Here is a 57,671-nt window from a genome sequence, read left to right as displayed (position 1 = left end):
GATACGGCCGCTACGAGCCGGACGTGGATGTGGAATCCAAATATTCCGCCGGCGAGGACGCCCGCCAGTTCGCCGAGGCGGCCGCCGCATGGATGGTCCTCGAAGGCCGCGAGTCCTCCCCGCTGTACATCCTGGGCGAAAGCTACGGCACCGTTCGCGCCCCGCTCATGGCCAAGGCCATGCTTGACCTCGCCGAAACGCAGATCTCCCCGGCCGGCGTGATCCTCATGGGCAACACCACCAACATCCAGGAGATGCACGATCGCCCGCGCTCGGTTGCCGCCGCCGCGTGCTCCCTGCCGCTCATGGCCGCCGCGGCCTGGTATCACGGCAAAAGCGGTCTCGATGCGAAGGACTGGCGGGATGCGGTCGATCAGGCCCGCGCGTACGCCTATGGCCCGTACCTGAACGCCCTGTTCGCCGGCTCGCGTCTGCCCGGGCCCCAGCGCGCCACTGTGGCCCACGAGCTGGAACGGTACACCGGCGTCAAGGCCTCCCACTGGCTGCGTAACCATCTGGCCATCTCCAAAACCCGCTTCCGTTCGCTCCTGCTGGAGGACGAGGGCAAAGTGCTGGGCGTGTACGACGCCCGCTACGCCGCGCCCGAATCGCCCGCCTTCCCGGTGGATCCGTCGAGCACCCGCGTCACGCCCGTGCTCGCCGCCTGCTCCCACCTGTTCTACAACGATCTGCTGGGCGTGGATCGCGCCATCCCGCGCATCGAGGCGCCCGGCGACGTGTGGTCCGCGTGGGATTGGAGCGTGGGCGGCCCCGCGGACGGCGTGGTCGGCGGCGCGAAGAAGTCGCCGTTCGACGAGTTCGACTATGCCGCCCCGCTGGAGTTCTGCCTCAATCAGATCGCCGGATTCCGTCTGATGGTGGCCAACGGCTGCTACGACACGATCACCACGGTGGGCGCCTCCGATGCGCTGATCGCCTCCATGAACGCTCCCGATGGCAGCATCGTCCAGCACATCTACCCGGCCGGCCACATGACCTATTCCGATCGGGAATCCGCCATCGCCCTCAACCATGATCTGGCAGCGTTCGTCGCGCGGCCGTTCGTCGCGCAGGCCTGATCCGCCGCACCCGTCATCATCATTCCCAGGAAAGGATTCATCCCATGACCTCAGACATCACCGCATTCCGCCATCGCGCCGATCTGGCCGGCATCCCGGTCTACCGCCAAGGCAAGCCTGCCCCCACCGACCGCCGCGCCTTCAAACTGTCCAGCAACGAGAACCCCTACGGTCCGCTGCCTTCCGTGGTCGAGGCGATCGAGCGCGGCGCCCTGGGCACCATCAACCGATACCCGGACATGCACGGCTGGAAGGTCGTTGACCGCATCGCCGCGCAGTACGGTGTGGACGCCTCCAACGTGATCTTGGGCGCCGGCAGCTCGGAGATCATCACCGAGCTCGTCAACGCGCTCGCCGGCCCTGGCACCGAGGTGATCTACCCGTGGCGCAGCTTCGAGGCGTACCCGATCATCGTGCGCGGCTCCGGCGCCACCCCCGTCCAGGTGCCCCTCACCGCCGACCTGCGGCACGACATCCCGGCCATGATCGCCGCCGTGACCGATCGCACCCGCCTGATCATCGTCAACAACCCCAACAACCCCACCGGCACCACGGTGTCGCGCGAGGAGGCCGAGCGGCTGCTTGAGGCCGTGCCGAAGGACGTGGTGGTGCTGTTCGACGAGGCCTACTTCCAGTTCAACACCGATCCCGACACCGAGGTGGCCATGGATCTGTTCCGCCGGTACCCGAACGTGGTGGTGGCGCACACGTTCTCCAAGGCCTACGGTCTTGCTGGCCTGCGCATCGGCTATGGCATCGGCCCGGCCGCCGTGGTGGATGAGATGAGCAAGGTCGCCCTGCCGTTCGCCGTGTCCGACGTGGCGCAGACCGCCGCCGTCGCCTCCCTGGATGCGCAGTCCGAGCTGGATGATCGTGTGCGCGATCTGATCGCCGAGCGCGCTCGCGTGCTGGGCGCGCTGCGCGGACAGGGCTGGCATGTGCCCGATTCCGGCGCGAACTTCTTCTGGCTGCAGCTGGGCGATCTGACCGATCGGGTGGCCGAGCGGCTCACGGAAGCCGGCGTGATCGCGCGCGTGTTCAGCGGGGACGGCATCCGCATCTCGATCGGCTCGCATGAGGCGAACGATCTGGTGATCGAGACGTGCGCGGCGGCGATCGAGGCGCTGCCCGAGGCGGCCAAGCAGTGGGCTCCCGCGGACGGTGATGCGCGATGAGCGAGATGATGGCGGCGGAGTCGTCCCAGAACGCCCAGGTGGCTCAGGTTGCTCAGTCTGCCCAGTCTGCCCAGTCCGATCGGCAGCCCCAGCCCGGCTTCGCGCCGCATCCCGCACCTGTGAACAGGTTGCTGACGTGGCGGAACGGCGACGATCGCATCGATTACGAGGCCACGGCCGGCCATTTGGACGTGCGCGAGGACGATGGTCGCCCGATCGCCTCGCTGTTCGTCGTTAGCTACGTAGCTACGCGCGTATCCGAAGGGAATAACGGGGAAAACGGGGGTGATGGTGCCGTGGCTGCCGGGTCTGCGGACGCCGGTGCCGAGGGTGGCGCCCGCGTCGCCCCCGCCGGTCCGGAACGCCCCGTGACCTTCCTGTTCAACGGCGGTCCCGGATCGTCCAGCGTCTGGCTCAACACCGGCGGCTTCGGTCCGCGCAAGGCCCCCTCCACGGCCCCCATGCCCGCCGGCGCGGCCCCGTATCCCATCGAGGACAACCCGGCTACGTTGCTACGGTATTCCGATCTTGTCTTCATCGACGCGCCCGGTACCGGATGGTCCGTCACGGCCCCCGGCGTGCCCGCCTCCCGCGTATGGGATATGGACGGCGACGCCGACGTGTTCTGCCGTGCGGTGGTCGATTGGATCGCCGCGAATGGCCGGTGGAACGCGCCCAAGTACCTGTTCGGCGAATCGTACGCCACCACGCGCGTGGCCGTGATGGCCAACATGATCCAGAACCGCTGCATCGACCTCAACGGCGTGATCATGCTGTCCAACCTGCTCGACTGGGCGTCCGAGCAGCCCGGCGCGGACATTGGCTACATCAACCTGATCCCGTCCTATGCCGCGGCCGCCGCATACCATCGCGCGCTCGCCGCCGGAGCAGATCCCACTGCCGCCAACCGCGCGGTGGATGGCGATCTGCTCCGCCGGGCCGAGGACTTTGCACTGGGGGAGTACGCTGCGGCGCTGATCCAGGGCGATCGTCTGGGGGCTGACCGGGAGCGTAAGGTGGCAGGCCGATTGGGCGAGCTGGTCGGCGTGCCAGCGGACGAGCTGATCCGCCGGCATCTGCGGCTCGACATGGAAGACTTCCGCGCCCTGCTTCGCCGGGATGAGGGCCTGATCGTCGGTCGATTCGACGCGCGCTACGTAGCCAGCAATGACTACGTTGTGGGTTCGGGTGGTGCCGATCCGGCCACGAATGACGCGGCCACCGCCGGCGTCAACTCCGCCGAGGTGTGCGCCTTCCGTGCGGCGATCAGCGAGATCGGTTTCACGTGGAACATCCCGTATCTGGTGCTCAACAACATGCAGGTGGAGCCGAATTGGGGCTGGAGCCATCAGGCGCCCGCGCTCGACGGCCCGATGATGTGCCCCAATACCGCGCTCGACCTGTCCGCGGCCATGCGGCGCAACCCGCTACTCAAGGTGGCCGTGATGGGTGGCAAGTACGATCTCGCCTGCCCCTACCTGTCCGTGCGCAACGACATCGCCCACCTGTTTCTGGCACCCCGACTGCGCGCGAACCTCTCCTTCGGCCTCTACGCCACCGGCCACATGGCCTATGTGGACGCCGCCGCGCTGAACGCCATGGACGCCGATCTGGCCCGCTTCTACCGCGACGGCCGGTTCTGAGTGCGTCTCTTCATCCTGAGCACTGAGCCGTTAAGCGGACAGCCCAGTGGGCTGTCCGTAGGCGAGGGGAGCCGCCGCCAAGGCGGCGACGGTCCGGCGTAGCCGGACACGGCGTAGTCGAAGGATCCTTAATCTCTCGCATACAGTGCGGGCTAATTGGTGCGCAGCGTTAAGGATCCTTCGACTCCGCGCTTCGTGCTTCGCTCAGGATGACGAGAAAAGATCTGGGTCTGTCCTTTCCGTCATCCTGAGCGGAGCCCGTTAGGGCGTAGTCGAAGGATCCTTCGCCCCGTTCAGGATGACGGCGGGGGACTGTGCTTCGCTCGGGACGACGTTGATGCTGGGCGTGGGGCGTGGGTGTGTTTGCGGGGCTGGTGACAATGGGCGCACATCGTGGGCACATTGTGCCCCCATTGTCACCACTGGTTTTTGCCGGTGTGCCGCCGGGCCCGGGCGCGTGTTGTCCTCCTGAGAGTGCCTCTTTTTTGTCATCCTGAGCACTGAGCCGTTAAGCGGACAGCCCAGTGGGCTGTCCGTAGGCGAGGGGAGCCGCCGCCAAGGCGGCGACGGTCCGGCGTAGCCGGACACAGCGTAGTCGAAGGATCCTTAATCTCTCGCATACAGTGCGGGCTAATTGGTGCGCAGCGTTAAGGATCCTTCGACTCCGCGCTTCGCGCTTCGCTCAGGATGACGAGAGGGACCGGGATGACGCGAGCGGCTCCGCTATGCCCTCGCTACGCTCAGCCCTTCACCATCCTGTGCGCGGCCAGCACCTCCTCGATGCGCGCCTCGTCGCGCCGCACGATCACGTCGATCAGATCCAGATGTATCCGCAGCCGATCGTCGCTGTCCGGGGTGAAGCCGCTGATGCCGAAGGTGGGGTCGTCGCCGTCGGCCAGGATGTAGTCGACCAGATTCTGGTAGAAACTACGTAGCATTAGATTCGGCGTGATGTTCGCGATCCGCCGGTGCAGCTTCCAGTTGACCGCCTCGCTGCCGGGCGTGTGCCACTGCGCCTCAAGCTCGCCGCGCAGGGCCTCAAGATCGGCCACGTCGGCGTCGGTGCGATGGCGGACGGCATCGAGCATCACCTGATTGTCCAAACCGTCGAGCACCTCCACGGCGTTGTTCGCGTCGATCAGCCCCTTGGATCGCAGGTCCACAATCTCCAGCGCCAATCGGGACAGCGGGGGCTGCTCGGCCACGAAGATGCCGCCCTTGGGGCCGGGCTTGACCACCACAATCCGCCGCTCGCGCAGGATCCGCAGTGCCTCGTTCAGTGTCGCCGGGGCCACGGAGAAGCGTTCCAGCAGCTCGGTTTTCGTGCCGATACGCTCGCCCGCGGGCATGTGCCGCGTGCGGATGCTTTCCTCGATTGCGTCGGCCACCGCGCCGGATGCCGATTGCGTGACGGTCATGGATCCTCCTTCGCGGGCCGGTCGTATGCGGACGCCGCCTCAACCCTCGATCATAGGCGAAAGATCACAGACGAACACGTGCGAAACATTGACGCCCCTTGTTTGAAGTCTATTCGTAATAATCATTATGCTAGTTTGATCGTACCAACGGCGGAGGTCGCCCCTCCGCCCGCATGCAGGAGGACATATGACCAGATTTGCCATCGGCGGCGATGCGCTCGCCGAATCCCTGATCGCGCAGGGCGTGGACACGATTTTCGGCATCCCGGGCGTGCAGCTGGACCCGGCCTGCGACGCGCTGTACTTTCGCAAGGACCGCATCCGTTTCATTTGCGCGCGCAACGAGCAGGCCGTTACCTACATGGCCGACGGCTACGCGCGCAGCTCGCACCGCGAGGGCGTGGGCATGGTCGTGCCCGGTCCCGGCCTGCTCAATGCGCTCGCGGGACTGGCCACCGCCTACGCCACCAACTCGCGCGTCCTGCTCATCAGCGGGCAGATCGACTCCTGGCAGATCGGCAAGGGGGACGGCGTGCTGCATGAGCTGCCCGACCAGACCGGCATCATCGACAAACTGTGCAAATGGCATGCGATGGCCACGAAGGCCGAGGACATCCCGGAACTGGTGGCCGAGGCGTTCCGTCAGCTGCGCACCGGCCGCCCGCGCCCGGTGGTTCTGGAATTCCCGCCCGATGTGCTGGCCGCCCCCGTCACCCCCGATCTGCCCATTCCCGGCTACGTACCTACGTCGCCCGTCACGCCCAGTCCTGACGCGCTCGCCAAGGCGGCCGATCGCATCGCCGCGGCCGATCGTCCGATCATCTATGCTGGCGGCGGCGTGCGGGCCTCCGGCGAGGGTGCCCGGCAGGCGCTGACCGATCTGGCCCATCTGCTCGGCGCTCCCGTGGTCGTCACCGAGAATGGCCGCGGTGCCATCGACGCCGACGATCCGCTCGCCTTCGATCAGGTCGCCTTCCGCACCCTGCGCGAAACCGCCGATCTGATCATCGCGGTCGGCACACGCTTCGTGGGCAGCTTCGGCGGCGCGCTCAACACCAACGGCGTGCCCGTGGTGGACATCAACGTGGATGAGGCCGATCTGGGCGGTCCGCGAACCGAACAGATCGCTGTCGCCGTGCATGCCGACGCCCGGCTCGCACTTGAGGGGCTGGTCCGGCTGCTGAGCGGGGACAGCCCGCAGGGCGAAGCCAACGCCCCGGCCGCCTCGGCCGCCGCCCGTCCCGCCCGTCCCGATCGCGCCGCCGAAATCGCCGCAGCCCGCGCCTGGACCAACAAGGCCCTGTCCCAACTCGATCCGCAGCGCGCCTGGCTCGATGCGATCGGTCGTGCGCTCGGCAAGGATGGCGTGTTCGTGAGCGAATACACGCAGATCGGTTACGCGGCGGCGATCTGCATGCCCCGCCACAGCCCCGAAACGTACATCGGCCCCGGCTACGAGGGCACGCTGGGCTTCGGCTTCGCCACCGCGCTCGGCGTGCAGGCGGCCGCGCCCGATCGCCGCGTGGTGTCCGTGAGCGGCGACGGCGGCTTCTCCTGGACCATGCAGGAGCTGTCCACCATGCGCCGCTACGGTCTGCCGCTCGTGGAGATCGTGTTCAACGACGGCTACTACGGCAACGTCCGGCGCATCCAGAACGGCAACTATGGCGGCCGCGTGTTCTCATCCGACCTCACCGATCCCGACTACATGCAGCTCGCCGCCGCGTTCGGCATCGCCCACGCCCGCGCCTTCGATCCGGAGGAGCTGGGCCGTGTGCTGGAACGCGCGCTCGCCTCCCGCACGCCCACGCTGATCGAGGTGCCCGTGGCAGATTTCCCCTCGCCGTGGAATCTGGTGCACGAAGGCCTGCCCACCCCGCCCGCGCTGCCGCCGCATGCCGATCGCGTGCCCCGGCCCGGCGCCACGGCATGACGTGGCCCGTTTCGTACCGCGGCCCGGAACCCAAGACTAAGAGCTTCACATCGCAATCCAACCCGGCATCGCAATCCGAAAGGAGCGCATCATGCGATCGAACCCAATGCGAATCACCACGGCGGCCGTCAGGCTTGCCGCGATCGTGGCATCCATGGCCACCATCGTCGCCCTCGCCGCCTGCGGGGGCAATGGCAGCACCAACGCCGCCAACGGAACCGGGGCCGCGGTCTCCGAAGAGCCATCCGCGGGCGTGCCGTCGAACTACTCCGGCAGCTTCCCCAAGCCGGTGCAGGGCAAGGCCTACAACAACACGCTTGCCCGCGACAAGGTCAAGGACGGCGGCACGCTGAACCTCGCGATCGGCGAGATCGGCCCCGACTGGAACCGCTTCACGATCGCCGGCAACACCACCAGCATGGCCGACCTGTGGGCGTTCTACATGCCGCAGCTGTACACGTACTCGCCCGACGGCGGCGACGTGGAGCCGAACGCCGACTACCTGACCAAGGTGGAGCAGACGAGCGACAGCCCGGAGACGATCGTGTACACCCTGAACGGCAAGGCCGCCTGGAACGACGGCACGCCGATCGACTACACCGCCTTCGTCTCCACATGGAAGGCCATGAGCGGCGCCGATCCGGCCTACAGCCCCTCCACCACCGACGGCTACAGCAACATCGCATCCGTGGAGCGCGGCGCCACGGACAAGGAGGTCAAGGTCACCTTCAAGACCCCCTTCTACCCGTACCAGACCCTGTTCTCCAGCCTGCTGCCCCCGCAGTCCGCGTCGGCCGACGTCTTCACCAACGGCTGGCAGAAGAACCCGCATTCAGAGTGGGGCGCCGGCCCGTACAAGATCGGATCGCTCGACGATTCGCAGGTGACGTTCGTGCCCAATGAGAAGTGGTGGGGCAACAAGGCGAAGCTGGACAAGATCACGTTCCGCCAGATGGAGGACGCGGCCCAGGCCAACGCCTTCCAGAACGGGGAGATCGACGTGGCGGCGGCCGGCGCGAACCTGCTCAAGACCGTCAAGGACATGAGCGGCGTGCAGTTGCGCCGATCGTACGGCACCTCGGTGAGCACGTACACGATCAACGCGAAGAACGTGCCGGACGTGGCCGTGCGCAAGGCGATCGTGCAGGCGATCGACCGTCAGAGCCTGGCCAACATCAGCTACGCCGGCATCGACTGGACGCCCGACGCGCTGCCCGGATCGGCCCTGATCCCCACCTTCCGCGCGGGCTACGAGGACAACATGCCCACCGACGCCGCCTTCTCCGCGGACAACGCGAAAAAGACGCTTGAGGCGGCCGGCTACACGATGGGCTCCGATGGCTACTACGCCAAGGACGGCCAGACCGTGTCCGTGAAGTACACCACGTTCTCCGATGCGGCGACCACCAAGGCCATCGCCAACGCGATCATCAAGATGGGCAAGGACGCGGGCATCAGGATCGAGGGCGACATCAGGGCCTCGAACGACTTCTCGACCACCCTGTCCACCGGCGACTTCCAGATCGTCGGCCTCGGCTACGCCTCCGGCGACCCGTTCAACTACGTGTCCGCCTGCCAGGTGTACTGCTCCACGTCGCAGGCCAACCTGTCCTTCACCGGCAGCGCGGAGAACGATGAAAGGCTCAAGGCCCTCACCGCCACCAAGGACCAGGCTGAGGCGATCAGGAACTTCAACGAGGCCGAAAAGAAGGCGCAGGAGCAGTACGCGCAGATCCCGTACGCCGCGCCGCCCATCACCCTCGCGGTCAAGGAGGGCCTCGCGAACTTCGGCCCCGCCGGCTTCTCCTCCAGCTCCGACGGCATCCCGCTGTTCCACACGGAGGACATCGGCTGGCAGGCGTGAGCTTGCGGGCGTTGCCGGCCATGTTGCCGACCACGGAACACGGATATTTTCGCAGGAATGGCTTGATGCCAACACCTGCGCGGAAAATGCGCGCGTTCCGTGGTCGGCTTCCTATTGGTCCCGCTATGCGTAGCTCGGGATGACCATCATTTCGGGCTGGATGTAGCAGCTGATGAGTGTCCCGGTGATCTGATCCATGTCCTCCTCTTTGAGGCGGCCGATTCTGACGGGATTGCGTTCTTCGAGGTCAAGGGCGCGGATCTGCTCGATTTGCGCGTACCCGTCAATCCATCCGTCCCCATCCTCTCTCCGAACGGCGGTGATGGGCAGGTGAAGTTCGAAGTCGCCGCGTCCGTGCGAGATTGCGATGACGACGGTGAGACTGCAATTTTGGTTGAAATCGTCGTTGCTCACCACGACCACGGGGCGGCGCTTCCTCTGCTCATGGCCCTTTGATGGGTCGAGGTCGGCCAGGAGAACGTCTCCGTATTTCCAAGCGGTCATAGGGCTTCCTTGCCTACGGCCGGTCCTGCGAGTTCCTCCGTGGCCTTGTATTCCTCGGTGCGGTTGCGGAATACGTCGGCAAGGCGCGGAACCCGAATGATCCTGACGTCCGTGCGAATCGGGCGAAGCACGATGGCTCCGTCCTCGATGGTCGCCTCAACACGGGATCCGTCGGGCATGCCCACCTGTTCGCGCATGTCCTTGGGCAGACGCACGCCCTGGGCGTTGCCCCACTTGCTGAGTGTGAGTGTGGTCATCGCTCATCACCTCCTACAACGATGATATGTATATCCCAGTATATACATCACGGATGGTGCAAGTGGATGGCTTCCTATTGGTCCCGCATACGGAAAAGCCCCGGAGCGCTGTATTTCCAACGCCTCCGGGGCTTCCGATCCGCGTGCGAGTGGGGGGAGTTGAACCCCCACGAGCATACACTCACTGCCACCTGAAGACAGCGCGTCTACCATTCCGCCACACTCGCGAACAATGTGATAACTTACCACCACTCTCGCGGAATGCCTAATCTCGGCGTGTCGCGCCTATTTTCGCCTTTCGCGCGTACCGTCCCAGTCCTTGCGTGCGCCCTGCCGCACCTTGCACGCGCCTTGCGCGCCCTTGCAGTCCGCCGTAATGCCCGCATTCCGGCACCCCATCGCGCCCATGCCGCGCATCTGCGGCATCGTGAACCATGCGTAACCCGGAGCGTGCGATCGTGTCGCGCGGCCGGATCGCATCGTCGGAACGCGCGCAGCCAGTCGGAGGGCCAACAGTCGGCCAATAGTCGGCCAAGGAGGAATGCATGGGACTCATTGCCGCGATGCAGGGATTCTGCGTCATCGGGATCATCATCGCGATCGGCTACATCGCCGCGCGGTGCCGGGTCGGCGGGCCGACCGCCCAAATGGTGCTCAATCGGTTCAGCTACTTCGTCTCCACGCCCTGCCTGATGTTCGCGCTGCTGTCCAAGGAGCATCTGAGCGATGTGTTCAAGCCGAGCATCGTCGTGGCCATCCTGTGTGCGGTGATCACCGGCGCGATCTTTCTGGCGCTCAACGCGGCGTTCTTCCGGCTCAAACTGGCGGATGCGACGATCGGCGTGCTGATCTCCATGTTCATGAACGCGAACAACATCGGCCTGCCCATCGCCACGTACATCCTGGGCGATCCGGCCGCGGTCACGCCGATCGTGCTGATCCAGGGCATTCTGTTCACGCCGGTCGCCCTGACCATGCTCGATCTGTCGACCAAGGACACGATCAGCGTGAAGGCGATCGTGAGCCAGCCGCTCCACCAGCCGATCCTGATCGGCGTGCTGATCGGCATCGCCACGTCCGCGATCAGCGATGCGGCCGGCTGGTTCGTGGTGCCGAGCTACATCTACGATCCGATCAACATTGTGGGCGGATCGTCCGTGCCGCTGATCCTGATGGCGTTCGGCATGTCGCTGCGCAACTCGAAACCGTTCGGTGAGGGCGCCGATTACGTAGCCACGATCACGGCGGCCCTGCTCAAGAACGCGGTCATGCCAATCGTCGCGTTCCTGCTCGCCTACTTCCTCATGGGCTTCCGCGGCGCCGATCTCTACGCGTGCGTGGTGCTCGCCGCCCTGCCGACCGCGCAGAACGTGTACAACTACGCCTCGCGCTACGAAGTGGGCATGCGACTGGCGCGCGACGGCATTCTGGTGAGCACGCTGTCGTCGCCGCTGTTCATCTTCGTGATCGCGTGGCTGCTGGGGTGATGTGCTCAGGATGACGATGTGCAGCCCCCTCGTCATCCTGAGCGAAGCCCGATAGGGCGAAGTCGAAGGATCCTTAACGTTCCCGCACCAATGGCCAGTGCGTAATGACGAAGGATCCTTCGGCTGCGCGCTCTGCGCTCCGCTCAGGATGACGGTATGGGTCTTTCCCCGTCTAACCAGTATCAACGTCATCCTGAGCGAAGCTGAAGGATCCTTCGTCATCGCGCACTGAGTCGCGGCTCCGCTCAGGATGACGTTGAGACTCGCCTTCGGCCCTGCAATTAGGGACTCGTCCTTCGGATGAGACTCAATTCGACCCTCGCCGCCGTGGTGGCGGCTCGGGCTTCGCCTACCGGCAGTCCACCGGACTGCCGGCTTTACGGCTCAGCCACGCGACCCATTCGCATAGAACCGGGCCAGCGTCTCGCGCTTGTAGTCGTCGAAGTAGCCGCCGTCGATCGACGCGCGGATCTCGTCGAGCAGGCGCACAAAGAACCGCTCGTTGTGGATCGTGGCCAGCGTGAAGCCGTTGTATTCGCGGGCGCGCAGCAGGTGATCCACGTAGGATCGCGAGTAGTGGCGGCACGTGTAGCAGTCGCAATCGGCCTCGATGGGGGAGAAGTCGTTCTTGAACTGCGCGCGCTTGATGTTCCATCGGCCGTCGCGCGTGAATACCGCGCCGTTGCGGGCGCACCGGGCGGGGGCCACGCAATCGAACGTGTCGCCGCCGTTCTCCACCGCGGCGAAGATGTCGTCCACGGCCGCGATGCCCAGTACGTGACGCGGGCGGTCCTCCGGCATCTCGTCGCAGATCCACGCACAGGTCTGTCCCAGGATGCGCTTTTCGATCGCGCCGCCGATGCCCACGCCGTCGAAGTCGAGCGAGGCGATCTGCGAGGCCGCGCGCCGGCGCAGATCCTCGTAGTTCGCGCCCTGCACCACGCCGAACAGCGCCTGATACGGCTTGCCAAGGCGCGCTTCGGTGAGCCGCTGGTGCTCCGCCACGCAGCGACGCGCCCATCGGAACGTGCGCTCCACGGACTCCTCCTGGTACGACCGCGTGTTCATGAGCGTGGTCAGTTCGTCGAAGGCGAACATGATGTCCGCGCCGAGCTTGTGCTGGATGCCCATCGAGATCTCCGCGGAGAAGCGGTGCTCGTCGCCGTTGAGGGGCGACTTGAAGGTCACGCCGTCCTCGTCCACGAATGCGAGGCGCTGCTTGCCTTCGGCGATCACATCGTCGGACTTGAGCCCGGTCACGTCCATGGCGAGCGTCTTCTTGAAGCCGGCGCCGAGCGAGAGCACCTGAAAGCCGCCGGAATCGGTGTAGGTGGGGCCGTCCCAGTTCATGTAGCGCGCGAGTCCGCCGGCCAGATCGAGCGTGTCCTCGCCCGGGCGCTCGAACAGGTGGAAGGCGTTGGCGAGCAGGCATTGCGCGCCCAACTCCTTCATCTGCTCGGGCAGCACGCCCTTCATGGCGGCCTGCGTGCCCACGGGGACGAACGCGGGGGTTCTGATGTCTCCATGCGGGGTGTGGATGATGCCGGTGCGGCCGTAGCGCGCGCCGTCGCGGCCCAGTCCGTCGGCGGTGTTGGGCAGTCGCGTGATGGTCTCGAAGGAGAAGGCGCTGCGATCGCCGGGCTTGCCCGGTTCGGCGCCGCGGGGGTGTTCCAGTAATGACGTCATGGCTCCACTGTAGCGGGCCGGGCGGGTTGGCGGGCCGATCGTTCCGGGCTGTCATTCTCCGCCATCCCATCCACGGAACTCGAATTTCTGAATCCGACTGGCTGAATTCCAACGGTCTGGATTGGAAATTCGAGTTCCGTGGATGGGCGGGGCCCAGAACTGGGCAGATCCGGGCATGGCATGTGCAGACTGGGCAAAGTAGGACGCCATTTTGGCAAACTGGGCAGATCTGGTCGGGAACCGGCCGATTTGGGGGTCCAGATGACTGGATCTGCCCAGTTTGCGAATCGGAGCGAATCGGAGAGCCCGATCTGCCCAGTTGTGCCGTCGACTGGGCGGATCCGGGCGGATCCGGGCGTGTGGTCGTCCGCCTGCCGGCTCCGAGGACGTCCCATCTTCCGATTCCTCCATCCGCCGCCGATATTCGCGAAACTGACGGAAGATTCCACAGCCCCTTTCAAAGAACATTCAGGAAACTTCCAGAGCAAGTGCCTTTACTCTTAGGTAGCGGTTCGCGGAGGCGATGCCGGGAATGGCAACCAAAGCGATCAGGAATTTAAGGAGCACAATATGGCTGACGATCAGCAGAAGCCCTGGTTGACGCCGCAGGGCGATTCGACTTCGGACTCGAACGATGCGAACACCAAGAACGAAACCCATGAGAACGAGCAGCCCACCCAGACGCTGCCCGCGCCGGCATCCGCGGTGAACGAGGATCAGCCGACCACGCAGTTGCCGCCCACTCCGGCCGTGCCGCAGTTTGGCGCCCCGGCTCCGGCAGCGCCCGCCGAGCCCGCTGCGTCGTCCGCGTCGTCCGCCGCCCCGGCGACCCCCGCCACGCCGCAACAGCCCGTCGCCCCGACGGCGCCGGCCGCCCAGCCCGGTCAGCCCGCGTATGGCCAGAGGATGCCCCAGGGCCCGTTCAACCCATATCCCTTCGGTGCGCCGGAACCGGAAAAGCCCAAGCAGGACAACGCCTCGCACCAGGGCTTTGCGGGATTCAACCCGTTCGGCGCGCAGAACACGAATGCGCAGAATTCGAACACCCCGAACGGCCCGCAGAATCCGAACGCCCAGAATGTCCCGCAGAACGGCCCGGTGCCCCCGCAGGCCCCGAACGGCCCGTACCTGCCCGGCATGGCCGGCCAGCCTTTGCCTCAGGGCCCGCAGAACGGCCGCGGCGGCAAGGGCTCCACCACCACGATCCTGACGGCGGTCATCGCGGCTTTGGTCGCCGCGGCCCTGATGCTCGGCCTCGGCTGGGCGGGCATCACCAGTGGCTTCATCAGCGTGCCGACGTCGTCCAACCTCAACAGCGTTGGCTCCAAGACCGGCTCCGGCTCCGCCACGGCGACCACCGGAGAGGCGCCCGACTGGAAGACCATCGCGTCCAACGTGTCCTCCTCGGTGGTGTCCATCACCACCACGATCTCCAACGGCACCGGCAAGGGCTCCGGCGCGATCATCGACACCGACGGCCACATCGTGACCAACAACCACGTGGTCGAGGGCGCGCAGAAGATCACGGTCACGCTGTCCAACGGCAACCTGTACAGCGCGCAGATCGTGGGCACGGACACCACCACCGACCTCGCGGTCATCAAGCTGGACAATCCGCCGAGCGACCTCAAGGCCGTGACCTTCGCCGACTCCGATGAGCTGGCCGTGGGCGAGGACGTGATGGCGATCGGCAACCCGCTCGGCTACGAGAACACCGCGACCACCGGCATCGTCTCCGCGCTCAACCGCCCGGTGACCGTGACCGACAGCGAGACCAATTCGGACATCGTGACGAACGCCGTGCAGATCGACGCGGCCATCAACCCCGGCAACTCCGGTGGCCCGACGTTCAACGCGGCCGGCCAGGTGATCGGCATCAACTCGTCGATCGCCTCCACCGCCACCTCCAGCTCGTCCGCCGGCTCGATCGGCATCGGCTTCGCGATCCCCGCGAACCTGGTCAAGCGCGTGGCCGATGAGATCGTCAAGAACGGCAAGGTCCAGCACGTGGCCCTGGGCGTGCAGGTGAAGACCGGCACCGCCACCGCCGATGGCGTGACCCGCGCCGGCGCCACCATCGATTCCGTCTCCAACGCCTCCGGTCCGGCCGCCAAGGCGGGCATCAAGGCCGGCGACGTGATCGTGGGCTACAACGACAACACCGTGTCCGACGTCTACTCGCTGCTCGGCTACGTCCGCGCCTCCGCGCTGGGCGACACCGCCAAGATCACGCTGGTGCGCGATGGCAAGACGCTCGACGTGACCGTGACGCTCGATCAGGAGGAGACCACGGTGAACGGCTCCAGCAGCTCGAACTCGAACAATGGCTCGAACGGCTCCGGCAATGGCAACAGCCAGAACAACGGCAACAACGGCAATGGCTATGGCAACTCCGGCAACGGCAACTCGGGTAACGGCTACGGCGATAACGGTGGCCTGAGCGATCCGTTCGGTCAGCTGTTCGGCTTCGGCAACTCCGGAAATTCCGGCAACTGATTCGAACGGTGCAAGCCGCATGGTTCGGCGCGGGGCAGTGCATGACTGATTCCGCGCCGAGCCGGTGAATCCGAAGGCGGTCGGTCCCTTTGCAGGGCCGGCCGCCTTTTGCGTTGGAGTGGGCTCGATGGTGCGGTGCGCTTCTCCCGCCGTCATCCTGAGCGAAGCGAAGGATCTTTAACTTCCCGCACCAATCGGAAGCCTTGATTTGGTGAAAAATGCCAAGGATCCTTCGACTTCGCGCTGTGCGCTGCGCTCAGGATGACGGATTGCCGGATGGTCGTATCCGTGACGGGGCGTGTGACCCGGGGTGTGTTGTGACATGGGGTGTGACGCGGTGTGTGGTGTGACGTGGGGTGGGGTCCGAAAACCCTTGGAATTCCGCCATTTTGAGTCCCGTGTGACACGGGGTGGGCACGCCAGGTCACACGCCATGTCACAAACACACCATGTCACGCCCCAAGTCACGCTCCTCGTCACGCCCCTCGTCGCAGCAGCCCGAGTTGCGAAATCGTATGGCCGATCACCGTGCTCCGTCGCACCTCGTCGTGCCCCATCCACTCAAAGGGAGCCTCAAAGTCCCATCCCACCCAAGGCAACATCATGCAATTGCATGGTGTTGCCCCGCAGGAAGCCCGTTGTGACCGTGATCACATTTTGATCGTTTCAGGTATTGCAAATCATCGAAAACCGCAGAAAATCAGCGCGATCATGCTCGGTACGCAATCAAGCCCGTCGGCCTCGCGTGCCGGCAGCGTCCTCTATCACCAATAAGTAAAAGGATTTACGCGCCCGGATCGTCATTCTGACTCGTTTCAGAGTCCTAAGCTATGGAGCGGGCCGCTGAGGGGCGGCCGGCGAACTGAAACGGTTCGCAAGCGATCTGGAACGCACTGAAAAGAGGAAGCAATGCGGCAATCCGGCAATGGCGACGGCGCGAACGTCGACCTGACCAAGCGGTGGGTGTACACCCCGCGCCCGATCAACGTCAAGCGCGGTCTGATGTACGGCATGATGGACCTGATGGGCGGCGGCTGGAACAACATCGTCTCCGGCGTCATCTTCGCCTATCTCACACTCGCGCAGGGCTTTAACCCCGCGCTCGCGGGCACGATCGCCGCGGCCGGGCGCATCGTCGACTGCGTGTGGAATCTGGTGCTGGGCCAGATCACCGACGAGTTCTACCGCACCCGCCTGGGCAAGCTGTTCGGCCGCCGCCACTTCTTCATCCTCATCGGCGGCGTGATGTTCCTGGCGGTCTTCCCGCTGTTCTGGATTAACGTGCAGGGCGCGGACGGCCAGCCGAACTTCTGGTACTACCTTGTGGTGTACGTGGCGATGGAGATGATCATCGCCATGATGCTCGTGCCGTGGGAGTGCCTGCCCACCGAGATGACCCGAGACTACCGCGAGCGCACGGTCCTGTCCGGCTCGCGCATGATCATCTCCGCCACCGGCACGGCCATGGTCTTCCTGATCCTCGCCGCGCTCAAGCAGGCCAACAACCCCAACGCCTACCTGATCGCCGGCGTCGCGTGGACCATCCTGTTCGTGGTCGCGATCTTCGTCACCTACCGCGGCACCTGGGAGCGCCCGCTCACCCCGGAGTTCCTGACCGAGCTCGATGCCCGCCCGAGCCTGTCCACGCTCGAATTCCTGAAACTGTCGATCCGCGGCTACCGCGACACCTTCCGCAACAAGGCGTTCCGCGTGCATCTGGGCGTCTACCTGCTGTCCTTCACTGGCAAGGACTTCTACTCCACGCTGCTGCCCACGTTCATCGTGTGCTGCGTGTACGGCAGCCAGGAGAGCTGGGCGTGGACGTTCCAGGCGCTGTCGATCGTCGGCATCCTCGTGACGATCGGCGCCGTGCCGCTCATGGTGTCGCACGGCCCGCGCTACCTGTTCCGCCTGTCGTACTGGCTGGTCATCGTCTCCATGGTCGGCTACGGCGTGACCTGGCTGCTCAGGCTCGATTCCCCGTTCGCGATCCTGCTGGTCGTCTCGCTGGTCTACCAGTGCGGCCGCGCGCTGCTCGAGTTCACCCCGTGGAACCTGTTCCCGTTCATGGCCGATGTGGACTACATCATGACCCGCGCCGATCGCACCGGCCTGTACGCCTCCGTAATGACCTTCTTCCGCAAGTCCACGGGCGCGATCGCCACTTGGGCCGCCGGCCTGCTGCTCGCGTTCACCGGCTACGACGCCAAGGCCATGAAGAACTACGGCACCACGCCGGACGACGTGCGCATGGGCATCGGCCTGGTGTTCCTGATCGGCACGCTGGTGTTCATCGTGGCGGCGCTGGTCCTGTCCCGCATGGTGTTCCTGAACCGCGAGACCCATCAGGTGCTCAAGGACGAGATCGAGCGTCTGGAGGCCGGCGGATCCAAGGCCGATGTGACGCCGGAGGCCCGCAAGGTGTGCGAGGAGCTCACCGGTCATCCGTACGAGAGCCTCTGGCCGGCCAAGCCCGAGATGTAGGCGTGTGACGGGTCCCTTCATCGCGTTGACCCGTGATCCTGCCCAAGCCCCCGTGGCGCGCCGATTGGCGTTGTTCGCGGGGGCTTGTTATATTGGGGGCGAATCTTTACGCCGTGTATCGAGGCGGGGATGCCGAGCTGTTCGCCGGCCAGTGGCTGGGCGGGTGGTTCAAGGTCTTCCGCAGCGATGGGTTTAACAAGGCGTGACAGGCAATTAGCCGGTCGCGCGTTGTAAGCGACCGTGGGACTTGTGGTGGCTTGTGCCGCCTGTGGTCGCGCGGTTGCGGCCCGTGCGGACGGCCCGGATACCAGCGTAAGGAGTTTCCCATGCGCGCCTCGATTGGCACAATCGTCGGCAAGACCGTCGAAATCTGCAAACTTGTACCCCTACTGCCCGTGGTGGTGGCCGCGGCGGTGCCGCTTGCCATGCTGTGGGATTGGCGGCCGTGGGGAGCCGCGGCACCGTGGGGCCAGTTGGGCCTGTGGGGGATGTCCCCCAACCCGAGCATGGGGCAGTGGGTGGTGATCGTGCTGGTGGTGTACACGGTGGTGGACACCCTGTTGGGCATGATCGACGATCTGCGCCATGGCCAGGTGGGCATCGATCTGCTGGCGATCATGGCGATCCTGTCCACGCTGTGTGTGGGAGAGTACTGGGCGGCCTGGGCGGTCACGCTGATGATCGCGTCGGGCGAGGCGATCGAGGGGTATGCGCAGTCCGCCGCGGAAGGCAGCCTGACCGCGCTGATGCAGGCCGCGCCGCGGGTGGCTCATGTGGTCGCACTGCCGGGCGTGGGGGCGGGCGCAGGCGTGAGCGCGGCAGCGGGCGGCAGCGCGGCGGAGAATCGGGCGGATCGCGGTGAAGGGGATGAGCAGGGCTTCCGTCATGTGATGGCTGGGGCGGCCGGGTCGTTGGCTCGGCCGGCTGGGTTTGCGTTTGACCCGGATGGATCAGGGGGCGCGGCCGCATCCGGCGCGAATCATTTCCGCACCGTGCCCGTGGAGGACGTGGCTGTCGGCGATGCGCTCGTGGTGCTGCCCGGCGAAACGGTGCCCGTCGACGGCACGCTGCTGAGCGGATCGGCCACGCTCGACCTGTCGAACATCAACGGCGAGCCCCTGCCCCGCGAGGTCTTCGCCGGTGCGCGCGTGATGTCCGGCGCGATCAACGGATCGACCACACTGACCATGCGCGCGGCCAAGCCCGCCGCCGAATCGCAGTACCAGCACATCCTCGAACTCGTTGCCGGGGCCAGGGAATCGAGGCCGGCCGTGGTGAAAACCGCCGACCGGCTGGCCGTGCCCTTCACCGTGCTGTCCTTGATCATCGCCGGTCTGGCGTGGTGGTTCGCCGGCACGCCGACCCGGTTCGCGCAGGTGCTCGTGCTCGCCACGCCGTGCCCGCTGCTGATCGCCGCGCCCGTGGCGTATGTGGCCGGCACCGGGCGGCTCGCTAAGACCGGCGTGCTCATCAAGACGCAGGACGTGCTCGAGAGGCTGGGGCGCGTGACGCACGTGTTCTTCGACAAGACCGGCACGCTTACCGTCAAGCAGCCGCAGGTCGTGCGCGTGGAGATGCTGCCGGGCGCCCCTACCCAGCTCGATGGGGACCATGTGCTCATGCTGGCCGGCGTGGTGGAGGGCTACTCCGTGCACATTCTGTCCAAGGGCATCGCGAAGGCCGGCGCCCAGGCCATGGGCCGTCTGCGCGAGCGGTTCGACGACGGGCGGCGCGCGTGCCCGGAATTCGTGGCGGGCGACGGGCGGTTCGGAACCGGTGACGCCTCCGGGATCGACGGGCTGTCCCTGCGCGACTACCCGGTGGTCCGGAACATCCATGAGGAGTCTGGGCATGGCGTGGCCGGCGAGGTGAATGGGCATGACGTGCGCGTGGGCAGGCTCTCGTTCGCCAATGCGGCGGCCGACGGGTTCCAGCCGGTCGCGGGTGCGGCTGCGGCTGCGGCCGGTGCGACGGACCCCAGCCGCTCCAACGCGGCCATCCGCACCCGCTTCGGCATGCTGCAGCCGGACGAGATGGCGTCCTACGTGTCCGTGGATGGCGTGCTTGTCGCCCGCATTGTGCTGCGCGATGTGCCGCGCGCCGACGCCAAGGCCGCGGTCGGGCGCCTGCGCGCGCTCGGCGTGCGCGCGGTCACCATGCTCACCGGCGACAAGAAGGCCTCCGCCAAAGTCATCGCCGGGGAAGTGGGGATCGACGACGTGCGCGCCGAGCTGTTCCCGGAGGATAAGGTCGAGGCGGTCCGCGCGGCTGGCGGCGAGCCGGGACCTCGCGGTGCCCGCAATTCCCGCGCGGTGACCATGATGGTCGGCGACGGCGTGAATGACGCCCCTGTCCTGGCCGCGGCCGACCTCGGCGTGGCCATGACCGACGGCACATCCACGGCCGCCTCCGAGTCCGCGCAGATCGTGATCATGAACGACAGCATCTCCGCCGTGCCGCAGTCCATCGCCATCGCACGCCGAACCCGCCGCGTGATGCTGCAGGCGGTGCTGCTCGGTCTGGCGCTCGCGGTCGTGGGCATGGTCGCGGCGGCCTTCGACATCATTCCGGTGGTCGTGGGCGCGTTCCTGCAGGAGGGCATCGACGTGGTGAGCATCCTGTGGGCGCTGACCGCCGTCCTCGACCGGGACTGAGCGCCGGTGCTCGGCACTGAGAGCCGGGCTGGTAGCCCGAGCCGACTCGGGGCGGGCTATATAGCAAAGTGGGGGCGGATTTCGCCGGTTGCACAGCGCTATACATCAAAGTGGGGGCGCCTGCACGCGCCAAAACGCGCCGAAACCATGTGGAAGCATGGCGATTTCCGCGAAATTCCGTGGACCTCGACGCCTGGGACCCACTGCGGGACGCCCCCACTTTGATGTATAGCATTCTGCACATGCCGAAATCCGCCCCCACTTCGGCGAATAGCCAGCGTGGGGCCAGCGCGTGGCCGGCGAGTGACTGGCGCGTGGCTGGCTGTGGACAATAAGTCGCCAATAAGCCGCCGGTAAGTCGCCAGCCCCAACCGTCAAATCCGCCCCAGATGCGCGGATATCCTCCCCGCGGCGGACAGGTCAGGCCCCGAGAACCCTGTGGCCAACCCCTTCCCCGATCCGCCGGGTTGCGATAGGCTGTGATCTGTGACTGAATCTTCGAATACTGCTGAAAACATCGCGAATGAGCTCCGCATCGCCGTCATTGGCGCCGGTCCCGCCGGTGTGTACTCCTCCGACATCTTCCTGCGCCAGCTGAGGAAGCTGGGCGAGGGCCTGGGCCTTGGCACGCAGGCCCGCATCGACCTGTTCGAAAAGCTGCCGGTGCCCTTCGGCCTGGTCCGCTACGGCGTGGCCCCCGACCACCCCTCCATCAAGTTCATCGCCGACGCCCTCGAGAAGACGCTCGACAACCCGGACATCCACCTCTACTGCGACGTGGAGTTCGGCAAGGACGTGACCCTCGAGGACCTCCTCGCCCGCTACGACGCCGTGCTGTTCGCCACCGGCGCCGTCAAGGATAAGCCACTGCGCATCCCCGGCGCGGACCTCGAAGGCGTGTACGGCGCCGCCAAGTTCGTCGAATGGTACGACGGCTACCCCACGGGCGCCCGCGAGTGGCCGCTCACCGCCGAGAAGGTGGCCGTGATCGGCGGCGGCAACGTGGCCATGGATGTGGCCCGCGAGCTCATGCGCAACGCGGACGACCTGAAGGCCAAGACCGACATCCCAGACAACGTGTACGCCGGCATCCAGGCCAACAAGGCCAAGGAGCTCCACCTGTTCATCCGCCGCGGCGTGGCCCAGGCCAAGTTCAGCGTGCAGGAGCTGCGCGAGATGGAGAAGCTGCCGGGCGTGCAGCTCATCATCAACGAGGACGACTTCGAACTGGACGACGACACCATCGAGGTGGCCCAGAAGGACAAGCTCACCCGCCAGATGGTGGAGGAGCTGTACACCATCCGCGAAATGGCCGAGGACATGGAGGACGACGGCGACGTCGACTTCGAGGGCAACCCCGCGGACCGCAAGTACTACGTGCACTTCAACTCCGCGCCCACCGAGATCCTGGGCGAGGACGGCAAGGTGACCGCGATCCGCGTGGAGCGCACCGAAACCGGCGCCGACGGCAAGATGCACCGCGCCGGCGAGTTCACCGACTACCCGGTCGAGGCCGTGTACCACGCGATCGGCTACCAGCCCGCCGAGGCCCCCGGCATCGCCTACGACGCCAAGGGCGCGCATCTGGCAAACGCGAACGGCGACGGCCGCATCACCACCGAGCCGGATGGCGGCGAGATCCGCGAGCGTCTGTACGCCACCGGTTGGGCCAAGCGCGGCCCGGTGGGCCTGATCGGCTCCACCAAGTCCGACGCGCTCGCGATCGTGACGAACATGCTCGAGGATCTGGCCAAGGCCGCTGAGGGTGGCCGCGTGGCGCCCGATCGCGATCCGGAGTCCATTGACCGCCTGCTGGAAGGCCGTGGCATCCGGCCGATCGACTTCGCCGGCTGGAAGAAGGTCGACGCCTTCGAGCGCGCCGAGGGCGCCAAGGAGGGCCGCGAGCACAAGAAGGTGATCGAGCCCGCCCAGATGCGCGAGCTCGCCCACGCCTGATCGTGCCGTCATCCTAGGGGTGGCGGATGGCCCTCCCGTCATCCTGAGGGAGGCGGATGGCTCTCCCGTCATCCTGAGCGAAGCCCGAAGGGCCGAGTCGAAGGATCCTTAGCCTTGTGCATTGTGACTTTGTGTGAGGTGATAAAGGATCCTTCGACTGCGCGCTGCGCGCTCCGCTCAGGATGACAGCTTTCGTCATCCTGAGCGAAGAGGGACCTCGCCCCAAGGCATCCCTAGGCAACGCCCAGAAAAATCACAGCGTCGTTCCGTAGTCTGGGGAATATGAATGGGCAGACAGGGCAGTTGCGCGTGCACGGCCACTTCAACGGGCTGAAGACCACGCTGTTATTCGGGCTGATGTGGGCCATCATCATGCTGATCTGGTGGGCCACGGGCGGCAGCCGCGGCACGCTCGGCGTGTACATCCTCATCGGCCTCGGCACCACGTTCATGTCCTACTGGTTCTCCGACCGCATCGCCATCGCCTCCATGGGCGCCCGCGAGGTCTCCGAGGCCCAGGCCCCCGAACTCTACCGGATCGTGCGCGAACTGTCCGCGCGGGCCGGCCGCCCCATGCCGCGCATCTACGTCGCGCCCACCATGAGCCCCAACGCCTTCGCCACCGGCCGCAACGAGCATCACGCGGCCGTCTGCTGCACGCAGGGCATCCTCCAGCTGCTCAACGAGCGCGAACTGCGCGGCGTGCTGGGCCACGAGCTCATGCACGTTTACAACCGGGACATCCTCACCTCCGCGGTGGCCTCCGCCATGGCCACTGTGATCACCTATCTGGGCTACTCGCTCATGTACTTCGGCGGCGGCTCGCGCGACGATCGCGAGGGCAACGGCGGCGGATTGGGGCTGATCGGCGTGCTGGCCAGCGCGATCCTGGCCCCGATCGGCGCCTCGCTCATCCAGATGGCGATCAGCCGCACCCGCGAATTCGACGCCGACGAGGACGGCAGCCGCCTCACGGGCGACCCGATGGCCCTCGCATCCGCGCTCAACAAGATCGAAACCGGCATCGGCATGGCCCCGATGCGACAGACCGCCGGCACCCAGTCGGCCGCGGCCATGATGATCGCCAACCCGTTCCGTGACGGCGGATTCAGCCGACTGTTTTCCACACACCCGCCCACCTCCGAGCGCATCGCGCGCCTCATGCAGATGAGCCAGGAGATGTCCTCCGCCACGCAGATTCCCTATCAGTGAGGCTCGCCGACTGACAAGTGAGCTCCGAAGACTGGCGGCGGGGCGGCTTGGTGCCGGTTCCCCGCCGGCTGGCGGGGCGGCCCGGGGCGCCGATTCTCGGTCGCGGCCCGGCCAGTGGGCGACGTCACTTGCGGTAGTACTGCGCCTGCGCTTGCCAGAGCTGCCGGTACTTGCCCGCGGTCTCGCGAACCAGCTCATCGTGCGTGCCGGTCTGCACGATCCGCCCGCGGTCGAACACGGCGATCTCGTCGCAGAACCGGCATGAGGACAGGCGGTGGCTGATGTACACGGCGGTCCGATCGGTGGCGATCCGGTCGAACCGGGCGTAGATGGCCGCCTCCGCGACCGGGTCCAAGGCGGCGGTCGGCTCGTCGAGCACGATGAACGGGGCGTCGCGGTACAGGGCGCGGGCGATGGCGATCTTCTGCGCCTCCCCGCCGGACACGTCCACCCCGTGTTCGTCGAGCTCGCGGTACAGGGGCGTGTTGAGTCCCTCGGGCAAGTCGGTAATCCGGTCGGCCAGATCGGCACGCTCCAGGCAGTCGCGCACGAGTGCGGGATCGTAGTGCGCGCTCGCTGCCACGTTCTGGTCCAGCGGCAGGGCGAGGAGGCGGAAATCCTGGAAGACCACTGAGAACAGGCGCATGTATTCGTCGTACCGATATTTGCGGATGTCGATGCCGTTGAGCAGAATCCGGCCCTCGGTCGGGTCGTAGAGACGGGCGAGGAGCTTGATGAACGTGGTCTTGCCGGACCCGTTCTCGCCCACCACCGCGAGCCGGCCGCCGATGCGGAACCTGAGGTTGACGTGGCGCAGGGCCCATGTGCCGGTCGGGGCGCCGGGGTATCGGAAGGACACGTCGCGGAATTCCACGTCATACTGGCGGTCCGTGCGCTTCTCCGTGGTCAGGCTGCCCTGGTACATCGTGTTCGGCGTGTCCAGAAAATCGAACAGCCGCCGCAGGAACGGCCCGTTCGCCTTGACCTGCACGCCCATCTCGAACAGTTTCGAGACGCCGGCGAACATGGTGGTGATCGCGCCCACGTATTGGGTGACGGCTCCCACGCCGAACGCCCCGCCCAGGGCCTTGAGGCACACGTAGGTGTAGGCCACGCCGGTGATGAGCGATGCGCATGCCGCGCCCGCGCCGAGCAGCGGGGCCATGCGCCGGTACAGGACGCGGCCGAACGGCCCGTTCAGATCCCACGGCTCGTTGGCCTTCTGGAACGGCAGCGCCACCTCCTCGTACTGACGGTAGATGCGCAGGTCCAGCGCGCGTTTGGCGTCCTGGTACAGGTAGCTGAAGAACCGGAACACGCGGTTGCCGAATCGGCCCTCCTTGTCCAGCACATCCCAGTATCGTTCGCCGCGTTCGGCCAGAAGCGTCGAAGCCAGCACGATCGCCACGATCAATCCGATGGCCACCGCGCCCAGCCACGGGCTGTTGAGCGCCGTGAGCCAGCCCGCGCCCGCGGAATCCGGCACCGGCGTGGTGAACAGAGTGACCGAAAGCCCGATGCCGCCGAACACCCGGAACACCGCGGGCATGGAGGTCTGATAGATCCACAGCGCGGTGCGCTGCCCGCGGCCGGTGAAATGATCGGTCTGCTGGATGCGCGCGGTGGCGTCGCTCGTATGCGCGTCGTCCACGAGCGGATAGTCCATGGTGAGCAGTTTGTCCGGGATCGTCTGGTATCCGGCGGGTTCGATCACGCCGTTTTCCGCATTCGCCCAGTGCTTGGCGGCGGCGGATGCCAGTCCCAGCGCCAGTCCGACCGCGAGGGTCAGCAGCACCCACATGCGCAGACGGTCCAGGTCGCGCGCTCCGGCGAGCTCGTCGATCAGCCGCGCGGACAGCCAGATCGTCGCATAGGGGAACGCAGCGTCGAACAGGGCGCTGATGGTGATGGCGGCGAACCAGCCGGGCCGGTACCGCCAATACAGGCCCAGGGCGCGTAGATTGAGCCGCCATGCCTCGCGGAGCGTTGTGGGCTTGCTGGCTTCGTCCGTGTATTCCTTGGTCGCGGTTTGCGTGTCTGCGTTCATCGCCGTGCTCCTTCCTGCGGATGCTGCGTCGCACCGCCCGTGTCCGTGTGTGGTTTTGCCGTGGGTTTGTCCCGGTAGTACTTGCTTTGCGTGCCGAACAGCCGGGCGTACTCGCCGCCCGCGGACAGAAGCTGCTCGTGCGTGCCCTGTTCTGCGATCCGCCCGTCCGCGAGCAGCACGATCCGGTCGCAGAACCGGGTGGAGGCCAGCCGGTGCGAGATGAACACCGATGTGCGTCCCTTGGTCATGCGCGCGTAATGCCGGTAGATGTCGTCCTCCGCGATCGGGTCCAGCGCGGCGGTCGGCTCGTCGAGCACGAGGATCGGCGCGTCGCGGTACAGGGCGCGGGCGAGCATGAGCCGCTGTATCTGCCCGCCGGACAGTTCCACCCCATCCTCGTACACCTCGCGTCCCAGATGCGCGTCCATCCCTCCCGGCAGACCCGCCACCAGTTCCGCGAGTCCCGATCGTTCCAGACAGTCGACCACGCGGGTCCGGTCCGCGTCCGCGACCGTTTGCGCCACGTTCTGCGCGATCGTGGAGTCCAGGACGCTGAAATCCTGGAACACAGCGGCGAACAGCCGGTAGTAGTCGCGCCGATCGTACTGGCGGATGTCGATCCCGTCGAGCGTGACACGGCCCGCATCCGGGTCGAGGAACCCGCAGACAAGCTTGACGAGCGTGGTCTTGCCCGCCCCGTTGAGACCCACTAGGGCGAGCCGCTCGCCAGCGTGGATGGTGAGGGTCACATCGTGCAGGGTGTCCCGATCGGCACCGGGATAGCGGTAGGAGACGTGTTCCAGACCGATCCGGTACACGTGCCCCGGGATGCGATCGAGCCGCCGGCCGGTCCCGAGATTGAAGGGTTCGGGCCAGTCGAGGAATTCGCGGATCTGCGCGATGTCCTGGCTTTCCTTGCCGAGTTCCGTGAACTGGTCGAGGATGCCGGTGATCCACGCGCCGAATCCGGTCACGGCGGTGAAATACAGCAGGAACCGGGAGGCGGGCAGGCCTTGGTCCAGGGTCAGCCAGATCAGGTAGGCGTACGCCACGCCGTTGCGCAGAAGCATGAGGGCCGCGTCGATCACGTTCGCCCACATGGCGTTGGCCTCGCGCCTGGCGTAGAACCCCGCCAGCGCCCGCAGCGCTTCGGCCCGCAATTCCATGATCCACGGGCGCAGATTGAACATGCGGATATCCTTCGCATACTCCCGCTTGTTGCCCAGATCGTTGAGGTATTCGAACCGCTTGATGGTCGCCTGCTCCTGGGCGCGATGCCGGAATCCCCACCCGTTGATGCGCTTGCCGGGCAGGTACCCGGCCACGGCGGTCAGGATCACCACCCCCATCAGCCACGGGCTCAGCCCGCCCAGCACCGCCGCATAGGCCGCGAATCCGATCACATTGGTGAGGATCTCGGTCCACGTGCTCCAAATCCTTTCGGTGGGCGCCCAGTTGCTGTTGCACGCATCGCTGCATTTGCGCTCCGCCGCGCGGAACGCGGGGTCCAGCGTGTTGACGTACGACGTGCCCGCCACCTTGCGCCCGATGCTCCACAGCAGTTCGTCGCGCACGGACGTGCGATCGAACACCTTGCACGTGTCGAGATACTCGTGCACCCCGTGCAGCGCCGCAAGCACGGCCGTGAATCCCGCGATCGCGAGCAGCGTGCCGCCCGCCGTCGCATGCGTTTCGATGCGATGCAGGATCATCGGCGCGATGAACAGTTCCGTGATCGTCATGCCCGCTGCGGCCACCGCCATGGCCGTGACCGCGAAGGGAACGCCGCGCGCCACCCGCCATGCGATGGACAGCATGAACCGGGTATTGCTCCACATGCCGTACCGCAGTTTGCCGCCGCGTTTGGTCGTGCTGCGCGCGCTTGCATCGGGTCCATTCACGCCTTGTCCGCCCGCTTGCCCGCCCGTGCCGGCGCTTTGGTCATCGTGGTCTTCCGTGCTGCCGTGGGTTGCCATGGCCGCCTCCTTTCCGCGTTGAGTCCGTTCTAACGCGGAAAGGAGGGACGCGCCGGCCGATGGGGACGAAACGCGCGAATTCGGGGACGAATCGCATGGATTGCGCGGTGGGGCGGTCCAATCGGCGTGTCGGGCTGCCGCCGTCGCGTCACGCCTGTGGCAGCAGAATCTCCGTGGTGAACGCGCCGGATTCCGAGTTCCGGCTCAGATACCCGCCCGCATCCTCCACGATCCGATCGATGTGCACCAGCCCGAAGCCGTGGCCTTCCCCCTTCTTGGTGGTGGGGAACAGCCCGCCCTTCTTGCGCCGCTTGCCTGCTGGCGCCGCATTGGTGAACGAGATGTACAGTTGCGGGCCCTTCATGTCCATGTACACGCGGATCATCCGCTCGGATTCGGGCAGCGCCTCGTTCGCCTCGATCGCATTGTCGAACAGGTTGCCCAGCACGCAGCACAGGTCCAGCTCGGAGATCCTCAGCTTGATGGGGATGCGGGCGTCCACGCGCGCGTCGATGCCATGCGCCTTCGCCAGCGACACCTTGCTGTTGAGGATCGCGTCGGCCATGGCGTTGCCGGATTTGATGGGTGTGTCCAGCTCCTTCAGCTCGGCGTCGAGCCCGTCCAGATAGCTGCGGATCGCGGCGATGTCGCCGTTCGCCGCCAGTACCTTGAGCGTCTGGATGTGATTGCGGTAGTCGTGCCGCCAGATGCGCATCTGCCGGTACATGTTCTCCACTTCGCGGTAGTGCGTGTCCACCAGTTCGCGCTGGTATGCGGCCAGCGCCTTGCTGGCCCGGCTGCGGCCGAAGAATCGTGGAAGCTTCATGGCGGTGCCCTCACGTCCTTTCGATGATCGCCCGGTTGAGCGGCTCGTATGCGCCTCGAGGCAGGCGCAGCGCCTCCCCGTCCGTCAATTCCACGGCGGTTCGCGTGACCCGGCGGATCCGTCGCAGGCTCACGATCAACCCCCGCCCGGCGCGGAAGAACTCCGGCCCCAGCTCGTCCTCGAACTCGCTGAGCGAGCGTTTGACCGTGTACGCGCGCTCAGCATGGATGGTCACATAGTTCTGTCTCACATCCAGATACCGTATCGTCCCCAGCGGAATGCGCACCACGCCCTCCGCATACTGCAGATTCAGGCATCGCTCGCCCTGCCGCAGCCGTTGCGCGGCCCGGTCCAGCACCGCGAACAGCTTGCGCGCGTCCACCGGCTTCATGAGGTAGTGCAGGGCCTCCACGTCGTAGCCTTCGGCGATGTAGTCCGAGTATCCGGTGATGAACACGATCTGCGTGCGACCGCCGTTCTCCTCGCGGCGCACGGCCTTCGCGAGCTCGATGCCGTCCATCGCGCCCGGCCCGCCTGCACCGCCCGTCTTGCCCATCTCGATGTCGAGCAGCAGAATGTCGTAATCCCGCCGTTCCTCGTAGCGGGAAAGCAGCCGCTCGGCGGAGGGGAACGTCTCGGTTTCCACGTCCGCCGAGCGCGACTCGGCCCAGCGACCGACCAGCGACCGCACATATGCGGCGTCCACGTCACTGTCGTCACAAATGGCGATGCGGTACGGCATGCTGGGCCCCTTTCCGGTCCCATCCTATCCACGTCCCGCCGTGCCGTGCCACGCCGCGCGCGTGCCACGTGCGGGCCGCGGGCGGACCACGCCACATTCCGTATGTTGCGGATGCGCGCAGGTCCGCTCATGTGGTACAGTTGCTATTTGTGCATTCGCGCGTGGCGCGGGGCCGACTGCGGATGTAGTTCATCGGTAGAACGAAAGCTTCCCAAGCTTTAAAGGCGGGTTCGACTCCCGTCATCCGCTCCACTGTGTTTTTCCCGTCATTTCGGTGGAATTTCAACGTTCTTGGGTTTCTCCAACTGTTCCCAGAGCCGGTGTCTTGCTCTATCTTGCATAGTGGGGGCGGATTTGGGCTTCTGCAGAGCGATAAACATCAAAGTGGGGGCGTCTGCGCGGCTCTTCGACGGTGATGTCCACAGACGGGTCATTGGAAAATCGCGGAAAACGGCCTCTTCGCCGTGACGGATGCGGGCTCGGTGCGGGGTTGACGCGCCCCCACTTTGATGATTAGCACTCTGCAGAAGCCCAAATCCGCCCCCACTATGCGAGATAGCCGCCGAATGCGCGCCAAATTCGCGCCGAATGCGCGCCAAATTCGCGTGTGCGCCCCCGATTGTGTCCCGATTGTGTCCACCGTGTGTCCACGATTTCATGCTGTCCGCGCTTTTGGGGCGGATTCGGTCTCGAAATCCGCCCCAAAAGCGCAGATACTTGCTCGCGGAACCCGCGAAGGACTAGGACTCCGAAGCCGAGGCGGCGGCCGTCGGCAGCTCGCCCTTGATGGCCCACTCGGGGAAGCGCTGCTTCTGATCCATGGCCATGAGCTCGCCCACGGTCACGAACTCGTAGCCCTGCGCCTTGAGGTCGTCGATGATGCCGGGCAGCGCCTCGATGTCCTGTTCGCGGTTGCCGCCGCCGGTGTGCATGAGCGCGATCGCCCCGTTGTGCGCCTGCTTGAGCACGGTGTCGTGGATGGCCTGCGCGCCCGGCATCTTCCAGTCGAGCGTGTCGATGTCCCACAGCACGTTGGTGGAGATGAGATCGCCCGCGCGCTCCCAGTCCTTGTTGGTGAACGCGCCGTAGGGGGAGCGGAACATGCGCGAGGTCACGCCGGCCGAAGCCAGACCGTCGAAGCCCGCGGTGAGCTCGGAGCGCAGGCCGTCGTCGCTGAGCTTGGGCAGGAACGGGTGCGTGTTCGAGTGGCTGCCCACCTGATGCCCCTCGTCGACCATGCGCTTGACGGTGTCCTTCATCTCCGCCGACTGTGTGCCGATGTTGAAGAAGGTCACGTGCACGCCCTTCTCCTTGAAGATGTCCAGCATCCTGGGCGTGTATTCGCTGGGGCCGTCGTCGAAGGTGAGCGCGATGACCTTCCTGTCCGCGGGCACGTGCGGCGTGAGCGCGGTGATTTGCTCGTCCACCGGCTCCTTGGTCACGCCCTTGTCCACCACTTCGCCGGACACCTTGCCGACCCACGTCTCCTTGGTGCCGTCGGAGCCGGGCAGGTGCAGCTGGATGATGCCGCCGGTCACGATGTTCGTGGCCTTCTTGCCGTGCGGAATCACCTCGACCTTGTCCTCGTGCTCCTCCTCCTTGTCCGCGCCGTTCTCCAGCGTGACCTCGTCCTGCTCCTTGAGATGGGTGGACGCGAGCTTGTCCTGCGGCACTTCGACGCCGTTGACGGTCACCTTGATCGGCTCGCCGCCCTTGTCGTCCAGCACCTTGCCGGTCAGCGAGATGAGGCGACCCGGAACCTTCTGGAAATCGGCGTTGTCCTGCAGGATGCGCTCGATCGAATGGCCGTTGCGGATGTTCACGATCTGCCCGTCCACGATCACCGGGTACTGCCGGAGGTTGTTGTACCAGTACCAGCCGCCAGCGGTGCCCAAGCCGCCGATCGCCACGATCACGGCCAACACAATCGCCACCATCTTGCCCGCGCCGCGCTTCATCCGCGAGCCCCCGTTGCCTTGCGCACTGCCGTTGAAATCCAATTCCTCGATGTCATGATCGGATACATTGTCGAGCTGATGCTCCATGCCGACGTCATTCGGCTCATCGTTTTGGGTCGCCATAAACACTCCTTAAACTGACAATCCGCCTACAGCCTATAAGGACGCCGATGCGGACGCGCGGGCATCACGTATTATTCACTTTGCCGCGTTCGCTAGGGCGCCGCAGAATGATCGATTGGCGTCAGAATGAGCAAATCCAATGCGTGAGCCGGCTTTGGGGGGTGCTACGGCAATGGATCCGCTCACTTTGCGATCGAGCGGCCGCACAATGAGCAAATCCATTGCGCAGGACTACAAACTACAGCAATGCGCCGGCGAGCAGCCAGCCGCCGGTGACGCACAGGAGAGGCACGAGCATGGTCGCCGCCAGATAGGCCGCCGCAAGGGGCGTTTTGCCCTTGCGAGCCAGCGTGACGATCTCGTTGATGGCCGTGGAGAACGTGGAGAATCCGCCCAGGAAGCCGGTGACGAACAGCAGGTACGTGGGATGGGTCACGGCCAGTTGCGCGTAGGCACCGGCCGCCACGCCCGCGCAGAAGGTGGCGATGATGTTGATGATGAACGTGGGCAGCGGGAAGGGGTGCTTCCACCACTGCTTGATCGAGACGGTGAGCACGAATCGGGCCACCGCGCCAAGTCCGCCGCACGCGCAGATGCCGAGGAAGACCATCATCGCCCAGCCTCCCCGTTGCGCTGGGTGGGTTTGACGTCATCCTGATGTCGTTCGTTGACGGCCGTGATGATGCGCGCGAAGCTGGGCGCGTCGTCGTCCGCATCGCTGACGATGTTCGGCACGAACAGCGGCTTCACCGTCGGTTCCGGCTCGGAGGCTTGCTCCGGGGTCTCCTCTTCGTCATCCTGAGTGGAGCGCAGCGGAGTCGAAGGATCCTTGCCCTCGGTCTTCTGATCGTCCGCGATCTCTTCCGGAGTCTCCGCGTTATCGTCCTGACCGGCCTCGCCCAGCTCGGTCAGCCCCGCCCTGTCATCCTGGCCTGCCTCGTCATCCAAAGAGGCACCTGCCTCGGCAGTCTCCTCCCCGTCATCCTGAGGGGAGCGGAGCGTAGCCGAAGGATCCTTAACCTCGACAGTATCCTTAACCTCAGCAGTCTCGCTCTCGGTCTCAACAGCCTCAGCCGCCGCATCCCCCTCATCCACGTCATCGTCGCGGAACGACGGGAACACCAGCTTCGGCAGCGCCTTCTCCACCACCTGCGAATTGCGCGACACGGGCCCGAAGACGAGCGCGTCGGCGTTCACGCGGTCCAGCATCGGCGGCTTAACCGAGTTGCGATGATGCACCTTGCGCGCCCGTCCGAACACCTCGGTGGGAGCCTCATCAGCCGTCGCACGGGCGACCTGCACGCCGGCTCCGGTGCCTAGATCCGCAGACGTGCTGGCGGCTGTGCGGACGCGTCGTGCATCCGCGGCGCGGGGATCGGTGCTCCGGGGATCGGCGTCCCGCGCATCAGGCGCGATCGACGCCGGGACGACGGGCGCGTTGACAGGCGCGCTGGCATGCGCATCACCCAAAGCGGCGGCTGCCATGCCTGACGCCACCGTGGCCTCGTTATCCTCGATATCGGTCGGATTCGCCGCCAAAAACGCGTCGGCGGCCGCCTCGGCATCCTCCACGGTGATCATCCTGCCCGCACTGCCCGCGGCGATCGGACTCGTGCCGGTCGTCCCCAGCGCTCCGGAAGCGGACGAGACGGAACCTGGCACGCCGTCCAGCCCCTGCACGGGTGCGAATCCCGTTCCGGTCGCCGTCCTGCCGGCTACACGATCGGATTCGCCGGAACCAGCGCCGGAACCAGCGCCCGCGCCCGCACGCGACGCGGTCATCGCCAGCGCCAGCTTCGCGCCGCCGTATGCCACCGCCAGACCGCATGCGAAACTCACGATCTCATAGAACGCCACACCTGCGATGTTGCCCCCGCGCCAGCTCATCAGCTCCTCGATCACCATTGCGCTCAACGTCGAAAAACCACCGCACATGCCCATGCCCACACCGCGGTTCACCAGCTCGCGCGTGCGCGCGGGGATCCACCTGGCCCGTCCCATCGACGCGGTCAGCCACGCGAAGATGAAGCAGGCGAGCATGTTCGCCACGAACGTGGCCGTGTGGAATACGGACAGCAGACCGCTCTGGGCCGCGGTGTTCGGGATCGCCAGACTGATCCCGTAACGCATGGCCGTGCCCACGCAGCCGCCCAGGAACACCACCAGATACAGCACGATGTCCGTCAGCGGCGAGCCGTCGGAACCTGCCGAACCGGAACCGGACGCGTCACTGGATCCACCTCGCCTGAAGCCGCGCACGTCCCCAGAGGCCGGGGCCATGGGGGAGACGATGGTTTGCGTGGTCGCCGCCGGTTCGACGATGCGACCGCGGTTCAATCCGGACAAGCCGGTGGATTCGTTGTCTGATGTGGTCATAGGCGCAATGTCCGCAAATAGTCGAAATGGCCGCCAAACGGATGTTCGACGGCCGAAAGGTCAGGCGAGCAGGGAGTGGACCTGAATGATGTGGTCGCGCTGGGGGCCGGTGCCGATCACGGAGATGCGGCAGTTGCTGATCTCCTCAAGGCGCTTCACATACGCCTGGCAGGTGGCCGGCAGGTCCTCGAAGCTGTGGACCTTGGAGATGTCCTCGTCCCAGCCCGGCATGGTCTCGTACACCGGCTTGGCGGCGGAGAACGCGGCCTGATCGGTGGGCATGTCGTCGTAGCGGGTCACGGTGCCGTCTTCGTTCTCCACCTCGTACGCCACGCAGATCGAGATCTCCTTGAGGCCGGTGAGCACGTCCAGCTTGGTGAGCACGATGTCCGTCAGGCCGTTGACCTGGGAGGCGTAGCGGGTCACCACGGCGTCGAACCAGCCGCAGCGGCGCGGGCGGCCGGTGGTCACGCCGTATTCGTGGCCCTGCGCGCGCAGCCAATCGCCCTGCTCACCGAACTGCTCGGTGGGGAAGGGGCCCTCGCCCACGCGGGTCACGTACGCCTTGGCCACGCCGATCACGCGATCGATTTTGGTGGGGCCCACGCCGGTGCCCGTGCAGGCGCCGCCGGCGGTGGGGTTGGAGGAGGTGACGAACGGATAGGTGCCGTGGTCCACGTCCAGCATGGTGGCCTGGCCACCCTCGAACAGCACGGTCTTGCCCTCGTCCAGAGCCTTGTTGAGGATCAGCGACGTGTTGGCCACGTACGGCTTGAGGCGCTCGCCCAGCTTGAGCAGCTCGTCCGTGGTCTGGTCCACGTCGATGGGGCGGCGGTTGTACAGCTTGACCAGCATCTGGTTCTTCTGGTGCAGGCTGGCCTCAACCTTGTCGTGCAGGTGGTTGGCGTTGAACAGGTCGTGCACGCGGATGCCCACGCGGTTGATCTTGTCCGCGTACGCCGGGCCGATGCCGCGGCCGGTGGTGCCGATCTTGTGCTTGCCCAGGAAGCGCTCGGTGACCTTGTCGATCACGCGGTGGTACGGGGCGATGATGTGCGCGGCCTCGCTCACCAGCAGGCGGGAGCAGTCCACGCCGCGGCTCTGCAGGCCGTCGATCTCCTGGAAGAGCACCTCCACGTCCACCACGACGCCGTTGCCGATCACGGGGGTGACGTTGGGGGAGATGATGCCGGAGGGCAGCAGGTGCAGCGCGTACGTCTCGTCGCCGACCACCACCGTGTGTCCGGCGTTGTTTCCGCCGTTGAAGCGGGCGACGTAGTCCACATGGGTGCCGATGAGGTCGGTGGCCTTGCCCTTGCCCTCGTCGCCCCACTGTGCGCCAATCAACACGATTCCGGGCATGATTGCACCTCCGCAGGTTATGCCGTATTAAAGATCAAGCCGCCTCATAGCCTAACGCGAGCCCTAAACCGTGCGCGCACGCGTCTCACATTGCACGCGCGCCCAGCCGCCATGTCGATTTTCCCCAACCTGCGCCCCGATTTTCGCAGGTTGGAAAGAATCTGCAGATTGGAAACGCGTTTGAGCCGCTCACATGCAGAATCCTTCCAATCTGCGATTCCGGGGGCGCAGGTTGGAAGAATTCTGCATCGGCTTGATCGGCTCCGTGCGCTCAGTCCGTCTGCGCCGGCGTCGAATCGGGGCCGAACAGCAGCTGATGCACGGCGTCGGTCATGCGCGTGGTCTCGCCGAGCTTGACCTGCATGGGGATCAGATCGCCCACGAGACCGGGTGCCGGAGCCGGCGCGGGCGCGGCGGGCTCGGCGTTTATGCCGGCAACGTTCGGATCCGGATTCGTCCCCGCATCGTCCGATCCGCCCATCTCCGCGATCATCCGTTGCGAGACGGTCTCCACGAGCGAATCGAAATCCTGCAGGATCGATGTGATGCGCATGCCCGCCAGATCGGTCACGTACGTGCCGTCGTACGCCATGATCTGCATGTGATCAGGCACCCGCACGCCGCGTCGCAGCGCTTCCTGCACGCAGAACGCAGCGGCCATGTCCGGGGCCACGATCGCATCGGCCTCCGGGAAGCGATCGAACGCCTCGCGCGCCACCGACTCGAACGCCGAGAAATCGCTCACGTCCGGCACCTCGAGGTAGTCCCAGCGGATGCCCGCCAGATCCAGTGTGCGCTCGAAGGCGAGGTGGTAGCGCACGGGCGGGAACGTGGTGTTGCCGCCCAAGTGATCGAGATCGGCGTCGATCGCGGCGGCGGGCTGCGCCGATGTGCTGGGCTGCGCCGTGGGATCCGGTGCGCTTTGCCGCGGGGTGTCCTGACCGCCCTTCATGTCCGCGCTGAGCAGATCGTTGTACTGCGATCGCGGGCCGCCGATCTCCACCACATGACGCACGCCGGTGAGCGCGAACATCGTCGCGGCCAGCTCGCCGCCCTGCTCATGATCGGAGCCGATCGACGGGATCGACGCGCCCAGATAGCGGTCGAAGGCGACGATGGGCCGTCGGATCGACGTCCAGTAGTCGGCCGGATGCGTGGTGTGGCCCACCATGATCAGGCCGTCCATCATGTGCCGGCGCAGCATGTCCACGTACTGGTCCTCGCCGGATCCCATATCCGCCGTGGAGCACACGATCGTGCGGTACCCCGCGTCGAACAGCCGCCCCTGCAGTCCGGCGACCAGCGTGGCGAAGAACGGGTGGCGGATGGTCGGCACGATCACACCCACCATGTTCGTGCGGTCGTGATACAGATTGCGCGCCAGCTCGTTGGGCACGTAGTTGAGCGACTTCATGGCGGCCGTGACCCTCGCGCGCATCTCCGTGGACACATACCCGTTGCCGTTGACCACCAGCGACACCGTGCTCAACGACACGCCCGCCTTGCGCGCCACATCACGCATTCCGACCATCGCGAACCTCCTTTGTCCTGTTTTGTCCTGCGTCCTGCCTTGGTTCTGACTGTTGTCCTGCCTGTCGAACATCTCGAACGTTGGTTCCATCCTACTCGAACCGGTTCGCGTCTTCCTGAACAATTCCTGAGCGCGTCGTGCCGGCTGGGCTCCCCGGCTTCCCCGGCTGGGCTCCCTCGGTCATCCTGAGCCGAGGCGAAGTCTCTCCCCGTCATCCTGAGCACTGAGCCGTGAAGCGGACAGCCCAGTGGGCTGTCCGTAGGCGAGGGGAGCCGCCGCCAAGGCGGCGACGGTCCGGCGCAGCCGGACACCGTCAGCCGGAGTCGAAGGATCCTTAACACTGCGCATAAACGAGCACAACCAATGTACAGTGGCCAAGGATCCTTCGACTACGCCCTAACGGGCTTCGCTCAGGATGACAAAAAGGACTGGCCCCAATCATTCCATCCTGAGCGGAGGGAAGTCCCTCCTGGTCATCCTGAGCGTAGCGAAGCGGAGTCGAAGGATCTTTAACTTCCGCACAAGATTCAGGATCCTTCGACTACGGCTACGCCTCTGCTCAGGATGGCCGAGGGAGCCGCCCTTAGTACCGCGATCCGGCCGTCTAGCGACGAGCCGCCGATCGCGCTTCCGCTCGCGCGCGGGCCTTCGCGACCACGTCGTGCGTGGAACCGGCACCCTCGCCGCGCACGCCGAAGAGCACGATCAGCAGTTGCACGAACACCAGGAACGCACTGACGCGCAGGGTCCACTGGGTGCCGAAGATCGACGCCAGAATCGGATCGGGCCCACCCGCCGAGCCCGCAGACCCCGTAGAACCCGCCGAGCCCGCAGACCCCGCAAAGCCGAACGCGCCGCCCATGTACAGCTGGATCAGCGTCTCCATCAGGATCACCAGCACGGGCGCGCCCACAGCGCCGGCGATCTGCCGCACGGTGTTGGTGACCGCGGATCCGGCCGAAACCTCCGAAGGCTCAAGGCAGTTGAGCGACCAGGTGGTGATGGGCATGATGATGAAGCCCATGCCGATCTGCCGGATGAACTGCCAGATCGAGACCCACCAGATCCACGTGTCGGTGTCGATCAGACTCAGCATGATCGTGCCGAACAGCAGGATGATCGTGCCGGACAGGGCCACGGGCCGCGCGCCGAGACGGTCGAGCAGCTTGCCGCCGAAGTACTGGGAGATGCACATGCCGAACGCGCCGGGCATCATCACGAGTCCGCTGATCGTGGCGGAGAAGCCGCGATCGTCCTGGATGTACAGCGGCATGATCACCATGATCGAGCTGAACGCGAAGAAGCTCAGGGCCGCGCAGATCGTGCCGATCGTGAAGCTGCGGTTCCTCAGCACGCCCAGATTGAGCAGCGGCGGTTCCGCGCCGGGCTTGTCCGCCGCCACCGCGCGGGCCCTGCGGATCTGGCGGGCGACGAACCAGATGATGCCCACCACGCCGATCAACGTGGACAGCCACACCATCGGGTGCGTGGCCGGGAACGCCTCGATGTTCGTGAAGCCGAACATCAGCCCGCCGAAGCCGAAGACGGACAGCGCCACGGAGAAGAAGTCGGCCTTGGCCCCCGGATCGTTCTCGCCGAAGTCGCGCAGCCACAGGACCGCCATGATCAGGCACGCCACGCCGATCACCGTAAGGGTCAGGAAGATCGATCGCCAGCCGAAGGAGTCGGTCTGCCATCCGCCGATCGTGGGGCCCAGCGCCGGGGCGACGCTCATCGCCATGCCGACCGTGCCCATCGCCATGCCTCGGCGGGAGAGCGGGTAGATGGAGAACACGGTGATCTGCAGCACCGGCCACATCACGCCCGTGCCCACGGCCTCGAGCAGTCGGCCCAGCAACACGATCAGGAACGACGATCCGATCCACGCGCACAGCGAGCCCGCGGTGAACACCGCCATGGAGACGATCACGATCTGCCGCGTGGAGAAGCGACGCGTGAGGAATGCGGTGAGCGGCACCATCACGCCCATGACCAGCTGGAAGATCGACGTAAGCCACTGGGCGGTGGTCACGGAGATGTTGAATTCGGACACGATCGTGGGCAGCGCGGCACTCAGCTGCAGCTGCGTGAAGTTGCCGACGAAGGTGATGAAGGTGAGGATCGCGATGGATACGAACGCCGGGCGGGTCAGGTGCCCGTCCACGTATGATTCGCCGATTTTTTCCCTCGCGCCCTTCGCCAGTTTCGCCATTCGATCATCGCCTTCGTGCGTTCGTTCCCAAAGAAAGCGTGATTAGCCTACGCGCACCCGTGGATCGATTGCCGGGCGGCGGAAAGCCCCCGTTGTCATCCTGATCACTGAGCCGTGAAGCGGACAGCCCACTGGGCTGTCCGTAGGCAGGCCGAGCCGTGAAGCGAACGCCGGCGGCGTTCGCAGGCGAGGGCGAACGACAGTGAGCGAATGAAGCCGCGACTGCAGGCCGACCGCAGTTGCGGTCGAGCCGCCCCAAGGCGGCGACGGTCCGGCGCAGCCGGACACCGAAGCGCGAAGTCGAAGGATCCTTGGCCGCAGCGCATCGATCGTCCGCCCCGCGCGCATGATCTGCCCAGTTTGGCCCTGCTGATGCCCCGGCTGATGGCGCAAACTGGGCAGATTGGGACTCTATTTTTGTGAACTGGGCAGATCTGGTTATCTGGAGGCCGATTTGGGCGCGTAGCGAACACGATCTGCCCAGTTTGCGCCGCGAGGATCCCGATTTGCCCAGTTTGTGGGGGCGATGAGGGTGCGAAGTTAAGGATCCTTCGACTTCGCCCTGACGGGCTCCGCTCAGGATGACCGAAAAAGACCTCCGCCCGCTCGGGATGACGAAAAGTCCCACGCTGTCATCCTGAGCGTAGCGAAGGATCCTTGGCCATTGCGCATTGAGTCGTGGTTCCGGCTAGTGCGGGAGGTTAAGGATCCTTCGACTGCGCCCTGACGGGCTCGCTCAGGATGACGGGAAGCCGACCGTCCACGTGCTCAGGATGACGTGAGAGCCGCCCGCGCCCGTCCGAATGCCGACAATTCCATCCGAATTAACACAAAAGAATGACGGGGTAACCCCTGAACGGGTATAGTCGGTAGAGGGCGTTTAAGCTCATGGAGAAGAGGTGCTGCGGACGCGCGCGATCGTGCGCCGCGGTATGACACGAGTATCAGTCAGGAGGGTACGTTGCCGATGGCACCGAACAGCGATCGTGAGGTATTGGGACCGCAAGTCGCCCCGGCCGCACGACCTCAGGGGGGATCCACGGATCAGGCAACCCAGCCGGCCCCAGCCCCTGCACCCGCCCAGCCCCGCAAGTCGGCCCGCCAAACCCGCTCCACCCGCCGACCGGCCAACCTCCTCGGCCAGATGGCCACCCGCACGGAGAGCGTCCGCTACTGGCGCGCATTCATCAACGTCGCCCTCATGCTGGCCGACGCGGCCATGTACATCATCGCCGGCGCCACCGTCCTGGTCCTGCGCGATGAGGCCTACGCGTTCTACTCGCCGCGCATGTTCTTCACCATGGACCTTTCCGTCTACCTGATCATGTGCGCGATCTTCTGGGTGTGGTCGTTGCGCACGGTGGGCGTCTACCATCGCCACATCATGGGCGACGGCTACCAGCTCAACATGCTGCTCATCAAGGCCATGGTGGTCTGCTGGGTCATCCAGTGCGCCCTGAACTTCTTCTTCGGCTTCGAGCTCACGCTCCTCTCGCTCACCCTCGCGGTGTTCTGCGGCTGGGCGCTCACGGTGATCGAGCGCCTCATCGCCCGCTACTTCATCACGCGCAGCCGCGAGAAGGGCTCCTACGCCTACGCCACCGTGCTGGTCGGCTCCCCGGAGGGCATCGGCCGCATGCTCAAGTTCCTCAACCAGCGCCGCCAGCTCAACTACCGTCCGGTGGCCGTGTGCCCGGTCCGCCTGCATCCGGAGAGCGGTCTGATCCGCCCGGTTTCCGATCCCGATCGCCTTCACGAGCTGAACCAGCAGATCATGCACAACTGGGGCCGCGCGCTGCCCGTGCTGCAGTACGACGACCATGAGCTGGCCGAGCACATCGTGCAGGTGGGCGGCCAGACCGTGATGGTGTGCGACGTGATCGCCCGCTACTCGGAGAACTACAACACGTTCTCGGTGCGCATGGAGAGCCTCGGCCTGGAAATGGCCATGCTCGCCTCCGCGGCGGACACCGGCAACCACGAGATCCAGGTCCGCTCCATCCAGGGCACCACGATCATCACGCAACGCCTCGCCCAGTACACGCTCACCGCCATGGCCCTCAAGCGCGCGTTCGACATCGTGATCTCCAGTCTGGCGATCATCCTGTCCTCGATCATCACCATCCCCGTGGCGATCGCCATCAAGGCCACCGACGGCGGCCCGGTTTTCTACACCCAGACCCGCATCGGCCTGCGCGGCAAGCCGTTCAAGATGTACAAGTTCCGCTCCATGGTGGTCAACGCCGACGAGCTCAAGAAGAAGCTGGCCGAGGAGACCGGCCAGACCGACCGCTTCATCTTCAAGATGAAGAACGATCCGCGCATCACCCCGGTCGGCCACTTCATCCGCCGCTTCTCGATCGACGAGCTGCCCCAGTTCCTCAACGTCTTCAAGGGCGACATGTCCGCCGTGGGCCCGCGCCCGCCGCTGCCGGAGGAATACGCGCGGTACAATCAGGTGTACGCCACGCGCATGCTCGTCAAGCCCGGCATCACCGGCCCCTGGCAGGTGTCCGGCAGGTCCGATCTGTCCGCCGAGGAGAGCGAGGCGCTGGACGTGGCGTACGTCCAAAACTGGAGCGTTCTGGGGGACATCGTATTCCTGTTCCGTACCGTGGGCGCCGTGCTGAGCCATAAGGGGGCTTACTGACAGTGGCCGATCAATCCGACCAAACCAGCAATCCGAATAGCGGCGAGCCGGGGAATCCGGGCCAATCAACGCCCCCTGTGCCTCCGGCTCCTCCGGCCCCGCCTGTGCCCCCGGCCCCGCCTGTGCCCCAGCAGCCGGAGACTCCGAAGCCCGAGCCCTTCGTCGACATCGCGCCGATCGTCCAGCCGCGCGTCGATCCGGCCGCGATCGCCGCGGACAAGGCGGCCGCCGAGCATCATCGCCGTCGCCGCCGCATGAGCGCCGAACACATCAGGCGCATCAAGCGACGCAAGCGGATTCGCCGCATCCTGATCGGCGTGCTGATCATCGTCCTCGCCATCGCCGCCGTCGCCGGCTGGTTCGTGTCCAGCGCGCTCAAGGCCAAGGGCGAGGTGGAGGCGGCCGTCGCACAGGCCGGCAACATCCAGTCGCAGGTGCTGGGCGGCGACGTCGAGGCCGCCAAGGCCAGCATCTCCGCGCTGTCCGACCACATCGACGCCACCTACCAGCAGACCAAGAGCCCGGTGTGGGCCATGGCCACCGTGATCCCCAAGTACGGTTCCGATGTGAAGGCCGTGCGCGAGGTCATGTCGATTCTGGAGGACGTGAGCAACAACGCCCTGCCCAAACTGTCCAAGTCCGTGGAGGGGCTTGACCTCACGCGCATCGGCATCAAGGACGGGGCCGTGGATCTGGGCAACATGGCGTCGATCGCCACTGATCTGACCGCGGCCAACAAGTCGATCGCCGACGCGAATGTGAAGCTCCGCAACGTGGGCGGCACCAACATCCCGCAGCTCACCGAGGCGCTGGACACCGCCAAGGCCAAGTTCGCCGACCTGTCCAGTCTGGTTGATCTGGGCGCGCGCACCGCGAATCTGATGCCCGCCATGTTCGATCTTTCCCCCACCGGCGCGAACGACAGTGATGGTCGCAACTATCTGGTTCTGGTGCAGAACAACGCGGAGCTCCGTGCCACGGGCGGCATCTTCGGCTCGTGGGGCGTGCTGAACGTGCGGGACGGCAAGCTGAGCATGGGCGCGTTCCAGCCGGCGAAGAAACTGCCGAACGGCACCCCGGGCGTCACGCTCACCGCCGAGGAGAAGAGCCTGTTCACGGGCAAGATGGTCATCTACCAGCAGGATCCGGATTTCACCCCGGACTTCCCGCGCGCCGCCCAGATCTCCGCGGCCATGTGGAAGGCACTTGATGCGCAGGACACCGGCGGCGAGGGCCAGAACGTGGACGGTGTGATCAGCATCGACCCGGTTTTTCTGCAGCACTTGCTCGCCGTCACCGGCCCGGTCACGCTGCAGGACGGCACGCAGCTCGATGGCCAGAACACCGCCCAAACGCTGCTCAACAGCACGTATATGCGCATCACGGACGGCGATGCCCAGAACGCGTTCTTCTCGGCGGCCGCGACCCGCGTCTTCAACCATATGATCACCACGGCCGGCGGCAACAACGCGGGGCTGGTCAAGGCCGTGCAGGACTCCGTGAAGAACGGCCATATCTACCTGTGGAGCGCCCACGAGGACGAGCAGAAGCAGGTGGAGGGCACCGCGATCTCCGGCGAACTGGTCACCAACCCGGCCGATCCGGTCACCGGCGTCTACTTCAACGACGGCACGATGGGCAAGATGGACTGGTACCTCAAGCGCGAGGTGACGGCGGAATACGACAAGACGTACCCCACCGGCGCCAAGCAGTACACGGTCCACATCAAGCTCACCAACACCGCTGATCCGTCCAGTGCGGCCAATCTGCCCGAGCTGATCCGCGGGTACGAGGAGGGCGACAGTAAGAAGCCCCGGCACGGGGAGATCGTCACCGCCGCATACGTCTACGCTCCAGCCGGCGGCCGATTGGTCGACTGGCAGCTCACGGGCGCGGGTGCCGGCAACGGCGATTTCGACGCCGTGACCGTGCACAACGAGCTCACGGTGGGCGTGAAGCACATCACCCTGCAGCCCGGCGAAACGTTCGAGGCCACCGTGCATGTGATGACTTCGCCGCTGGTGGAGCCGGAGCGGGAGATGATTCTTCGCCAAACCCCCTTGATTGATTGATGGAATGGGGGCGCGGGGTGCCCCCGTTGTTAGTACACTTGAAACACAGAGCTTGGATTTGAGGAACGGAGTAGAGCTTTGGGCACGACAACCGAAAACGACGTTGTGAATGAAGGCGGTATGACCGTCCTTGATCTGCTGATAGCGGTCAGGAAGCACGTCATTACCGCGGCGATCACCTTCGTGGTGGTTGTGGCGGCCGTGACTGGATACACCTTCACCCGTACCCCCATGTACACGGCATCAGCCCAGCTACTGGCCACGTACAAGAGCTCCAGTGCCGCTCAGGATACGAACGCCGCCGGCCAGTTGAATTCCGGCGCCAGCTACATCAAGTCGCAGATCGCCACATACCCCGAACTGGTGAAGACCGAGGCCGTGCTGCAGCCGGTGATCGCCGATCTGGGCCTCAACACCACCGTAAGCGCGCTGGCCACGCAGGTCACCGCCTCCAATCCCACGGACACCATGCTGGTGGAGATCAGCGTGGAGGACGCCGACCCGAAGAGCGCCTCCAACATCGCCAACAGCGTGGCGGACAGCCTCACCAAGCAGATCACCGCCACCCTGACCAGCGACGAGGGCGAGAAGATCGTCTCCCCGGTCAACCTGACCAAGGTTCAGCAGGCCTATGTGCCGGCTTCTCCCAGCTCTCCGAACAAAAAGCTGAACATCGCGGCTGCCGTTGCCGGCGGTCTGATTCTGGGAGTGATCGCCGCGCTCATCAAGGACCTGCTCGACCGCCGCGTCCGCCAGGCCTCCGACGTGACCGCGATCGTGCCGGATACCCCGATCCTCGGCACCTTCTCCCGCAGCGACATGTTCACGGACAAGGCCCCCACGATCATCTCCCATCCCGTGGCGCGCGAGGCCGAGGAGATCCGCCGTCTGCGCACGAACCTCATGTTCTCCCTGCCGGAGACCAACCTGTCCAACGTGATCGTGGTCACCTCCGCCGGCCAGTCCGAAGGCAAGACCACCACCAGCGTCAACCTCGCCACCGCCTTCGCGGAGACCGGATCGAGCGTGCTGCTCATCGACGCCGACGTGCGCAACCCCTCCGTGTCCGGCCATCTGGGCATCGAAGGCAATGTGGGCTTGACCCAGCTGCTCACCAACCAGCTGTCCTCCCAGGACGCCATCCAGCGCTACTGGAAGCCGAACTTCCACGTCCTGCCCGCCGGCAAGCAGAGCATGAACCCCAGCATCATGCTCAACTCCCGCGCCATGAAGTCCCTCATCGCGCAGGTGGCCGGGCACTACGACCATGTGATCATCGACACGGCCCCCATGCACGTGGCCAACGACGCCGCCGTGTTCGCCAAGGAGGGCGGCGAACTGCTGCTCGTGGTCGGCTTGGGCGTGACCGAGAAGAAGGAGCTGCGCACCACCGCGCAGGAGCTCACCACGCTGGAGATCAAGCCCGCCGGCATCTCCCTGAACTTCGCCGAAGCCGAAAAGCAGAAGGACGATTACTACTACTATTACGGCTCCGATGAGAAGGATTCCAAGGGTTCGAAGGACTCCAAGGGCGACAAGGCCGGCAAGGACAAGAAGCACTGAGTGCGGTCGGGCGCGCCCTTCAGCTGGGTGCGCCCTGCCGCAAAATGAGCAGATCGGATGTGTACGTGGCCCGAATCGGGCCGTTATACATCCGATCTGCTCATTTTGGATTCCGATGGCGGCAGAGGGGCATTCGATCTGCTCATTTTGGAGTGGATTGGGCGCAGAATGAGCGAATCCATTGCGCGGGTGGCCCGAAAGCATGCCCGAAAGCCCGAAAGCATGCCTACGGCATCCGATTTGCTCATTCTGCGGCGGGCTGGGTGCAGAATGAGCGGATTGGATGTGTGAGTGGCCTGAACTGGGCCATCACGCATTGGATTTGCTCATTCTGTGTCAGGGCTGGTGCAGAATGAGCGAATTGGATGGGTGAGTGGTTTGAATCGAGCTGTCACGCATTGGATTCGCTCATTTTGGATTCTGATGGCGGCAGAGTGAGCAAATCGGATGCGTGACGGGGGTTTCGGGGGCACTGCGGCATTGGATTCGCTCATTCTGGGATGATGAGGCGGCAAAGTGAGCGAATCGGATGGGCAGTGGGTGCCGCAATGGACACTTTTGGCCCTCATAACGTCCATTTGGGCGCCCGGTCACTCGCGCCCGGTCGCCCGCCCGCACCCGCGTCCCGCCCTCGCCCGCGTCCCACCCGCACTGACCGCGGTTTCGCTTACCCTTGAAGCATGAGTGATTTCGAGCCGTTTTACGATGTGAACCGCACTTATGACGACAACTACGCGGACGGTCCGTTCGGGGCGTTCGCACAGGCGCTGAAGGCCGGCGATGCCGCCGGTAGCCCCGCCGCCGGTAGCCCCGCCGAATCGGCCGCCGTCCCCGCCGGAGTAGCCGGTAGCCCCGCCTCCGGAAGCCCCGCGACAGACGTCCCCGCCGGGGCGGCCAGCATCCCCGCCGGCCCGCTGCTCAACGCCCGCTACACCACGGCCGCCTTCCGCATGGGCTTCGATCTGGCCGTCTACAAAACCGTCCGCTCGCGCGCGTGGGGCTGCAACCCCTTCCCGAACGTGCTGGCCGTGCACCCCAAGTCGAAAACCGGCGAGCTGACGCCCGGCAGCGCGGAACTGGACGAGGGCGTGCTCGCGGACACCAACTACCAGCTGCCCATCTCCATCTCGAACTCGTTCGGCGTGCCCAGCCGCGACCCCGACGTCTGGCAGCCGGACATGCGCGACGCCATCGCCGCGGCCGGCCCGGGCCAGCTCCTCGTGCCGAGCTTCCAGGGCTCGCGCGCAGAGGGCATGACCCGCGAGGAGTACATCGCCGACCATGTGCGCACGGCCCGACTGGTGTGCGAGACCGGCGCCGGCCTCATGGAGATGAACACCAGCTGCCCCAACGAGGGCCACAATCGCCTGCTGTGCCATGACGCGCACCTGGTGGGCGAGATTACCGAGGCCGTCAAGAACGAGATCGGCGATCGTCCGCTCGTGGTCAAGCTTGCCTATCTGCCGGACGATCTGGACATCGAGCGCATGGTGCGCGAGACGGCGGCCCGCGGCACGGTTCAGGGATTCGCCACGATCAACACGATCAGCGCCAAGCTGGTGGATGCCAACGGCGATCAGGCGCTGCCGGGCGAGGGTCGCGACCGTTCGGGCGTGTGCGGCGCCGCGATCCGCTCCGCCGGCCTCGACATGGTCCGCCGCCTCGCCGCCGTGCGCGATCGTATGGGCCTCGACTTCACGATCGTGGGCGTGGGCGGCGTGATCCGTCCGGACGACTACACGGCCTATCGCGAGGCCGGCGCCGATGCGGTGATGTCCGCCACCGGCGCGATGTGGGACGCCAATCTGGCCCGCGAGATCAAGGCCTCCCTAGCCTGACGGGTGGCCTGACGATGGTGGCCTGACGCGCTCGGTCGCTCGGCGATATTCCCCATTCGGCTCGGGGCGCATTTCACCATGTCCCCACACGGTCTGTGGCAGACTGATGGATAGTTTCAAGAAGATCCCAGGGCAAGAGGAGAACGACGTGTCAACGGATTCCGAGGACATCCTGCATGTGAACGGCGGCAAGCCGCTGAATGGCGCCATCAAAGTGCGTGGCGCCAAGAACTTCGTGAGCAAGGCCATGGTGGCCGCGCTGCTCGCGCCCGGCACCTCCGTGCTCAAGAACGTGCCGGAGATCCGCGACGTGCACGTGGTCTCCGATCTGCTGCGCCTGCACGGCGTGAACGTGAACGTGGACGGCGAGAAGGGCGTGGTCACCATCGACGCGACCCATGTCAAACTCGCGTCGGTGGCGGACGTGGACACCCTGTCCGGCTCCTCCCGCATCCCGATCCTGTTCTCCGGCCCGCTGCTGCACCGCCTGGGCGAGGCGTTCATCCCGGCGCTGGGCGGCTGCGCGATCGGCGGCCGTCCCATCGACTTCCATCTGGACACCCTGCGCAAGCTGGGCGCCACCGTGGACAAGGAGCACAAGGACGGCATCCACATCACCGCGCCGAACGGTCTGACGGGCGCGAAGATCCACCTGCCGTACCCGTCCGTGGGCGCCACCGAGCAGACCCTGCTGGCCGCGGTGCTGGCCGAGGGCAAGACCGAGCTGTCCGGCGCGGCGATCGAGCCGGAGATCATGGATCTGGTGGCCGTGCTGCAGAAGATGGGCGCGATCATCTCCGTGGATGTGGACCGCACGTTCCGCATCGAGGGCGTCAAGGAGCTCAAGGGCTTCACCCACACCTCCCTGACCGATCGCATCGAGGCCGCCTCCTGGGCGTCCGCGGCCCTGGCCACGCGCGGCGACATCTTCGTCAAGGGCGCCACGCAGCCGGAGATGATGACCTTCCTCAACGTGTTCCGCAAGGTGGGCGGCGAGTTCGACGTGACGGACAAGGGCATCCGATTCTGGCATCCGGGCGGCGATCTCAAGCCCGTGGCGATCGAGACCGACGTGCACCCCGGCTTCATGACCGACTGGCAGCAGCCGCTCGTGGTGGCCCTGACCCAGGCGAACGGCCTGTCGATCGTGCACGAGACCGTGTACGAGAACCGCTTCGGCTTCACCAAGCCGCTGGTGCAGATGGGCGCGACGATCCAGCTGTACCGCGAGTGCCTGGGCTCCCTGCCCTGCCGCTTCCAGCAGCGCAACTACAAGCATTCGGCCGTGATCTTCGGACCCACGCCGCTCACCGGCCGCGACATCGACGTGCCGGATCTGCGCGGCGGCTTCTCTCATCTGATCGCGGCGCTCGCGGCCAAGGGGCCGTCGAACGTGCACGGCATCTCGCTGATCGACCGCGGCTATGCGGACTTCCGCGGCAAACTGCGCCAGCTCGGCGCGGACATCGACTGATCGTTCGCTGCGTTATCCGGTTGCATAGGGGTCGCCGCCATCATGGCCGCGACCCCTTCCTGTCTCAAGCGGGGGAGCTGCGGGGCAGCGGCGAGCGCGAATGGCGGGGCAACGGCGGTCCACAGCCTCCCGCGGCGACGCAATCCGTGGCACAATGGGGTGCATGGCATCCAAAGGAAAACCGTCGCCCCGCTCGGCCGTCAAGCCCCTGAGCGACGCGCAGGTGGCGAAGCTCGCCCGCGAACACACTCTCGTCGACCCCATGCGAGACTTTCCCACCGGCCCCAATCGCAAGGCCAACGTGGCGGAGATCAACGCGCAGCACCCCAAGGGCACCAAGCGCCTGCTGACGGGCGTGGACGTGGTGTTCCGCGCCAGCTGCAAGACCCGCGCGTGGGGATTGGACAACGTGCCCGAGACCGGCCCGTTCATCACCGCCGCGTCGCATGTGACCATGTTCGACGTGTTCGTGCCGATGGCATCGCTGTTCCACATGGGTCGCCGCCCGCGCTACATGGCCAAGGCGGAGATGGCCAAGTGGCCGGTGATCGGCAAATGGTTCCAGCTGGTGGGCATGCAGCCCGTCCAGCGTCATGCCGGCAAGGCGAAGGCGATCGAGGAGACGAGCGTGGGGATCCTCACCTCCGGTCGCCCGCTCACGGTGTGGCCCGAGGGCACGGTGACGCGCGACCCGCAGAAGTGGGTGATGAGCGTCAAGGAGGGCGTGGGATTCATCGCCCTCGAGGCGTCGCGCCGGTTGGGACGCGAGGTGCCGCTGTTCTGCGCCGCCACGTGGGGCGCGGCGAGCATCAACCACTGGTGGCCATGGCCGCGCAAGAACGTGGTGATGTGCTACGACCATCAGCTGGAGTACGGCGATCTGCTGGACGACATGGACGATTGGGGCGACGAGCCGCCGGCGGACAAGGTCAACGAGCTGACTGATCGCGTGTTCAAGCGCCTCAACGTGCTGATGGAGGAGATCCGCGGCGAGCGGTTCCCCGCCGAGGGCTACTGGGACTACCGCACGATGAGCCGCAAGCCGATCGACATCCACGCCTGACCGCCGAGCCGTATCGCGGGGCAGTCCCCTCGCGGGCATCCCCCTGTCATCCTGAGCACTGAGCCGTTAAGCGGACAGCCCCCCTGTCATTCTGACAACTGGGCGGTAACGCGGGCAGCCTCCCCCTGTCATCCTGAGCGGAGCGTAGCGGAGTCGAAGGATCCTTGGCCATTGCGCATACATTAAGGATCCTTCGCTTCGCTCAGGATGACGTTGAAACTAATTGTGAGCTATTAAAGGAGATACATAAACATGGTTAATGTCACCGTTCTGGGCGCCGGAGCCTGGGGTACCACCTTCGGCCAGGTCCTCGCCGACGCGGGCAACAACGTCACGATGTGGGCCATCGAGCCGGAGATTGTGGAGGGCATCCGCGACCATCACCGCAACGCCGTCCGCCTGCCGTCCGTCGAGCGCCTTCCGGAGAACATGACCGCCACCGGCGACCGTGCCGAGGCCGTGCGGAATGCGGAGATCGTGGTCGTGGCCATCGCCGCGCAGGCCGCGCGCAAGGCCCTCGCCGACTTCCGCGACCTGATCCCGTCCAATGCGATCGTGGTGAGCCTCATGAAGGGTCTGGAGCGCGGCACCAACAAGCGCATGGACGAGGTGGTGCGCGAGGCGCTGGACCTGCCGGAGAATCGCTTCGTGGCCGTCTCCGGGCCGAACCTGAGCAAAGAGATCGCCGCGCGCGAGCCCTCCGCCACCGTGGTGGGCTCCACCAACCCGTACGCGTCCGCCAAGGTGGCCAACGCCTGCTCCACCAACTATTTCCACCCCTTCACCTCGAACGATGTGATCGGCCTGGAGATGTGCGGCAGCCTGAAGAACGTGGTCGCGCTCGCGGTGGGCATGGCCCGAGGCGCCGGCTACGGCGAGAACACGGCGGCGATGATCGAGACGCGCGGACTGGCGGAGCTCACGGCCCTGGGCCAGGCCGCCGGCGCCGACCCGAAGACCTTCTCCGGGCTCGCAGGCGTGGGCGATCTGATCGCCACCTGCGGATCCCCTCTGAGCCGCAACTACACGTTCGGATCGAACCTGGGCAAAGGCCTGAGCGTCGAGGAGGCCACCAGGGTCTCCAACGGCGTGGCCGAAGGCGTGCCCACCACGGACGCGGTGGTGTCCTTGGGCGACCAGTTGCATGTGCCCACCCCGCTGGCCTGCGCGATGAGCCATGTGCTGCACGAAGGTATCAGTTGTGAGCAGATGCTGGGCGAACTGTTCGGCACCGAAATCACCGCGGAGTAAGCTGTCCCCCGCGGAAGCGAGTCATGGTCCCCGGATGGGGCGGGCCCGCAAACGGAACGAATCAACACAGAACCAAGAGGAGTGGAACGAACGATGGCGAAGAAGCGGATTGTGGTGTTGTACGGCGGGCGCGCGGATGAGCATCCGATTTCCTGCGTTTCCACGGCCGGCGTGCTCAAGGCCATTGACACGTCCAAGTTCGACGTGGTCCCGGTGGGCATCACGCGCGAGGGCAAGTGGATTGTGGACGGAGAGGATCCGCGCGGCTGGGATCTCAAGGGCAGCACGCTGCCCAGCGTGGAGGTCACGCCCGGATCCCGACCGGTGGTGCTGGACATCGCGATGGGTCAGGACGGTTTCTTCGCCGGCGACCCGGCCACGGGCGCTCTGGAGTCCCTGGGCCACATCGACGCGGTGTTCCCGGTCCTGCACGGTCCGTACGGCGAGGACGGCACGGTCCAGGGACTGCTCGAGATGATGAACGTCCCGTACGTGGGCTGCGGCGTGTTCGCGTCGGCCGCCTGCATGGACAAGCACTTCACCAAGGTGGTGCTCAACGCGGCCGGCATCCCCACCGCGCCCGGCATCACGCTGGACACCCGTCTGTTCAGCCAGTCCGATCAGTTCGCCTCGAATGCCGACGATGTGCTCGCCCGCGTCGAGGCCGCCGGACTCGCCTACCCGCTGTTCGTCAAGCCCTCCCGCGCCGGTTCGAGCTTCGGTGTGACCAAGGTGGAGGCCGCCGGCGATGCGGCCGCGTTGATCGCAGCCGTCTACGAGGCCAGCAAGCACGATTGGAAGGTGCTGGTGGAGCAGGGCATCACCGGCCGCGAGATCGAATGCGCGGTGCTGGCCCCCAAGCCCACCGACGAGCCGGCCGCCAGCTGGCCCGGCGAGATCGTGCTCGATCGTCGCAACGCCGGCGACGACCAGTTCTATGACTTCGACTCGAAGTACACCGACTCCGCCGCCTCCCACGTGGAGGTGCCGGCCAACCTGCCCGACGAGACCCTGCAGAAGGTGCGCGAGGTGGCCGTCAGGGCCTTCAAGGCGCTCGATCTGGCCGGCCTGAGCCGCGTGGACACCTTCGTGACCCCGAGCGGCGAGGTGATGATCAACGAGATCAACACCATGCCCGGTTTCACCCCGATCTCCATGTACCCCAAGGCCTGGGAGGCCACCGGCGTGAGCTACACCGAGCTGATCACCCGCCTGATCGAAGGCGTGCTGCGGTAGTTTGCCCGCGTCGCGCCCTTCGTCATCCTGAGCGCTGAGCCGTTAAGCGGACAGCCCAGTGGGCTGTCCGTAGGCGAAGGGAGCCGCCGCCAAGGCGGCGACGGTCCGGCGTAGCCGGACACCGAAGGGCGAAGTCGAAGGATCCTTAACCTTGTGCACTAAGTCAAGGGGCATCGATTTGTGCGCAATGGCCAAGGATCCTTCGCTTCGCTCAGGATGACAGCGGGGGACTGTTCGATCCTGAGCGGGCGGATGGCTTCCCTTGTCATCCTGAGTAGGCGGATGGCTTCCCTCGTCATCCTGAGCGGAGGCGTAGCCGCAGTCGAAGGATCCTTAATCTTCGCGCCCTGCCCCCATACCTCCCGATTTGCCCGGTTTGCGACCTTCCCGCCGGGCCGAACTGGGCAGATCCGGTCACTTCATTTGTGAACTGGGCAGATCGTGTCCGTTAGGGGCCCAAATCGGCCTCCAGATGACCGGATCTGCCCAGTTTGCAAAATCGGCGTCCCGTTTTGCCCAGTTTGCGTCATCGGTCGGGCCGAACTGGGTATTTTCGTCATCCTGAGCGCAGTCGAAGGATCCTTAATCTTGTGCACTAAGTCAAGGGGCATCGATTTGTGCGCAATGGCCAAGGATCCTTCGCTTCGCTCAGGATAACGGCGGGGGACTGTTCGATCCTGAGTGGGCGGGTGGCTTCCCTTGTCATCCTGAGCGAGCGGAGCGAGTCGAAGGATCCTTCGGCTTCGCCCTTCGGGCTTCGCTCAGGATGACGGTGGGCGCTCGCTCAGGATGACGGTAAAATTACGCACGGGAATGCTCTAAGGAGGCATCATGACCGATGAGCAGTTTCGGCGCGTAAGGCCCGCGGCGGTGGCGGGATCGTTTTACCCTAGTGATCCCGATCGGCTGAATGCGATGATCGACGGCATGCTGGATTATGCGGCCCGCACGCTCAAGCGCAGGCATATCCCCGCGCGCGTGTCGGCCGGGACCCGCGCATCGTGGCCCAAGGCGGTGATCGTGCCCCATGCCGGGTACGTGTACTCCGGTACCACAGCCGCTCTTGCTTACTCCCTGCTGGCTTCCGGACGCGGGACCATCCGCCGCGCGGTGATCGTGGGGCCCACCCATCGCGTGCCCGTGCGGGGTGTGGCCATGTCCACCGCCGACGCATGGCAGACCCCGCTCGGCAAGGTGGCCGTGGACGTGGAAGCCGAACGATCGGCGCTCGACGCCGGCCGGCTCATAGTCAACAACCCCACCCACGCGCGCGAGCACGCCGTGGAGGTTCAGGTTCCGTTCCTGCAGAAGGTGCTGGGACCGGAGATCTCGATCGTCCCGCTCAACGCAGGCGACGCGACGCCGCGCGAGGTCGGCGATGCGCTGCGGGCCCTGTGGGGTGGCCCGGAGACCGTGATCGTGATCAGTTCCGATCTGTCGCATTACCATCCCGAGCGCGTGGGGCGCGCGATCGACGATGAGACGATCGAACGCATCAACGCCCTTGACCATCCGATTTCGCCCGACCGCGCGTGCGGCGCGTATCCTATCAACGGCCTGCTCGATGTGATCGCAGGCGGGCTGCTGCCGGATAAGTTGCTGCCGGATGACGTACGGCCAGACGGGGAGGGCGGGACCATCGTTCACAATGCTGGTGACAATGTGGGCACAATGGACCCACGGTGTGCCCACATTGTCACCAGTGATTTTCACCATCACCATGCTCCCTCCGCCTTCCGGGGCTATCTGGAGCTGCTTGGCCGGTCCACGTCCGGCGATGACGGCGAGGTGGCGCTGGCGGGGGAGGACCGGCCCGCCATGGCCGATCCGAACGATCGTGTGGTCGGCTATGCCTCGTGGGCGCTGTGGGAGGTGCCGGACGACGGGGCGACTGAGCATGCCGAGCCCGCCGAATCCGCACAGGCCGCCGGGCCCGCACAGGCCGCACAGGCCGCCCAGTCCGCCGATCGGACGCCCGACCGCGAGGGTTCCGTGCTGCTGCGCCTGGCCCATACCGCACTGGCCGAGCATCTGGGCGTCGACGTGGACGGACCGTCGTCCGCGGACATCATCGCGGCCCATCCGTGGCTGGCCGAGCCGGGCGCGAGTTTCGTCACACTGACCGAGAACGGCCGGCTGCGCGGGTGCATCGGCTCGATCATCGCGCATCAGCCGTTGGGGCGGGACATTGCGGAACACGCCGTGGACGCGGCCGTGCACGATCCGCGGTTTTGGCCGGTGGGCGCCCAAGAATACCCGCTGCTGCACGTCGAGGTGTCCGTGCTGAGCGCCCCCGAACCCATGCGCGTCCAATCCCGCGAGTCCTTGGAACAGGCGCTTCGGCCGGGCATCGACGGGCTGATCCTGAGCGACGGCGAGGGTCGCTCCGCAACCTTCCTGCCGCAGGTCTGGGACGAGCTGCCGGATCCGCACGACTTCGTGTCCCACCTGCTCGCCAAGGCCGGGTTGTCCGCCGGGCGAACATGGCATGATGGGGAGATAACCGCGCGGCGGTACACTGTTCGTGCATACCGTTGACGCGTTGTTGACGGATTGTGACGAATTGTTGACTTGGTCGGTCCGCGCAGGGGCCGCAACAGAGCCCATCAACGGGCCGCGATCGGATGAAGGGAGGCTGCCATGACGGGACATCCGGCGCAATCGGCGCACACGCAGGTGATGCATCCGGTGTTCGGGCGGTGGCAGCATCCGCTTGACGATGGGCGCGTCCAGTGCGATCTGTGCCCGCGCGAATGCAAACTGCGCGAAGGCCAGCGGGGCTTCTGCTTCGTGCGATCGAACCACGACGGCCACATCGAGTTGGACACCTACGGCCGTTCCTCCGGCTTCGCCATTGACCCGGTGGAGAAGAAGCCTCTCAACCATTTCCACCCCGGCAGCGCGGTGCTGAGCTTCGGCACGGCCGGATGCAATTCCGCGTGCAAGTTCTGCCAGAACTGGGATATCTCGCGGGCGCGCGACTGGACGCGGGTGAGCCGCGAGGCCGAGCCGGACGACATCGCCGATCTGGCCGTGATGCACAACGCGCAGTCGGTCGCCTTCACCTACAACGATCCGATCGTATTCGCCGAGTACGCGATCGACACCGCCGACGCCTGCCGTGAGAAGGGCATCCACCCCATCGCCGTGACCGCCGGATACATGAACGCCTGCGCGCGGCCGGCCTTCTACGATGCCATGGACGCTGCGAACATCGATCTCAAGGGCTTCACCGAGGACTTCTACTGGTCGGTCACCGGCACGCATCTTCAGGACGTGCTGGACACCATCGACTACGCGGTGAACGAGGCGCGCACGCCCAATGGGGAGCATGTGTGGGTGGAACTCACCACGCTGCTCATTCCCGGCCGCAACGACGACGACGCGCAGCTGCACGCCGAGTGCGCGTGGATCCGTGAGCACTGCGGGCCGGACGTGCCGCTGCACTTCTCCGCGTTCCATCCCGACTACAAGATGATGGACGTGCCGCCCACGCCGCTCGCCACACTGCTGCGCGCCCGTGAGATCGCCTACGCTGAGGGGCTCAACTACGTCTACACCGGCAATGTGCACTACCCGGAGGGGGACACCACCTATTGCCCGAACCCGGAGTGCGGGGCCGTGCTCGTGGAGCGCGATTGGTACCGGATTTTGGAGAACCGACTGTCCGGAGGCGTTGCGGCGATCTGCCCCGAATGCGGTACTCCCATCGCTGGCCGCTGGTGAGCCAGGGCAGATCCTGGTCGTGGACCCGGGGTGTGACTTGGTGCGCGGTGTGTGACTCGGCGTGGGTTGTGACCGGGGCGCATCGTGACCCGGCGTGCATTGTGACTTGGTGTGTGACTTGGTGTGCGCCGTGACAGGGGGAGCGTGACTTGGTGTGTGACCGGGGGTGCATTGTGACCCGGCGTGTGACCGGGGGTGTCCGGCTGTGACCCGGTGTGGGCGCTCCCAGTCACACCCCTTGCAAAATGGCTTTATTTCAACGTTTTTAAGTCGCCGTGACCGGGCATGGGCACACCATGTCACACGCCCGGTCACAAGTGCACGCCGGGTCACACGCCATGTCACGGCGCACGCCCCCAGTCACACGCCCGGTCACAAGCGCACTCCCGGTCACACGCCATGTCACAGTGCGCACCCCTGGTCACGGTTTGTTCCCAGTCGCACGTCTTGTCACGCCGCACGCTCAGTCATGGGCGCGCTCCCTGTCACACGCCATGTCGCGTGCCCGGTCACAAGCGCACTCCCAGTCACGCCTCCTCGGCGTCCCCCATGGCACCCTGCTCCAGGAAATCAGACCCCGCCAGCGTGCGCACGATCGTGTCGCGCATCGTCGACTGGAAGACGCCCGGCTTCGCGAACGCCCAGACCTGACCCTCCATGCCGTACGGCGAAAAGCCGGTGAACTTCACCAGCGGCTTGGTGCCGTCGAGCTGCATATCGGCCGTCGCGGCACTCACCTCGGCCACGATCCGCGCGGTCACCGCATCGGTATCCACCCCCGCGCGGGCCGTGAACGGCACAGTCACCAGCGACTCGTTGGATGCGGGCATCTTCTTGAGCTCCTTGGTGTTGAGCACCGAGTTGGGGATGATCAGCTCGTTGCCGCCGCGCTCGCGGACCACGGTATGCCGCCACGTGATGTCCTTGACCGTGCCGGTGGCTCCGGCGATCGTCACCTCGTCGCCCGGCTGGATCACCTTGCCCAGCATCAGGCCGAAGCCGCCGATCACGTTCGCGATCGTGTCCTTCAGACCCAGTGAGATCGCAACGCCGCCGACGCCAAGGGCGGTGATGATCGTGCTCGGGTTGATGCCGAACACCGGTTGCAGCACCATACAGGTGGCGATCACCCAGACCACCACGCGCAAGATGTTCGCGAAGATCGATGCGCTGGGCACGTCGGTCTTGTCCAGCAGGCGCATGGTGCCGCGCTTGATCAGCCGCGAGGCCACCGCGGCCACAATGAGCACGATGATGAGGAAGATGATTTTGCCGGAGTTGGCCAGCAGCCAGTCAAAAATGCGTTCCATACCCGCCATCCTAGCGGTCGATCGATGCGCAATGGCCAAGGATCCTTCGGCTTCGCGCTCCGCGCTTCGCTCAGGATGACGTGGGGCTTTTCGTCATCCTGAGCGGAGCCCGTCAGGGCGGAGTCGAAGGATCCTTAACTTTGCGCTCAGAATGACGGAGCGTCCCCACCCCTCCGTCCCCTCCATCCCATCCCCCCGCAACCCGCCCGACTCGCTGGAAACATGCGGGGTAGATACCCGCGTTTACAGTGGTAACTGTTGAAACGCTCCAATCGACGATGATAAAGGGGGTAGGAACGTGACTGCATCAATCGGAACCGTATCGTTACGAAACAGCGCCGCAATGCCGGTATTGGGGATGGGCACCTGGCATATGGCGGAAAATCCGGCACTTCGGGACAGCGAGATCGCGGCGATCCGCGAGGGGCTGGACCTGGGACTCACGCTGATCGACACCGCCGAACTGTACGCGGACGGCGCCACGGAG

At 65.7% G+C, this 57,671-nt stretch carries 37 protein-coding genes, 2 tRNA genes and 1 pseudogene (2 of these 40 cut by a window edge); 24 read left to right on the top strand and 16 right to left on the bottom strand.

Annotation, left to right across the window (positions count from 1 at the left end):
* The 3 genes in view from EMO90_RS06420 to EMO90_RS06410 are tightly spaced (at most 44 nt apart) and all read left to right on the top strand, a layout consistent with a single transcriptional unit that may run on beyond the window.
* Window positions 1–1,079 carry the 3' portion of a hypothetical protein gene (locus tag EMO90_RS06420; RefSeq protein WP_190972070.1) on the top strand. The gene continues 571 nt to the left of window position 1, outside the view, so 1,079 of the gene's 1,650 nt are visible here — the last part of the coding sequence; its start codon lies off the left edge, out of view; its stop codon occupies window positions 1,077–1,079.
* 44 nt (window positions 1,080–1,123) lie between these two features.
* Entirely contained in the window at window positions 1,124–2,254 is a 1,131-nt protein-coding gene (gene hisC, locus EMO90_RS06415; protein WP_150354624.1) for a histidinol-phosphate transaminase, read from the top strand.
* A complete protein-coding gene (locus EMO90_RS06410; protein ID WP_150354623.1) occupies window positions 2,251–3,897 on the top strand; it encodes a S10 family peptidase in 1,647 nt (548 codons plus the stop codon). The genes hisC and EMO90_RS06410 overlap by 4 nt, the downstream gene beginning before the upstream one ends.
* Before the next feature lie 740 nt (window positions 3,898–4,637).
* On the opposite strand, the gene EMO90_RS06405 is transcribed toward EMO90_RS06410, so the two are convergent.
* Window positions 4,638–5,315, bottom strand: coding sequence for a FadR/GntR family transcriptional regulator (locus tag EMO90_RS06405; protein ID WP_150354622.1), 678 nt, complete (start codon window positions 5,313–5,315; stop codon window positions 4,638–4,640).
* 187 nt (window positions 5,316–5,502) lie between these two features.
* Between EMO90_RS06405 and EMO90_RS06400 the strand changes: the two genes are divergently transcribed.
* Complete coding sequence (locus EMO90_RS06400) at window positions 5,503–7,248, top strand: thiamine pyrophosphate-dependent enzyme (protein WP_150354621.1); 1,746 nt, start codon at window positions 5,503–5,505, stop codon at window positions 7,246–7,248.
* A gap of 91 nt (window positions 7,249–7,339) precedes the next feature.
* Window positions 7,340–9,112, top strand: coding sequence for an ABC transporter family substrate-binding protein (locus EMO90_RS06395; protein ID WP_223849811.1), 1,773 nt, complete (start codon window positions 7,340–7,342; stop codon window positions 9,110–9,112).
* Window positions 9,113–9,235: 123 nt separating this feature from the next.
* On the opposite strand, the gene EMO90_RS06390 is transcribed toward EMO90_RS06395, so the two are convergent.
* The 3 genes from EMO90_RS06390 to EMO90_RS06380 all read right to left on the bottom strand — a co-directional run bounded on the left by EMO90_RS06390 (window position 9,236) and on the right by EMO90_RS06380 (window position 10,100).
* Window positions 9,236–9,616, bottom strand: coding sequence for a type II toxin-antitoxin system PemK/MazF family toxin (locus tag EMO90_RS06390; RefSeq protein ID WP_150354620.1), 381 nt, complete (start codon window positions 9,614–9,616; stop codon window positions 9,236–9,238).
* Window positions 9,613–9,873, bottom strand: coding sequence for an AbrB/MazE/SpoVT family DNA-binding domain-containing protein (locus tag EMO90_RS06385; RefSeq protein WP_150354619.1), 261 nt, complete (start codon window positions 9,871–9,873; stop codon window positions 9,613–9,615). The genes EMO90_RS06390 and EMO90_RS06385 overlap by 4 nt, the downstream gene beginning before the upstream one ends.
* Window positions 9,874–10,017: 144 nt before the next feature.
* Window positions 10,018–10,100 (bottom strand) — tRNA-Leu (locus EMO90_RS06380).
* Window positions 10,101–10,418: 318 nt separating this feature from the next.
* Between EMO90_RS06380 and EMO90_RS06375 the strand changes: the two genes are divergently transcribed.
* Complete coding sequence (locus tag EMO90_RS06375; protein WP_223849810.1) at window positions 10,419–11,360, top strand: AEC family transporter; 942 nt, start codon at window positions 10,419–10,421, stop codon at window positions 11,358–11,360.
* Window positions 11,361–11,744: 384 nt separating this feature from the next.
* On the opposite strand, the gene tgt is transcribed toward EMO90_RS06375, so the two are convergent.
* Window positions 11,745–13,046, bottom strand: coding sequence for a tRNA guanosine(34) transglycosylase Tgt (gene tgt, locus EMO90_RS06370; RefSeq protein ID WP_150354618.1), 1,302 nt, complete (start codon window positions 13,044–13,046; stop codon window positions 11,745–11,747).
* 570 nt (window positions 13,047–13,616) lie between these two features.
* Here tgt and EMO90_RS06365 point away from each other — a divergent pair.
* The 6 genes from EMO90_RS06365 (at window position 13,617) to htpX (ending at window position 23,848) form a co-directional block, all read left to right on the top strand.
* Window positions 13,617–15,542: a S1C family serine protease gene (locus EMO90_RS06365; protein WP_150354617.1), complete on the top strand. Its 1,926-nt coding sequence runs from the start codon at window positions 13,617–13,619 to the stop codon at window positions 15,540–15,542.
* A 603-nt stretch (window positions 15,543–16,145) separates the two neighbouring features.
* On the top strand, window positions 16,146–16,316 hold the full coding sequence (locus tag EMO90_RS12140) for a hypothetical protein (protein WP_190972069.1): 171 nt from the start codon (window positions 16,146–16,148) through the stop codon (window positions 16,314–16,316).
* A gap of 135 nt (window positions 16,317–16,451) precedes the next feature.
* Window positions 16,452–18,026 carry an MFS transporter gene (locus EMO90_RS06360; RefSeq protein WP_223849809.1) on the top strand — a complete coding sequence of 525 codons (1,575 nt, stop codon included), beginning with the start codon at window positions 16,452–16,454 and terminating at the stop codon, window positions 18,024–18,026.
* 326 nt (window positions 18,027–18,352) lie between these two features.
* A complete protein-coding gene (locus EMO90_RS06355; RefSeq protein WP_150354616.1) occupies window positions 18,353–20,680 on the top strand; it encodes a heavy metal translocating P-type ATPase in 2,328 nt (775 codons plus the stop codon).
* Between the two features lie 486 nt (window positions 20,681–21,166).
* On the top strand, window positions 21,167–22,636 hold the full coding sequence (locus tag EMO90_RS06350; RefSeq protein WP_395952964.1) for an FAD-dependent oxidoreductase: 1,470 nt from the start codon (window positions 21,167–21,169) through the stop codon (window positions 22,634–22,636).
* A 282-nt stretch (window positions 22,637–22,918) separates the two neighbouring features.
* Complete coding sequence (gene htpX, locus EMO90_RS06345) at window positions 22,919–23,848, top strand: zinc metalloprotease HtpX (protein ID WP_150354615.1); 930 nt, start codon at window positions 22,919–22,921, stop codon at window positions 23,846–23,848.
* A gap of 124 nt (window positions 23,849–23,972) precedes the next feature.
* Here htpX and EMO90_RS06340 read toward each other — a convergent pair whose 3' ends face one another.
* The 4 genes from EMO90_RS06340 to EMO90_RS06325 all read right to left on the bottom strand — a co-directional run bounded on the left by EMO90_RS06340 (window position 23,973) and on the right by EMO90_RS06325 (window position 29,439).
* Window positions 23,973–25,895 (bottom strand): ABC transporter ATP-binding protein, encoded by a 1,923-nt coding sequence (locus EMO90_RS06340; protein ID WP_150354614.1) that lies wholly within the window; start codon window positions 25,893–25,895, stop codon window positions 23,973–23,975.
* Entirely contained in the window at window positions 25,892–27,871 is a 1,980-nt protein-coding gene (locus EMO90_RS06335) for an ABC transporter ATP-binding protein (protein WP_223849808.1), read from the bottom strand. The genes EMO90_RS06340 and EMO90_RS06335 overlap by 4 nt, the downstream gene beginning before the upstream one ends.
* A gap of 148 nt (window positions 27,872–28,019) precedes the next feature.
* Window positions 28,020–28,697, bottom strand: a complete 678-nt coding sequence (locus EMO90_RS06330) for a sensor histidine kinase (protein WP_150354613.1) — start codon at window positions 28,695–28,697, stop codon at window positions 28,020–28,022.
* Window positions 28,698–28,707: 10 nt separating this feature from the next.
* A complete protein-coding gene (locus tag EMO90_RS06325; RefSeq protein WP_150354612.1) occupies window positions 28,708–29,439 on the bottom strand; it encodes a LytR/AlgR family response regulator transcription factor in 732 nt (243 codons plus the stop codon).
* A 178-nt stretch (window positions 29,440–29,617) separates the two neighbouring features.
* Between EMO90_RS06325 and EMO90_RS06320 the strand changes: the two genes are divergently transcribed.
* Window positions 29,618–29,691: transfer RNA gene (locus EMO90_RS06320), tRNA-Gly, on the top strand.
* A 488-nt stretch (window positions 29,692–30,179) separates the two neighbouring features.
* Here EMO90_RS06320 and EMO90_RS06315 read toward each other — a convergent pair.
* The 6 genes and pseudogenes from EMO90_RS06315 to EMO90_RS06290 form a co-directional block, all read right to left on the bottom strand.
* Window positions 30,180–31,520, bottom strand: coding sequence for a polysaccharide deacetylase family protein (locus tag EMO90_RS06315; protein ID WP_150354611.1), 1,341 nt, complete (start codon window positions 31,518–31,520; stop codon window positions 30,180–30,182).
* 238 nt (window positions 31,521–31,758) lie between these two features.
* Window positions 31,759–32,133: a fluoride efflux transporter FluC gene (locus EMO90_RS06310; protein ID WP_150354610.1), complete on the bottom strand. Its 375-nt coding sequence runs from the start codon at window positions 32,131–32,133 to the stop codon at window positions 31,759–31,761.
* Complete coding sequence (locus EMO90_RS06305; protein ID WP_223849807.1) at window positions 32,130–33,896, bottom strand: CrcB family protein; 1,767 nt, start codon at window positions 33,894–33,896, stop codon at window positions 32,130–32,132. Before EMO90_RS06305 ends, EMO90_RS06310 begins: the two co-directional genes overlap by 4 nt.
* Before the next feature lie 60 nt (window positions 33,897–33,956).
* Entirely contained in the window at window positions 33,957–35,258 is a 1,302-nt protein-coding gene (locus EMO90_RS06300; RefSeq protein WP_150354609.1) for an adenylosuccinate synthase, read from the bottom strand.
* A 457-nt stretch (window positions 35,259–35,715) separates the two neighbouring features.
* Window positions 35,716–36,789: pseudogene (locus tag EMO90_RS06295) on the bottom strand (LacI family DNA-binding transcriptional regulator); the annotation flags it as partial.
* A gap of 604 nt (window positions 36,790–37,393) precedes the next feature.
* Window positions 37,394–39,001, bottom strand: a complete 1,608-nt coding sequence (locus tag EMO90_RS06290) for an MDR family MFS transporter (RefSeq protein WP_150354607.1) — start codon at window positions 38,999–39,001, stop codon at window positions 37,394–37,396.
* A 1,144-nt stretch (window positions 39,002–40,145) separates the two neighbouring features.
* Here EMO90_RS06290 and EMO90_RS06285 point away from each other — a divergent pair.
* From EMO90_RS06285 to amrS, 10 genes are all read left to right on the top strand, one after another.
* On the top strand, window positions 40,146–41,651 hold the full coding sequence (locus EMO90_RS06285; RefSeq protein WP_150354606.1) for a sugar transferase: 1,506 nt from the start codon (window positions 40,146–40,148) through the stop codon (window positions 41,649–41,651).
* A 122-nt stretch (window positions 41,652–41,773) separates the two neighbouring features.
* On the top strand, window positions 41,774–43,723 hold the full coding sequence (locus tag EMO90_RS06280; protein ID WP_223849806.1) for a DUF4012 domain-containing protein: 1,950 nt from the start codon (window positions 41,774–41,776) through the stop codon (window positions 43,721–43,723).
* Window positions 43,724–43,843: 120 nt separating this feature from the next.
* Window positions 43,844–45,286 (top strand): polysaccharide biosynthesis tyrosine autokinase, encoded by a 1,443-nt coding sequence (locus tag EMO90_RS06275; protein ID WP_150354603.1) that lies wholly within the window; start codon window positions 43,844–43,846, stop codon window positions 45,284–45,286.
* Window positions 45,287–45,966: 680 nt separating this feature from the next.
* The gene (locus EMO90_RS06270) at window positions 45,967–47,124 is read left to right on the top strand and encodes a beta/alpha barrel domain-containing protein (RefSeq protein WP_150394992.1); all 1,158 of its coding nucleotides are present in this window, start codon (window positions 45,967–45,969) and stop codon (window positions 47,122–47,124) included.
* A 148-nt stretch (window positions 47,125–47,272) separates the two neighbouring features.
* Window positions 47,273–48,598 carry a UDP-N-acetylglucosamine 1-carboxyvinyltransferase gene (murA, locus tag EMO90_RS06265; RefSeq protein ID WP_190972122.1) on the top strand — a complete coding sequence of 442 codons (1,326 nt, stop codon included), beginning with the start codon at window positions 47,273–47,275 and terminating at the stop codon, window positions 48,596–48,598.
* A gap of 163 nt (window positions 48,599–48,761) precedes the next feature.
* A complete protein-coding gene (locus EMO90_RS06260; protein WP_150355114.1) occupies window positions 48,762–49,661 on the top strand; it encodes a lysophospholipid acyltransferase family protein in 900 nt (299 codons plus the stop codon).
* Between the two features lie 252 nt (window positions 49,662–49,913).
* Window positions 49,914–50,912 (top strand): NAD(P)H-dependent glycerol-3-phosphate dehydrogenase, encoded by a 999-nt coding sequence (locus EMO90_RS06255; protein WP_150355115.1) that lies wholly within the window; start codon window positions 49,914–49,916, stop codon window positions 50,910–50,912.
* Between the two features lie 93 nt (window positions 50,913–51,005).
* Window positions 51,006–52,148: a D-alanine--D-alanine ligase family protein gene (locus EMO90_RS06250; protein WP_150355116.1), complete on the top strand. Its 1,143-nt coding sequence runs from the start codon at window positions 51,006–51,008 to the stop codon at window positions 52,146–52,148.
* Between the two features lie 831 nt (window positions 52,149–52,979).
* Window positions 52,980–54,686 (top strand): AmmeMemoRadiSam system protein B, encoded by a 1,707-nt coding sequence (gene amrB, locus EMO90_RS12410; RefSeq protein ID WP_223849868.1) that lies wholly within the window; start codon window positions 52,980–52,982, stop codon window positions 54,684–54,686.
* Window positions 54,687–54,788: 102 nt separating this feature from the next.
* Window positions 54,789–55,874: an AmmeMemoRadiSam system radical SAM enzyme gene (gene amrS / locus EMO90_RS06235; RefSeq protein WP_150355117.1), complete on the top strand. Its 1,086-nt coding sequence runs from the start codon at window positions 54,789–54,791 to the stop codon at window positions 55,872–55,874.
* 527 nt (window positions 55,875–56,401) lie between these two features.
* Here the strand turns inward: amrS and EMO90_RS06230 are convergent.
* Entirely contained in the window at window positions 56,402–57,184 is a 783-nt protein-coding gene (locus EMO90_RS06230) for a mechanosensitive ion channel family protein (RefSeq protein ID WP_190972123.1), read from the bottom strand.
* A gap of 343 nt (window positions 57,185–57,527) precedes the next feature.
* Here EMO90_RS06230 and EMO90_RS06225 point away from each other — a divergent pair, with 343 nt between their 5' ends.
* A protein-coding gene (locus EMO90_RS06225) for an aldo/keto reductase (protein WP_150355070.1) crosses the window boundary here: on the top strand, window positions 57,528–57,671 show its start. 675 nt of this gene lie beyond the right edge of the window; 144 of the gene's 819 nt are visible here — the first part of the coding sequence; its start codon is at window positions 57,528–57,530; its stop codon lies beyond the right edge, outside the window.

Origin of the sequence: Bifidobacterium vespertilionis (genome assembly GCF_008698145.1) — a bacterium.
Taxonomy (GTDB): Bacteria; Actinomycetota; Actinomycetes; order Actinomycetales; family Bifidobacteriaceae; genus Bifidobacterium; species Bifidobacterium vespertilionis.
The sequence above is the reverse complement of the archived record's forward strand: the minus strand, read 5'-3'. Positions and strand labels throughout refer to the sequence as shown.

Coding starts and splice junctions, on each gene's coding strand:
- EMO90_RS06285 (WP_150354606.1), top strand. CDS start 40,146: ATGGCCACCCGCACGGAGAGCGTCCGCTACTGGCGCGCATTCATCAAC.
- EMO90_RS06260 (WP_150355114.1), top strand. CDS start 48,762: ATGGCATCCAAAGGAAAACCGTCGCCCCGCTCGGCCGTCAAGCCCCTG.
- EMO90_RS06255 (WP_150355115.1), top strand. CDS start 49,914: ATGGTTAATGTCACCGTTCTGGGCGCCGGAGCCTGGGGTACCACCTTC.
- EMO90_RS06395 (WP_223849811.1), top strand. CDS start 7,340: ATGCGATCGAACCCAATGCGAATCACCACGGCGGCCGTCAGGCTTGCC.
- EMO90_RS06355 (WP_150354616.1), top strand. CDS start 18,353: ATGCGCGCCTCGATTGGCACAATCGTCGGCAAGACCGTCGAAATCTGC.
- EMO90_RS06325 (WP_150354612.1), bottom strand. CDS start 29,439: ATGCCGTACCGCATCGCCATTTGTGACGACAGTGACGTGGACGCCGCA.
- hisC (WP_150354624.1), top strand. CDS start 1,124: ATGACCTCAGACATCACCGCATTCCGCCATCGCGCCGATCTGGCCGGC.
- EMO90_RS12140 (WP_190972069.1), top strand. CDS start 16,146: ATGCAATTGCATGGTGTTGCCCCGCAGGAAGCCCGTTGTGACCGTGAT.
- EMO90_RS06315 (WP_150354611.1), bottom strand. CDS start 31,520: ATGGCGACCCAAAACGATGAGCCGAATGACGTCGGCATGGAGCATCAG.
- EMO90_RS06375 (WP_223849810.1), top strand. CDS start 10,419: ATGGGACTCATTGCCGCGATGCAGGGATTCTGCGTCATCGGGATCATC.
- EMO90_RS06405 (WP_150354622.1), bottom strand. CDS start 5,315: ATGACCGTCACGCAATCGGCATCCGGCGCGGTGGCCGACGCAATCGAG.
- EMO90_RS06310 (WP_150354610.1), bottom strand. CDS start 32,133: ATGATGGTCTTCCTCGGCATCTGCGCGTGCGGCGGACTTGGCGCGGTG.
- EMO90_RS06330 (WP_150354613.1), bottom strand. CDS start 28,697: ATGAAGCTTCCACGATTCTTCGGCCGCAGCCGGGCCAGCAAGGCGCTG.
- EMO90_RS06340 (WP_150354614.1), bottom strand. CDS start 25,895: ATGAACGCAGACACGCAAACCGCGACCAAGGAATACACGGACGAAGCC.
- EMO90_RS06270 (WP_150394992.1), top strand. CDS start 45,967: ATGAGTGATTTCGAGCCGTTTTACGATGTGAACCGCACTTATGACGAC.
- EMO90_RS06230 (WP_190972123.1), bottom strand. CDS start 57,184: ATGGAACGCATTTTTGACTGGCTGCTGGCCAACTCCGGCAAAATCATC.
- EMO90_RS06410 (WP_150354623.1), top strand. CDS start 2,251: ATGAGCGAGATGATGGCGGCGGAGTCGTCCCAGAACGCCCAGGTGGCT.
- EMO90_RS06385 (WP_150354619.1), bottom strand. CDS start 9,873: ATGACCACACTCACACTCAGCAAGTGGGGCAACGCCCAGGGCGTGCGT.
- EMO90_RS06290 (WP_150354607.1), bottom strand. CDS start 39,001: ATGGCGAAACTGGCGAAGGGCGCGAGGGAAAAAATCGGCGAATCATAC.
- htpX (WP_150354615.1), top strand. CDS start 22,919: ATGAATGGGCAGACAGGGCAGTTGCGCGTGCACGGCCACTTCAACGGG.
- amrS (WP_150355117.1), top strand. CDS start 54,789: ATGACGGGACATCCGGCGCAATCGGCGCACACGCAGGTGATGCATCCG.
- EMO90_RS06250 (WP_150355116.1), top strand. CDS start 51,006: ATGGCGAAGAAGCGGATTGTGGTGTTGTACGGCGGGCGCGCGGATGAG.
- EMO90_RS06390 (WP_150354620.1), bottom strand. CDS start 9,616: ATGACCGCTTGGAAATACGGAGACGTTCTCCTGGCCGACCTCGACCCA.
- EMO90_RS06400 (WP_150354621.1), top strand. CDS start 5,503: ATGACCAGATTTGCCATCGGCGGCGATGCGCTCGCCGAATCCCTGATC.
- EMO90_RS06300 (WP_150354609.1), bottom strand. CDS start 35,258: ATGCCCGGAATCGTGTTGATTGGCGCACAGTGGGGCGACGAGGGCAAG.
- EMO90_RS06335 (WP_223849808.1), bottom strand. CDS start 27,871: ATGGCAACCCACGGCAGCACGGAAGACCACGATGACCAAAGCGCCGGC.
- EMO90_RS06365 (WP_150354617.1), top strand. CDS start 13,617: ATGGCTGACGATCAGCAGAAGCCCTGGTTGACGCCGCAGGGCGATTCG.
- EMO90_RS06305 (WP_223849807.1), bottom strand. CDS start 33,896: ATGACCACATCAGACAACGAATCCACCGGCTTGTCCGGATTGAACCGC.
- EMO90_RS06360 (WP_223849809.1), top strand. CDS start 16,452: ATGCGGCAATCCGGCAATGGCGACGGCGCGAACGTCGACCTGACCAAG.
- amrB (WP_223849868.1), top strand. CDS start 52,980: ATGACCGATGAGCAGTTTCGGCGCGTAAGGCCCGCGGCGGTGGCGGGA.
- tgt (WP_150354618.1), bottom strand. CDS start 13,046: ATGACGTCATTACTGGAACACCCCCGCGGCGCCGAACCGGGCAAGCCC.
- EMO90_RS06275 (WP_150354603.1), top strand. CDS start 43,844: ATGACCGTCCTTGATCTGCTGATAGCGGTCAGGAAGCACGTCATTACC.